Here is a 57,671-nt window from a genome sequence, read left to right as displayed (position 1 = left end):
TGCAACATGTACGACGAAGCGCAAATGGGACATAACCAGACCTTTCGCCGAATTAATGTCACCATCATAGTGCAGACGCTCAGCTAACTCGCGTTCCTGCTCGGCCGACAGCATTGGATAGCCGTTAACGCTCTGGATATAACTGTCCAGACTATCTGCAGAAACTAAAGCCATTGAAGTCATCTCTTGTGCCATTCAGCAAACCTCGTGTGTTTTTTAAACCAATGGGAAATTACTTGAACCTGTAATGATGCCCAGAAAACAGCCACCTTTGCAAGCGGGCCGCATAATTTACATCATTTATAGATTCAAAAACGTCAGATAGGTTCAATTTCTTTCAAATGGCGACCGGCAGACAAACGTGCTGCAAGCAGGCCCAAAAACGATGCAATCATCAGCAAAATCAGTGTTTCATCCCAGCGAAGTCCGACCATGCGAAAACTGCTGTCATACAAAGACGCCAACTTAGCGACCGCTCCATCAAGCAGTATAGTGACAATGGCCGTCAATAACCAAGCGACTATCCCGCCAATCAAGCCATACCATGCTCCGGTATAAAGGTAAGGCCGGAGAATGAAACTGTCAGTCGCACCAACCAACTTCATCACCTGAATTTCATCTTTCTGATTCTGTACCTGAAGCCGTAAGGTATTGCCGACTATTAGAAAAACAGCAAACAACATCAGACCAGACATTAGCAATGCCAGGGTAACAGCCAGATCTTTGATTGCCGCCAAACGCTGTAGCCAATCACTATCAAGCCGGACCTCATCCACACTCGGCTCGGTACGCATCTTGGCAGCGAGCTGCACCGCCTGATCGTTGCTTTGCCAGGCGGAAACCGGGCGAACCACAATGACTGCCGGCAGCGGGTTCTCATCCAGCAACGTGAGCGCCTGATCAAACCCGGCATGCTCGCGAAAATCCGCCAGCCCCTGTTGGGGAGAAATATAGTCAACCGACTCTATCTCAGACCAAGATTGCAGCTGCTCACTAAACTGACTCGCAGCCGAAGTCGGTGTACCTTGCTCCAGATACAGTGTCAGCTGAGTCGGGTTTTGCCAAGCCAGGGCCACCAAGGTGACATTTTTTGCCAACAGGTAAAAACTGGCTGGCAGTGTCAGAGCAAAAGCCAGTACCGCCAGGGTTAGAAAGTTGCCAAGCGGACGTCGCATCAGCTCGACCAATGCCCCCTTGCATTGTTGCTTATGCACCGCAAAGAAGCCTGTTTGCTTACGCGCCACGTCGTGCTACCTCCCTTAAATGCCCCTGCTGGAGATCGAAACGCCGATAGTTATGAGTGGTTAACAAGGACGTATCATGGGTTGCCATCAGAACACTTACCCCCACCCGGTTAAACTCTTCAAACAGCTGCATCACCTGGTGTGACAAAGCGGCATCTAGGTTACCCGTTGGCTCATCAGCCAGCAGCAACCGAGGCTTGTTAACCACCGCACGGGCAATTCCTACCCGCTGCTGCTCACCGCCGGAGAGCTGCATCGGCAAACAGCGGGCCTTATCAAGCAGGCCGACTTTGTCCAATGCGGCGGACACACGCCGTTTGACCTCGTTTTCCGAAGCCAGCTCGACCCGCAATGGCATCGCAACATTGTCATAGACACTGCGATCCATCAGCAGCTTATGATCCTGAAAAATAATCCCGATATTGCGGCGCAGAAAGGGGATCTGCTTATTATCAATTCGGGTAATCTCATGATCGTTAAAGAAAATATGGCCGTCACTCGGCCGCTCAATCGCACAGATCAGTTTCAGCAGGGTACTCTTACCCGCACCGGAATGGCCGGTCAAAAAAGCCATATCTGCCTGTTGCAGATGAAAATCTACTTTTTGCAGGGCTTGACGCCCGCCGCGGTAAGCCTTGCTTACCTGCTGAAACCGAATCACGACTTATTCCTCGTCACTAAACAGCGCTTCAATAAACTCACTGGCCGCAAACGGACGTAAATCATCAATTCCTTCGCCAATACCAATATATCGGATTGGAATATTGAACTGATCGGCCACGGCGAAGATCACCCCACCTTTAGCCGTACCGTCCAGCTTGGTAATTGTTATACCCGAAACCGGTGCTACTTCACTGAACAATTTAGCCTGGCTGATCGCGTTCTGTCCCGTACCGGCATCGACTGTAAGCATAATTTCATGGGGTGCCTGCGGGTCAACCTTCTTCATCACACGCACAATCTTGCGCAGCTCTTCCATCAGGTTGCCTTTGTTCTGCAGACGACCCGCCGTATCGGCAATCACTACGTCAACATTGCGAGCCTTAGCCGATTCAATCGCATCAAAAATAACCGATGCGCTATCGGCGCCAGTATGCTGGGCAACAACAGGAACATTATTTCGCTCGCCCCATACCTGCAGCTGTTCTACGGCTGCTGCACGGAAAGTATCACCGGCCGCCAGCATCACAGACTTGCCTTCTTGCTGGAACTGCTTGGCCAGCTTGCCAATCGTGGTGGTTTTGCCCACACCGTTGACGCCGACCATCAGAATGACGAACGGCTTCTTGTTGGTATCCACCACCAGAGGTTGTTCAACCTTCTCCAGCATTTCGCCCAGCTCATCTTTGAGCAGCCCGTAGAGGGCCTCGCCATCTTTAAGATCCTTGCGATCGGCCTTTTCTGTCAGGCTTTCAATGATCTTCAGCGTGGTATCCATACCTACATCAGCTATCAGTAGCTGTTCTTCCAGCTCCTCGAATAGATCTTCATCGATTTTTTTACCAGAAAACAGCCCAAAGAAGCCGGTACCGAAGTTAGTTTTCGTTTTCTTAAGACCACGCATCAAGCGGGCAAAGAAGCCTTCACTCTTCGGTTTCTCCTGCTCATGAACAGTGGTTTCTGCTTGGGCAGCCGCTAAGGCATCGGCCTCTTCTGCCGCTGTGGCAGCCGCCAAGGCTTCGGCCTCTTCTGCTGCTTTGGCAGCCGCCAAGGCTTCGGCCTCTTCTGCTGCTTTGGCAGCCGCCAAGGCTTCGGCCTCTTCTGCCGCTTTGGCAGCCGCCAAGGCTTCGACCTCTTCTGCTGCTTTGGCAGCCGCCAAGGCATCGGCTTCTTCTGTCGCTTTTGTGTCCGCAACGTCATCGTAAGTGGACTCAGTTTGGGACGCATCAGCCTGTGCTTCCACCTCTTGGTGGTCTTTATTTAGTTCAGCTTGCTCGGTCTGTTCTTCAGAACCAAAACCCAGCCACGAAAATAATCCGCGTTTCTTTTTTTCTGCCATTGGCAAATCCTAGAGCTTGATTGGTACAATTTGCAGCCTAAAAACAGGTGTATACTATCATTTTCTAAACGGTCGAAGAAATCTATGACGAGACGCAGGCAACAATCAGGGCGAAATATGCCAAATAACCGCCGGGAAGGGTTCGTAAGAATCATCAGTGGGCGCTGGCGCGGACGTAAACTTCCGGTCCATGATGTTGAAGGCCTCAGACCCACAACTGACCGAGTAAAAGAGACAGTTTTCAACTGGTTAGCTCAAGATATCCATGAGGCTAACTGCCTGGATCTGTTTACCGGCAGTGGCAGCCTGAGCTTCGAAGCATTATCGCGCGGGGCGCAAAATGTGACCATGCTCGAACTGGACAAAAAAGCTGCCGAACAGTTGGAAAAAAATCGACTAACTGTCGGTGCCGACAATGCGCATATACATAATACGGACAGTCTAACATTCCTCAACAAGCAAGGAACGCCATACGATATCGTCTTTATCGACCCACCATTTCGTAAGAATTTGCTACAGGATGTTATCAACCTGCTGGAAACCAACGGCTGGTTAGCTCCCCATGCCATCATCTATATTGAAGCTGAAAAAGAACTGGGTGATCCCGAAACACCCATTCATTGGCATTTGCACAAAGAAAAAACAGCCGGACAGGTTTGTTACCGGTTATTTGAAAGAGAGGAAGCATGAAAGCGTTAATTTTATTGGCAAAAGCCGCCATCGGATTCGTCTGGCTGGTACTGCTGGTTAATATTTTCCATCCCTTCCCGGGCGTTGCAGCTATGGCGCTTTATATTATGACGGGCTTCCTGCTGATGATGCACGGCCTGCAGATGTTGATTTTCATCGGGGCTTTCGGTGACAAGATCAAGATGAGCCGTTGGGAAAAATGGTCAATACTGATTTTCGGTATCTTTTCCCTACTCGACATCCGCCGCAAACACATGATGTAAGGCGGGACAGGGCTTAAAAGTAAAAAGCGAGAGTGAAAACTCTCGCTTTTTGTTATGCCCAAACTGTTAAGCGCCTATCTGGAAGAACTTACGCACCCCGTCCAGCAGCATCTGGGTCGACATCATAATCAGCAACAAACCCATCAGACGTTCAACGGCCTTCAGACCTTTCTCACCTAACAGGCGATTAAATACTTCATAGAACATCAGAATCACAAACGACGCGCCCCATGCCAACAAAACAGCCAGAACCCAGTCCCAGGTCCGGCCCGGCTCCTGATTCGACAGCAGCAGCAAAGAAGCCAGCACCGACGGTCCTGCAATCATCGGAATTGCCATCGGCACAATAAAAGGCTCCTCGCCAGCCGCCAGTCCAGTGACGCCTCCCGGCTGAGGGAAAATCATTCTGATCGCGATCAAAAACAGAATAATACCGCCAGAGATACTGACCGTTTCCGCCGAAACATGCAGGAAATTAAGCAGGTTCTGGCCACCTAACAGGAACGCCAGCAAAATAACCAAGGCGATCAAGAGTTCACGAACCATAATAATTCGTCGCCTTTTCGGCTCAATATGCCGCAAGATCGATATCATTACCGGCAGATTGCCGAGCGGATCCATGATCAAAAATAACATGACCGCCGCAGAGATTATTTCCACAGAGCAGACCTCAGAAAGAGATTAATCGTAAGAAGATTAAGAAAAACAACAGTGTCAGCCAGAAAGCTGACTAGAAGCGGGAAAGTATAACAAACGAACAAAAAGGTGGCGATAATTTTGCCACCATTAAAGCTATCTTTTTACCGGTTACAGCTTAGTGACTACACATACGTTCACGATTAACCGTAATGGTATCACCATCTTGAATAACCTTCCGGCGATCTAGCAAGAAAGTTAATAGCGCATCAAAGGTTAAATCTTGCAGACTACAGGTATGAAAACGCGCCTCTTCACCATATTCAGCAATAACTGCTTGTTTTAGTGATTCAACAGAATAAGGCGTCTCGGCAGCAAGCAGCATGTTTAGAACATTGTGAGCATGGATCTGATTCATAGTATTACTCGCAGTCAATAGAACATCTGTCCGTATTAAACCACAAGCCCCTCACCCAGGGTTGACCCAGAACAATTAAGAGCATTTAAGATGCACCTTTAAGGCTTGTCGTGGCCGCACTGCCAGCAAATTTCAAACTGGCCCTCATTGTACTCGGCACAATGGTGGCACTTCCAACCGTTGTATGTCGTGTTTTCATAGCGCTCAAGTTGTTGCCTAGCCGATGAAACCTGCTCTTCCTGAACCCAGAGCCCCACTTGCAGCACATCCGTAGGCAACTCACCTGTTGCCGCTGACAGATTTTCGCCACTGAGCTGCACCTCAATACGCTCGCTCTCCAGCATCCCCTTGATACTATGCGCCTCCAAGTTATTGGCTGCGTCGTATACCTTGATCCACGGCCCGCTCATCATATGCTCCTTCTAATTTGGTTACCCACTCCCGGCAACTTAGCTACAAAGACCATATCATCAACGTTTTATTTCAAACCGCTATGAGCAATCCGGCCAACTTAGACCAATAGCGTAGCAACAAACAATGATTGCGCCAGGTAGTAACTAGACATAATAACCGTAGTAGAGGGTTTAAATGGCCCCCGGAAGCGATCGACCGCCAGTACCGTGTCAGAAACAATAAATACCAAGGCACCAACGAAAGCCAGCAGTCCGGCTGTTGAACCCACGGTCAGCCAGAACTCACCCGCCGCCCAAGTCATCTGCACAATAATCGCAATATAGATGGCAACCGGGGTAATCAACGCGCCAAGCGAAGGCAACAACAACAAAAATACAATGATCCCGCCACCGACAAGCATCGCAGGCAGCCACCACACCATGTTGCCGTCCAGTTGACTCCAGAATGCCAGCGAATAGGCAATATGGGCGAGAAGAAAGCTGCCCAGGCCAACGATAAACCTGTCTTTAGGCAGCATCAGGAAAATATCGCCAATGACAGACAACACCAAGCCGATAAAAATGGCTTGGTGATAAATACTCTCGAGTCCCGACTGCCAGGCCAGTAGCAGCAGTAGCACCATGGTAAACGGCTTAAAAAAATAGTACTGCCATCTAGGGCCGTGGTACGCAGCTGTAATATGTAATAAAGCAGATAAAGATATGGCTAACCAAACCCACATAGCATCACCAGTATAATTATAGTTATAAGCAGGGACAGTTTAGAAACCCAACCAGGATTGTCTAGCAGGGATCCACCAGAACTAGACCCCGCTTGTAAAAACGCTAAGACATCATCACCCAGAACGGCAAGCTTTGTAACTCGGTAAAAACTTGCAGCTCCGTTCCTTAAGCCTTATGAGACAGGCCACAGGATAACAAAACCACCCTGGCAAACGATTGCCTTATATCAAGGTAGTGAATAATAAGCTTTGATAAAGATATCGGGTAAAATGCCCCCCTAACCACCCACACTTCAAGTAACAAACAACGAACATATGGATATTATTATCAATGACTTAAAAGCAAAAAGACAAGCAAAATAGAGAATACCCCGCATTGAAAGAAGCGACAGTTTATTTGACCCAAAACCAAACACAAACACTTTAACCAACCAAAAAAATAGCATAATTATCTAACACAGATCTCAACCCTCTTCTCACCGCTCCCCCCTCAAAAGAGCCAACCAAACAAAAACAGCCACACGAACCACACAGCAAGATATGATCAGTAAAACCCACAAAAATATAAGCAAAGATAAAAAAAGAGCCAGATCACACAATTTAAACCATAAAAAACAACGAGTTACACAACACAATAACTAGAAGTAATAATAAGAACACTATTTAACCTGACCAAAAAACACAATTTCTTTAGCGTAAAACACCCATATAAAGCCAACATAACCTAACCTTTACTGACTTTTCAGCATTCAGACTTGCCTAAAGACCAAAAACAGTGCTATTCTAATTACCAAGACATAATCAGCAGCAACACAAGGATCTTACCTATGTTCACAACATCTCAAAAACAAGGGCTTATGATGATCGCAGTGGTTGTCGGTTTAATGACGCTGCCTGTTATCTACTAAGCAATATAAAAAATTCAAAAAAAAGGTGCCTTTCGGCACCTTTTTTCGTCTTAACAGATTATAGCTTGAAGGTTAAGTCCCTATATCCGGACAAACAATAGAGAAGGTTGAAAGTAGTGTTATAAATTTGGAACTCACTGATCTCTAAGGCGTTAAATTAATACGGTGCCAATGCTCAGAATAAAACCAGATGGCCAAAGCGGTAAAACCCAATACGACAAATGCGGCGACAGTCCAGACAAAGCGCCCACTACGAGGTGTCAGCTCATCTTCGCAATCTCGACAGGCGGCCAGAAAGCCCGGCTTGTCATCCAGCTTGTAACCCTCTTCATGAACAGTTTTATTCCGTACCGACGCAACGAAACGAAGCTTGGGAATGATCTCGTGGGGTAGCCGCTCTTCACAGCTAGTAATAAGCTGATGTAAGCCTTTTCCTTCGGCATGATAGTGTTGGCGAAGTAAGTGCTCAATCCGCCTTGAACGCGTCACGACTAACTCAATATTGGCCATACGCCGATCTCCTTTCTGCTCTCTACCTACTTACCTTATCGTGACTTGATGTACATGCAAAGCCTGCTGACAATGATTTACAACCCTTTTCACCTAACAGGGGCTTCTGCAGTAATATTGCCTCTGGGTATATTCGGTTATTGCCCGATCGGCAAAACCCTGTAGCGGTCACGGTTTACTATTTTGGATGTACAGCTCGGCACGACAATCAATAATAATAATGCCCACTGTGTTGCCCGACTGATCAAGGAGTACATTGATGCCACTATGGATTGTGCTGGCCGTTGCCATCTTGTTTGTTATCTCCATTTTTTATTTTATCCGCTTTTATCGACGCCATGTGCAGGGAGAAAATGCCCCCGAGCAAAAAATTGATGTCGAAGTTCTGGATAAACAAAGCGTGGCTATCATTGGTGCTCAGCCAGGTGAAGATAACGAAGAATACTGGATTTATGTTCAACCCGCCAAGGGTGGTCCCAAACGCGAATTCATGGCCGGCATACATTATTACCATGCACTCAATCCAGGCGATCGCGGCACCATGACCTATAAAGGGTTATCATTTATTCACTTCGCCCTAGAGCGAGACTAGCCATCCGACCAACAAAATGGCTGGTCACCTAAGGAACCAGCCATGCTGTTTTCGTCCCCTTCGCCAATAGCCAGCTGGCAGTCAGCGCCAACCCGGTACAAATCAGGGTCCAAAACGGGATCATAATAAGCGGATGGGCAAAATACAGATCATACTCTCGTACCGGCCATAGAAATATTGGGTGCAGCAGATAAATACCGAGGCTGTAGCGGCTCATAAAAGCAATCCGCACCAGCCAGATCTGACTCAGACGTCCACTATACTGCTGGCACAGAGCAAAAATCATGGCAGCGATCAACGCCGTATTGACAGTTTTGTAGGACATCCAGCGCCCAACGGTATATTCCCCGGCAGAAAAGCTGTTACTGACAACCATATAATCAGTCAGCAGCAATCCAGCCCCTCCCAGCACAACAAGCCATTTCAGTGCCGGCCATCGATACTGAAATAAGCAATAGCCTAGAAGTAAGTACCCGCTATATAAAATCAGCTTATGACTCCATAATCCATCGATTCTAAACAGGAACATCGTTGTCAGTACCAGCCAGGCAATAGTGAGCGCTATCGCCCCTGTGCGGTCGGTATGCTGAACATAATAGCGAAGGAAAGGCACCACAAAATACAGCGGAATGAAATAGTAAAAGAAACCGAGGTGATAATAGGTTTCATGCTCGGGCAGCGCTACCAGCGTCTCAAGCACAGTCGTACTATTGAATCCAGATGCCGTCAGGCCTGATAGTACGGCATAAAAAACAGACCAAACCAGAAAGGGAACTAACACCTTGCCAAGGCGCCGCCTTACATAATAGTTTAAATCAAAATCACGGTTATCGGTCAGCATCAGTGCGCCGGTGATCATAATAAAGACCGGCACGGCCCACCGGCTAAAGCTATTAAAACTAGTGGCTGTGAGCCAGGCACTATCAGAAATCACTCCAAGCTGCTCGCGATAAGGGCCAAGAACATGGATCACAACAACGGCAATAGCCGCCATACAGCGAAGTAAATCAAAAAAGACAACCTTTTGCCTCACCCGTTTGTCTCCCATTAGCAACAGCTCAGCAATCCAGTTTTTAATATAGCAGCAAGCTAGAGTAAGTACCTGAGCTTACTCTGGCTTTAGTCTATTACTAACAGAATGTTGACATTATGGCTGCTGGCGGGTTGCAGCCAGGACAATCTCGCGAATACACAGGTTCTGCGGCTGCTGATAAGCAAAACGGATGGCATTGGCAATATCGTCCGGGACAATCGCCCCGCCCATGCCATCTTTCCACTCTTCGTAGCCAGCTTTGATATCGTCACTGGTCGTATGGCTCAGCAGCTCTGTTTCTACCGCACCCGGGGCAATCGTAATAAAGCGAACATTATCATCGGCGACCTCTTCGCGGATGTTTTCGGTAATCGCATGTACCGCAAACTTGGTACCGCAGTAGGCTGCATGGCTCGGGAAGGTCTTGCGACCGGCTACCGAGCTGATGTTAATCACAGTGCCGTGCTGGCGAGCTTTCATATCCGCCAGTACCACATGGATACCGTTAAGCAGCCCCATCACGTTGACGTCAAACATGGTTTTCCACTCAGTCGGATCTTGCTCATGAGCCAGACCAAGCAACATCACGCCGGCATTGTTGATCAGGCAATCTACCGGACCGAATTGCGCTTCAGCGTCCTTGATAGCTGCGGAAAATGCATCGGCATCTGTCACGTCCACCTGGCGGCACAGTGTATTCGGCAACTGCAATGCTTCCAGGCGATCGACACGACGGGCCAACAATAATAGCGGATGTCCTTCTGCGGACAGTTTGCGCGCTGTTGCTTCGCCGATGCCTGAACTTGCACCAGTGATCACGATAAGAGACTTAGACATAATGAAACCCTTTGCTAGTAGATATAAGAGAGATCATCAACGGCCGGCACTAAGTTGATGGCGCTACTATATCGGGCTGGCAGAACGAGGAAAAATATCCTTTTTTTCTGCTTATCATAAGAATTAGCTATGGATAGGCTATTATGATGGCCTGATCCCAAACGAGTTTCCCCTTATGGATTTACGTCTGCTGCGCTTTTTTGTTGCGGTCTACGAAGAGAGAAACATTACTCTTGCGGCCGAACGCTGTTTTGTCTCGCAGCCTTCCATCTCCAATGCCGTCAAGCAACTGGAGGCCGAGCTCAGCACTCCGCTGTTTGTTCGTCATAAGAAGGGGGTTGATCTGACCGATGAGGCCCATTACCTCTACCCGCATGCCATCCGGCTGCTGGGCGAGATCAATCGCCTGCCTCAGCTGTTTCAGCAGCGAACCGAGTGCCTGCCGCTAAAACTGGCCAACTTCCCGGATTTGAGCCAGTCACAGCTTGCCAAGGTATTCGCCCAGCTCAAGCAGCAGATCCCGAACCTGTTATTAGAGCTGGTCGATCATGATGCACCTGCCGATGCTCGTCTGACGCTGGATATGTTCAAGGCCGAGGATGAAATTTTCCTGCCGCTGTGGGATGAGGATTATGTCTTGTGCATGCAGCCTGACCACCCGCTGGCGGCACTGGAAAAAGTGCCTCCGGAGCAACTCCACCAGCATGACTTCATCGAATGCCCGCCCTGCGAAGCCCACCAGCAGACTATCGGTCTGCTGGCCTGCGACGGCCTTGCCGTTAACCTGGTTGCCAAGGCCGAGCACAAAACCCAGGTGATGCATCTGGTACAGGCGGGGTTGGGAATATCTTTTCTACCGACTGGGGTACTGGAAACTGCAAATCAGCTGGTCACCGTTCCCTTGGACGGGCCACGGATGTTCCGTCGGCTGGGGCTATGTTACCCATCGAACAAAAGCCTGAATCCGGCATTGACCGCCGCCGTGAAGGTGCTCAGCCAATACACCCCACCCCCGAGACTGGCGAGGCCAAAAAACGCAGGCGGTGACAAATAAGCTATGCCACCGCCTTTTCAAAAAAGATTCATCTTTAGGCAATAATCAGGCCGGTGCGGGGCCGGGACTCGATGAGGAATCAAGATACAGGGAAGACCATTTCAGCGCATGATGGTAGCTTTTCGCTACCATTTCTTCCTTGATCCCCAACGTTTGGCAATAGATGGCGATCTTCTCCCAGTCAGCCTGATCGTAGGCATCAAGCAGGGCAAGTATCTGGCCCAGTTCACCGTGATGGTTAAGCAAGGCATCGCGTACATCAGACTCGAGCGGCAGCAAGGTTAGCAACTGTTCCAACGAATTATCCAGCAGTGCATCAAGCAGGGAAAACATCCCGGTTAGAAATGCCTTCTCCTTCCCGATAGACAAGCGACTGCTGGCAGCCAGCATCTCACACATGCAGGCCCGTTGCAGCGACAGGGAATAGAGTTCTCTGGGCTTGTCGATAGCCGCATGTGCCGTTGCTACAGCACTGACGAATATCTTTATTTTATCTTCGCCAAGATAGACCAACGCCTGCTTAAATGAACTGATCGGTTCAATCGTGCGATGGGTGGCAGCATTGACATACCGCAACAACAGATAGGATAGCGACACATCGCTGACAATGATCTTCTCAACCCGGTCGAAGTCCACCTGATCACGACAGACTTCCTGCAACAAGCGAATTGTTGTCAGTTTTTCTGGTTCAACCTGGCGATTTTTAAGCATCTCCGGTTTACTAAAGTAGTAACCTTGGAAAAATTGGAAACCGGCCTCATAGGCTGCGATAAAATCTTGATGGGTTTCCACTTTTTCAGCCAGAAACTTTAGCTTTAGTGAACGGTTCTGGTTCACATATTCACATGCCTGCTCGATTCCGACTTTCATCAAGTCCAGCTTGATGATGTGCACATAAGGCAAAAAACGCTTCCACTGCGGCTCCATCTCGAAATCATCCAGCGCAATCACGTAACCTTGGCGATAGAGATATTTTATGGCGACAAACAGCTCTTCATCCGGAGCACAGGTTTCGAGTACTTCAATGATCACCTTTCTTTTCGGCAACAACATCGGAAGTAAGCGAATCAAGCTTTCATAGGGAAAATTGATAAAGGTGCGCTGACCGGCAGTTGCCAGATTATCGCCAACCGCCATGTAATTTTCTACCAATAACCTGCAAGTCGCTTTATTCGCCTCAATCACGGGAAAGGCATTGCTTTCCCCGTCACGAAACAACAGCTCGTACCCGACGGTCCGTTGCTGACGGTTAAAAATAGGCTGGCGAGCGACATAAGAATACATGATGCCTGCGTGGTTCCTTAATGGTTTGAAATATAATAAAAATATCTAACCTAAATATAACAGCCCAAGATCAGTAGGCTGACTAGTCAAGTCCTGGCAGTCACGAGCAACGCACCGCAGCCAATAAACATTGAACCAAACATACGGTTTAACCCGCCCATCACCTTGGCAGAACGAATATACATGGTTAGCTTTGATGCCAAGGTGACATAAAACAACATCACAATTGTATCAATAGCCAAAGTCGTGATCCCCAGCACCATCAGTTGCAGTAACTGCGGCTCTGCCGGATTTAGGAATTGAGGAAACAAGGCCAACTCCCACCAACAACAGATGGAATGCCAGGCCAGCCATACTTCGACACTCGCTCCAACTCTTCCTATCCAGTAAAACCACTATCGAGCTCAAATTAATCGCCTGTTCAACAGGTACATTAATCTGCTTGTACGTATAAGGCGGATACAAGTTAACAGTAGTTCAATCCCTAAAGCAACTCACGCCCGCTTATAGAAAGCGACCACTTTACGTTATACTGAACATAGTTTTTGCCATCAGCCTTTGCGACTGACCGCACACAAGCGCCTTAAATCACTTTCATAACGCTGAGAAATACCATGACAGCCCAACCACCGCACTACTTTCACTTTTCCCAGGAATCTCAGTTCTGCGATACCATGGCAGGCCCTGTCGCCGAATTATGGCAGCACCGTTTGGAGGGTATGTTTCAGGGGGTCGATCAGCTCAATGTCGGCTGGGTCAGCCTAACCGGATTTAACCATGACAAAGCAATCATCGTGGTTAACGGCCGGATCGAAAGTTACTGGAAGTACCAGGAACTGTTTTATGATTTAGTTCAGCAGGGCTACGATATTTTTGCCCTGGATCACCGTGGCCAGGGAGTATCGGACCGAATAGCCGAAGACAGCGAGCTGGGCCACATCGAAAAGTTCGACGACTATGTCAGTGATCTCAAAACCTTCTTTGATACGGTGATTGCGCCCAAAGGATATCAGCAACATTTTATGCTGGCCCACTCGATGGGAGGTACCATCGGCAGCCTGTTCATGGCCAAATACCCTTCGTTGATAGACAGCGCGGTGCTCAGTGCCCCGATGCACGGGATCAATATCAACAACTGGATGAAGCCGATTGCCTCTCCGCTGGCCCGTGTCGTCGAGCAGCTGCAACGCCAGCCCGACTATGCTCCCGGACAGATTCCCTACTATCCCAAACCGTTCATTGACAACCCCCTGAGCCAAAGCCAGATCCGCTATCAATGGTTTCGCGACCTGTACGAGCACAAGCCAGAGCTAAAAATCGGCGGCCCTAGTGCGCGCTGGGTATGGCAAGGGATCGCGGCAGCCAAACAATGCATCGAGCTGGCTCCTAATATCACAACACCTATCCTCCTGCTACAGGGAAGTGATGATATTATTGTCGATAACCGGGCACAGAACCTATTTTGCCAGGCGATGCAGCAAGCAAGCCGTTCCTGCCAGCTAACAGTGATTGAAGGTGCGCGCCATGAACTCTTGTTCGAGGTCGACAAATACCGCCATCCCGTACTTGCTGCAACAATCAATCATTTTTGGAAGGCGGAAAAGGTTGAAAGGTAAATTAACCTCTTTTCTCAGTGGCGATCTGGTTTAAAATCAATCTTATCACCCCCCTATCCTTTAGGGTTAGTGGGGCCATTGTTCCTACTGCCGAGAATTTCCATGTATAAGATAGTTGCTTCAGATTTAGACGGAACCCTGCTCACCCCCGACCACAAAATCGCGCCTTACACCAAAGAAGTCCTCAACCAGCTTCACCAGCAGGACAAAGATTTCATTTTTGCAACGGGCCGTCACCATATCGATGTCGCAGGCATGCGCGAACAACTAGGGATCCCGGCTTACATGATCACCTCCAATGGTGCCCGAGTTCATAACTGCAAGGGCGACGTCGTTTTCCAGCAAGATGTACAGCCAGAGGTCGTCGGTGGCCTTATTGCGATGGCAAAGCAGGATCCCGAACTGAAAATTCATATCTACCGCAACGATGACTGGCTATTGAGTGCCGAAGACGAATCTCTAAAGGATTTTCATGAAACGTTTAACTATCAACTATTTGATGTCGACAATCCGCCACTAAAAGGCATCGCCAAGGTATTTTTCATCCGCGACGACCACGATCACGACAAACTGGTGGAATGGGAAAAGCGCTTCAATGACACCTTCGGCGAACAAGCAAATATTGCCTTTTCGACCCCATGGTGTCTGGAGGTGATGGATGCGAACGTATCGAAAGGGCACGCCCTTGAAGCCGTAGCGAAAGAGAAGGGCTACGAACTGAAAGACTGCCTAGCCTTTGGTGACGGCATGAACGATGTCGAAATGCTGAATATGGCCGGTAAAGGACTAATCATGGACACGGCTCACGATAAAGTCAAAAAAGCATTACCCAACAACGACATAATTGGTTCATGCTGTGATGAGGCTGTCGCCCACTACCTGGCGGATAACCTACTCTAATCCTGTTATTTTACCCAGCACTGCTAAAATTGACCGGTCATCTGCAGGGTTTCCTGCCATTGTAAATCGGTGACCGGCATAATGCTCAGACGGTTGCCGCGCTTCACCAGCGGCATCTCTGACAACGCCGGATTCGCCTTCATCCGCTTGAGCGACACCAGGCGCAGGTGGCGCTGGTACTCAATATCGACCATCACCCAGCGTGGATTGTCAGGGTCGGACTTCGGGTCGAAATACGGCCCTTGCTGATCAAACTGAAAATGATCCGGGTACGCCTCTTTCACCACCGTCGCAATACCGACTACCCCAACATCCTTGCAAGAAGAGTGATAGATAAAGATCTGATCGCCGATTTTTATCTCGTCTCGCATCATATTGCGGGCCTGATAATTACGAACGCCTTCCCAACAGGAAACTTTTTGCTGTTTCAGGGTGTCTATCGAAAATGTATCTGGCTCAGTTTTGAATAACCAATTGGCCATAATCGTTCTCGTTATCGAGCTGCGCTATAACACTGGCACATCATAGCAGGAGCGCCGTTATAATGACTTTACGACTTATCAGCCTAACATACCGAGGGAACCGAATGACACAGTTGAGACGGGCTTTACCTGCAGCAGTACTACTGACACTTCTGGCTGGCTGCTCCACATCGTCGACCTCGCCAGCCTCTACCCCTATCGAGCCCACTCACGACGACGGTGCTTCGGCTGTTAGCACCGATCATGGCAAAGTTCAGGCATTTATGTTGAGAGGTAACGTGGTCCTTGGCCATGAGTCCAACAGTATTCAGCCCTGCGGCAGCACCCAGCAATACTGGCTCAATACCCCAATAGCCGACCGCAAGGCGCTAGCCCAAGTCACCCGTCCGGGCTACGAGCCTATGTATGGTGAGTTCATCGGCTTTCTTGAGCCTGCTCCCGAAGAAGGGTTTGCTGCCGCCTATGACGGCCGCTTTAACGTCAAACAGATTAATTTAATCTCATCCGAAATGCTCAGTGGTTGTCAGCGGCCCCCGCACGCTACAAGGGCATTTGGCAACGAGCCGGGCTGGGTTGTCGAGTTGGATGGCGATAAGGCCAACCTGCTTCGCCCCGGTCAGCAGCGCCAGCAACAAACCATCACCAGTAAAAATATTATTGCTGGCAAGCAGCATTACCAAGGCCAAGACTTCTCACTGACCCTGACCAAAGGCCAGTGCAACGACACCATGAGCGACTCCCTGTTCGGCTGGCAGGCAAAGCTAAACTGGCAAGGCAATAACTACCAAGGCTGCGCAACACTGGGGGCGACCGATATCACCCTTAGCTGGTCAGGCCGCTATCAGGGGACCTCATTGATTAACGACACCCCGGTACTGACAACGACCGTCACCCTTAACCCGGATCACTCGGCCACCACCCGCTACGACTATCCTTCCGGCGAACCCAGCCTGAACGAAACCGGATTCTGGCAGCAAGGCAGCGACAATACCGTGCAGGTGGTCATGACCAAACATCAGGGACGACGCCTGATCAGCGAACGGGTATTTACCCTCGAAGGCAACCAGATCACGGTCAAGGAAGAGACGGTGAACGGTCAGACCTTTAACCTGGGTGGCGACGGCCTGAGCCTAAAAAAACAATAACCACACCGGCAAGCCCTGGATTGCTCTCGTGAGTTGCTCTCGCTGGCTGGGATATGTCACACTCCCAGCCAGCCGAAAACAACCACGAGCCTTCATTATGTCCTGTCCCCGCTGCGGCTTTCTGTACAACTGTATCTGTGATGCCGAACCTCAATTGAGCTGCAAGGTCCGATTTATTCTTCTGACCCACCCGAAAGAGCTCAACAAGGACACCAATACCGGCGATCTTATGCTGCGTACGCTGCCCAACTGCCAGCGTTATACCTGGGACCGGGTCAACCCGCCTTCAGCGCTGCTGGAGGAACTCCGCGCAGCCAATAACCAGCCATGGCTACTTTTTCCCAGTGATGATCAGCACCCTGCAGCGGCATACCAGCCTGCCGAAGGCAAGCTTCCCCTGTTCATCCTGCTTGATGCCACCTGGCAGGAAGCCAGAAAAATGGTGCGGAAAAGCCCATGGCTGTCACAGCTGCCACACCTGAGCCTCACTCCAACCTCGATGTCCGCCTACCAGCTTCGCCGCAACCAGCAGGCAGGTAACCTTTGTACTTGCGAAGCCGGCATAACTCTGCTGAATTTACTGGGCGAGTCAGCGCAAGCCACTCAGCTAAGCCTCTACTTCCAAGCATTTATTGATACTTTTCATGCTGACAAAAGCGGCCATGCCAGACAACTCTAAACCAAGTTCTTGGTCCAAGCCGTACAGTCAAAATGCCCAGTCACTCCCCGTTCAGATTTATCGGCTATACTAAAACCGACTGACTAGTCGGTTTTAATGCGAAAATTTATTATCGTCCGAAAAACTTGAGGGAGAGAGGCAATGACAGCAATCGAAGAGGTAAGCACGCATCACATTGATAGTGTCGTAATGGAAAAAACCTTACAGTCTCAACGAGACAAGTTCACAGCCGAACCAATGCCCTCTCTTCAGCAGCGTCTCGATACGCTAAAGGCACTGAAAAACGCCCTTCTCAACGCTAAAGTCCCGCTTTGCGAAGCCCTCAGCCAGGACTATGGCCAACGCAGCACCCACGACACCCTGATGGCCGATATCCTGCCGTGTGTCATGAACATTAACTACACAATAAAACACCTAAAAAAATGGATGAAGCCATCCCGGCGTCATGCCGGGCTAATGCTGGCACCCGCCAAAGTCGAAGTCATTTACCAACCGCTGGGAGTGGTTGGAATAGTGGTACCCTGGAATTTTCCGGTGATGCTGAGCATTGGCCCGCTGATCACCGCACTGGCAGCCGGAAACCGGGCGATGATCAAGCTGAGCGAGTTCACCCCCGCCACCAACAAGGTATTACGTAGCCTGCTTTCCGAAATTTACAGCCACGATGAAGTCGCCGTCTTCGAAGGTGAGGCTGATACAGCCGCCGCCTTTACTGCCCTGCCGTTTGACCACCTGCTGTTTACCGGGTCGACCACTGTCGGACGCCACGTCATGCGTGCCGCAGCCGACAACCTGACTCCTGTCACCCTGGAGCTGGGCGGCAAGACGCCGGCTCTGATCGCCCCTGATATACCGCTGAATATGGCCGTTGAACGGATGATCTATGGCAAAAGCCTGAATGCCGGGCAGATCTGCGTTGCACCAGACTATGTGCTGGTACCCGAGGAAAAAGTGGATGAGTTTGTCGCCGAATACCAGAAGCAGTTTTGCAAAATGTACCCGCAGGGCATTGCCAGCAATGATTTCAGCTCGGTGGTGAATGCTCGACAATATGATCGTCTGAACCAGTGGCTGAATGAGGCCAAGGAACTGGGAGCCAAGGTGATCCCCTGCCACCCCCAAGCCCGTGATGATCTGCAACACCGGATGATCACCCATTTAATCCTCAACACGACAGATAACATGGCCCTGATGCAGGAAGAAATCTTCGGCCCCTTGCTCCCGGTGATCCCCTACCAGCAAATCGACCAGGCACTGGACTACATCCGCCAGCGCCCGCGCCCGCTGGCACTGTACCTGATGAGCCTAAATCCCGAACTGCAACAGCAGGTAAAAACGACTACCCACGCCGGCGGGATGTGTATCAATGACTCCGTACTGCATGTCGGCGCCGATGATGCGCCATTCGGTGGGATCGGTCCTTCGGGAATGGGGCACTATCATGGCAAGGAAGGATTCCAGACGTTCTCCAAGGCCAAGACAGTACTGAGCCGTGGTAAATTCACCACAACCAAGCTGGCAACCCCACCCTATGGCGGCTGGATACAAAAGCTAATGCTGGCCTTCTTCTTGCGCTAATGCCACCTTCCCGGCAACCCACACAGGAGCGCCGGGACTATCCTTGATATAATTGCAAACAGCAAGCGCGTAAGCACCGAGTCTAGAAACCAATATGCCAAAGACCAAAAAACAGAACATTCTCGACGCCGCCCTGAGCTTATTTGTCCGGCACGGCATTCAGGCTACCTCGACGGCCAGTATTGCCCAGCTGGCGAATGTCGCAACCGGCACCCTGTTTCACCATTTTGCCAGCAAACAGATCTTAATCATTACCCTGTATAGCGAAGTCAAAACCGAGCTAGGTCTGGCCATGCAGCTTCAGCAAGAGCACGAGGATATTCAGCATCAAATACGCCATTTCTGGCAGCAAGCCCTGCAGTGGGCGCAGCAAAACCCCGATAAACTGCAGTTCATGCAGCAAGTCGCCCACGATCCGACATTTGGGTTCAGCCAGCATCAGGAGTTAATGGCAGCATCAATGGCCTTCTTGATTGAGCAGTTCAAACAGGCACAGCAACAGCACCGGCTTGCACCGCTGCCACTCGAGCTGGTGCTCAATTTCTGCCACAGCCATTTTCTGGCAACTGCCAATCTGTTTGCCGAGCGCCCGGACTTAGCTGGCCAGCCCGAATATCAGGAGGGGGCATTTCAGATTTTATGGCAGGCCCTATCGCCCATTGGCGACAGTAAATCATTGCCGTAGCAGAGGCGGCGAGCGATACAGAAACAAAAAACGGGAGCTATGCTCCCGTTATTTATTTCCGTGTTTTTTAATCAGGCATGCTGCCCGGCAACAAAACCCGAGCTCCAGGCCCACTGGAAGTTATAACCACCGAGCCAGCCGCTGACATCCATTACCTCGCCGACAAAATACAGCCCTGGAACCTGCTTGGCGGCCATCGTCTTCGATGACAGCTCGTTGGTATCGACCCCGCCCAGCGTCACTTCGGCAGTACGGTAGCCTTCAGTGCCGTTCGGGCCAATTTGCCACAGGTGGAAGTAGGCGGCTATCGCCGCGATATCTTTCGGGTTGAACTGTTTCAGCGGCTTGTCCTGGATATCACCACGGTCAATCAACACTTCAATTAGACGCTTTGGCAACAAGCGCGACAATGAGTTCTTCAGGCTCTGGTTCGGGTGGTTTTCGCGCATGGCTACAAGCGTTTCGACAAGATCCAAATCCGGCAACAAATCAACCGTCACCTTCTGACCCGGCGTCCAGTATGAAGAAATTTGCAGGATCACCGGACCGGACAAACCACGATGGGTAAACAACAGGTTTTCCTTGAAATTCGTACCGTCTTCAGCCTCGACAGCCGCCGGGATCGCAATCCCCGACAGTTCCGCGTAGGCCTCTTTTTCTTCCTTGTGCAAAGTAAAAGGAACCAATCCAGCAGTCGTCGGTACCACCTTTAGGCCAAACTGCTCGGCAACCTGATAACCAAACGGAGTTGCACCCAGCTTCGGCATCGACAGGCCGCCGGTAGCAATAACCAGTGATTGGCATTCCACTATCGTGGTGTTTAGCTTGAGGGTGAAACCAGTTTCGGTCTTACTGATATCATGAACATCGCAACGGTAACGCTGCTCAATCGTCGGCTGATCACACTCTGCCAACAGCATACTTACGATATCCTTGGCAGAATCTTCACAAAATAGCTGGCCGTGCTCACGCTCTTCATAGGCAATTTCATGCTTGGCGACCATGGCAATAAAATCCCACTGGGTATACTGGGACAGTGCAGACTTAACAAAGTGGGGGTTTCGGCAGACATAATTATTGGCTGCAACATCATAATTGGTAAAGTTACAGCGGCCACCACCGGAGATCAGAATTTTTCGTCCCGGCTTTTTGCCATGATCAACCACCAGCACCGAACGACCGCGCTTGCCGGCCTCTGCCGCGCACATCAACCCTGCAGCGCCTGCACCTATCACCACCACATCAAACTTGTCTGCCATTTCAGTACCGTTTTCGCTAACCTGTTATTCCACTTTGCTATTTATGCAGAGCAATGAAAAAGGGATGCCAGAGCCAAGCGGCCTGCATCCCTCAAAACCGAGGCTATTCTACCTACCCCGGAGCTGAATACCAAATTCAATCCCTATTCGTCATGTCACCACAGGCCCCTCCGCGCTACACGCCCAGGTAGGCCACGACAAAGATTGCAATAAAGAAAACCATCAGATAGGTACTTGCCAGAATAAACAGCTTGCGGACTTTGACGCACTTGTCCATGAACACCGGATCATGGTGATTCTGGTATTGCTGGCTGCGAATATAGTGAAACAGGCGAATTTGCTTGGTGACATTGCCTTGGGAAGAGAAAAAGCCCCGTCCGTCAACCTGTTGATAGAGAAGAGGATCGCACTCGCGCATCACCGCCAGCAGAGTACGTAGCGTACTGATATAGCGGGATACATTGACGACTGCAACCAAAAAGAGAGCGAATAAAAGTGCATCACCACTGATGTTCATAATAACCCCCGAACAACTGTACTCAGATGCTGGCCGGGCGATTCAAGGGCGTGCAGGCACGCCCTAGGCCATTGTTAGCCAGCCTGAGTATCCATTACCGATGTAGACTCAGCTTTTGCCATCGCGGCAAGATCTTTGTCGATGAAGAACAATGCTTTGCCATCCTCACCAACCAGCTCAATCTTATCCAAAATACCTTTAAACAACTTTTCTTCTTCGTGTTGCTCAGCAACATACCACTGTAAGAAGTTAAAGGTGGAGTAGTCCTGAGTTGTAAACGCGACATGAGCCAGTTTGTTAATTTTGTCGGTGATTAGCTGCTCGTGCTCATACGTTTCGCGGAAAACATCCCCCAGCGACAAGAACTCGTGCTTAGGCGCTTCAATCACACCCAGGATTGGCATCGCCCCCGTTTCACTCACGTAAGTGAATAGACGCTGCATGTGTTCCATTTCTTCTACAGCATGGGCACGCAGAAACTCAGCCGCTCCTTCAAATCCCTTGTCCTCACACCAAGCACTCATCTGTAGGTAAAGGTTAGAGGAAAAGAACTCCAAGTTGATTTGCTCGTTAAGTTTTTCAACCATTGCATGAGCTAACATCGCACTACTCCTATCTATTCTAGTGTATACCAATCTCACCGATCGGTATGAAATCGCCAATAACCCATTGTCACAATGCATAATTGAGAATGCAACTCAAAGAAATTCATTTATCACTATCACCGCACTCCCAAGCCTATCAGGATGGGATCTGGCCGATATTTTTCCGTTATACTCAGTGCTAGCATGGCTAAAAACATATGATAAGGAGTGCAATGTATGGCTTATAAACACATTCTGGTCGCAATAGATCTCTCTGATGATAGCTACACGCTGATAACTAAGGCAGCCCAGTTAGCCAAATCACTCGATGCAAAATTATCCCTTATCCATATTGATGTGAACTATGCCGAGCTCTATACCGGGCTAATCGACATCAATCTTTCCGAGGCGCAGCACCGCATGGCCGATGATGCACAAAAACAGCTGCAGTCACTGGCAGCCAAGGCCAATTATCCGGTGTCGCACACCTTGGTAGGCAGTGGCGATCTCAGCGACGAAATCTGCCATGCCATCAATGATATCGATGTTGAGCTGGTGGTATGCGGCCATCACCAGGACTTCTGGAGCAAGATCCTCTCTTCAGCCAAGCAGCTTATCAACCACACCCCGGTCGACCTTCTTATGGTCCCGTTGAAATAAGTCTTTTTTGATGCACTGCCGATCCGATCAAGGGAGCGCTCACCTGCCGTGAGCACTCCGGTGCTATACCCACACAAATTGACGATATTTCATCCCGCCGCTATCAGTTACACTATCCCTATTATTCAATGGAACTTAATTATTTATTCATATGGGATATTTGTCTGCTATTACCCTGCTATGGGCCTTCTCCTTCAGCCTGATCGGTGTTTATCTGGCAGGTCAGGTAGATGCCTGGTTTTCAGTCCTGACCCGAGTGGCGCTCGCAGCGTTGGTTTTCCTGCCGTTTTTGCGTAAACAGCACCTCCATCCAAAACTTGCCGTCAAATTAATGGTAGTCGGCGCTTTCCAGCTCGGGCTGATGTACTGCTTTTACTATCAGTCATTCCTCTACCTTAGTGTGCCGGAAGTTCTGCTATTTACGATTTTCACGCCGATTTATGTCACGCTGATCTACGATCTTCTGCACAAACAATTTTCTGCCTGGTATCTGATAACGGCCGCCATTGCCGTATTGGGTGCGGCCGTTATCAAGTTTGAGGGGATCAACGAGAATTTCATCATTGGCTTTTTCATCGTCCAGGGTGCCAATCTGTGTTTTGCCATCGGCCAGGTCGGCTACAAGCGGATCATGGAGCAGGAAAACGCCGAATTACCGCAACACACGGTGTTTGGTCTGTTCTACCTCGGAGCCATTTGCGTTGCCCTGCCAATGTTCCTGCTGTTTGGTAACCTAGACAAATTACCAAGCACCAACAGCCAGTGGGGCATCCTGATCTACCTTGGTACGATTGCTTCCGGCCTGGGTTATTTCATCTGGAACAAGGGGGCGACGATGGTTAACACCGGGGCTTTGGCGATCATGAATAATGCACTGGTTCCGGCTGGGCTGATAGTCAATATTGTCATTTGGAACCGCGACGTCGACTACCCGCGCCTGATCATTGGCGGAGCGATCATCATGGCCTCGCTGTGGTTCAATGAGACATGGGTGAAGCGGAAAGTTGAGCTGGCGAGAGCATAACGCCAGAATTGAGAATCTAGATTCGAGTAACAAGAAATAAAAAAAGGCGAGACTGATGTCTCGCCTTTCGTCTTTTTCGTCTAGCCGCTAGATAAACGCAAAGGCATCAGCGAACATGCGATCGCGTTCGGCACCTTTCTCTGCAGTAAACTGCTCGCGTGCCGCGCCGGCCATTTCAAAACGACCGCACAGGTAGATATCATAGGACGACAGGCTGATGAAATCGTTGTTTACCGCTTCCAGTACATTGCCGACCTTGCCCTGCCAGTCTGCCGGTGCGGTTTCCACTACCGGTACATAGGTCAGGTTGCTGTACTGCTCTGCCAGTGCCTGCAGCTCATCATGGGCGTACAGCTGGCAAGCATCTCGGCCGCCCCAGTAAACGAAAATCGGCTGGCTCACACCACGGCTCAGGCAGTTATCTAGAATACTACGTACGTAAGAGAATCCTGTCCCCCCCGCAATCATCAGTAACGGCTTGTCGCTATCTTCGCGTACCCAGGCATCACCATGAGGCGCTTCAATCTCAAAAGGCTGGCCGCTTTCAAGCGCCGATTTCATCGCATTAACCACTTCAATGGCATACGGGTTATGTTCGGCGGCACCGATATGCAGCTCCAGTTCGCCTTCACGACACGGGCTGCTGGCAATCGAAAACGGACGCTTGTCTTTTTCGCCCATCACTGCCAGCAGGTACTGACCGGCTTTAAATTCTAATTGTTGCTCTGGCTGAAGCAGAATACGGTAGGTATTGCATGCGAGCGATTCAACTGACTTTACTTCACATTTAATAGACATTGTTTTCCTCTAGTCTAACTCTAATACCAAGTCACTTTTGGCTGTGGCCTGACAGGTAAAGATCCAACCTTCGGCTTGCTCTTTCTCAGTAAGCATAGGCTCAAGCTGGTAACTTATCTCGCCAGATAGCTTGCGACACAGACACATGGCGCATGCCCCGACCTGACACCGGTTAGGAAAAGCGACACCTGCGTTGAGCGCGGCCTGCAATACGGTTTCCTGCTCATCGGCAGCAAACGTAATATTATGAGGCAACAGGCGTACTTGGTGCATATGGTTGGTTACTCTCAGGGTGGCTAACATTGGCTGGCCCCCTGCTACATTTAATTAATCAAAAATACCCAGCGCATCCCAGATGGCGTCGACTCTGGCAACAATATCCGGATCTTTGCTAATAGGGGTGCCCCATTCACGCTCTGACTCACCCGGCCATTTGTTTGTCGCATCCAGGCCCATTTTCGAGCCGGAACCAACAACCGGAGAAACAAGGTCCGTCGAGTCAATTGGAGGATTGTCGATCAACAGGGTATCCCGGCTTGGATCCATCCGGGTGGTGATAGCCCAGATCACATCATTCCAGTCACGGACATTGACGTCATCGTCACAGACGATGATGAATTTAGTATTCACATGCTGGTCCAGCACCGACCAGATACCGTTCATGACACGCTGAGCATGGCCTGCAGCCGTTTTGGTGATAGCCACAATTGCCATCCCACAGCCATCCGCTTCCGACGGCAAGTAGCAATCAACCACCTCCGGAAACTGTTGCAAGACGGTACGGGTAAGCGCGTCACTATCAATCGATTCCGTTGACGGACGGGATGATACCGGCGTATTCGCGGTTTCGGCCTCCCATTTAACGGTTGCGTCCAGCCCCATCTTTGAACCAAGGCCCACCACCGGCGAGGCAAAGTCCAGCGAGTCAATCGGGGTATTGTCGATCATCACCGTATCACGCGAAGGCTCCATTCGTGTTGTCATCGCATGTACGACACTGTTCCAGTCTCGCGCGTTGACGTCGTCGTCACAGACAATCACAAACTTGGTATACATAAACTGGCGCAGGAATGACCACACGCCCATCATCACCCGCTTGGCATGGCCCGGATACTGCTTCTTCATGGTGACGACCGCCATCCGGTACGAACACCCTTCCGGTGGCAGATAGAAATCAACAATTTCTGGGAACTGCTTCTGCAAAATAGGCACAAACACTTCGTTCAGTGCAACACCCAGTACCGCAGGCTCATCGGGCGGACGGCCAGTGTAGGTACTGTGGTAGATAGGATCTTTACGCATCGTAATATGCGTAATAGTGAATACATGGTGGCGCTCGACCTCATTGTAGTAACCGGTGTGGTCGCCATAAGGACCTTCGTCGGCAAACTCTTCGGGATCGATATATCCTTCGAGAACAATTTCGGCACTGGCCGGAACTTCCAGCTCATTACTGATGCTTTTCACGACTTCCGTTTTGCTGCCACGCAGCAAACCGGCAAAAGCATATTCAGACAAAGTATCAGGAACCGGCGTCACCGCTCCCAGAATCGTGGCAGGATCGGCACCGAACGCCACGGAAACCGGAAACGGTTTGCCCGGATGGGCTTCCATCCAGTCCCGCAAATCCAATGCCCCGCCACGATGGGCAAGCCAGCGCATGATGATCTTGTTCTTGCCCAGCTTTTGCTGGCGATAAATCCCCAGGTTCTGGCGTTTTTTATTCGGCCCCTTGGTGACGGTCAGCCCCCAGGTAAGCAGCGGCGCGACATCGCCCGGCCAGCAGCTCATTACCGGAATTTTATCCAGATCGACCTCGTCACCTTCCCACACAACGTGCTGGCAAGGCGCTTTGCGCAGCCGCTTGGCCGGCATATTCAAAACCTGCTTGAACACGGGTAATTTATCGATAGCATCACGAAATCCGCGCGGCGGCTCGGGCTCTTTCAGGTAGGCCAATAACTCGCCGACTTCACGCAGCTCTTTGACATCCTGGCGGCCCATGCCCATCGCCACCCGTTCAGGGGTACCGTACAGGTTTGCCAGTATCGGCATATCGTAACCAACCGGGTTTTCAAACAGCAAAGCCGGTCCGCCGGCACGTAGCGTACGGTCACAAATTTCTGTGATTTCCTGATCAGGATCAACCGGCTGCTTAATTCGCTTTAGCTGGCCTTTTTGTTCCAGATACTCAATAAAGTCTCGCAGATCCTTGAATTTCATAGGCTCGCTGTTATCCACTATCCTAAACGCGCCAAATCCCGACGAGGTAATGTTACTTGTCGGGATCTGCAATTAAAGTGGCAACATTATAACGAGTTGTTAACTTGAACACACTGGAAAATCAGCCAAGCCGGAATATCAGGGTAATTTAGCCATCGCTGCTTTAAAGTTGTTCCGGACCACCTGGTTGCGGCTATCGGAGGCCAGCTGCTCCAGCCATTGGACATAGCCGTGCTGTGCCAGCTCATAGGCCACCATCTGGCCATCATCCACTTCATCAAGCTTTTCTCTCAAAAACTCTCTTGCAGTCAGCGGTAAAGGCTTGAGGGTAATTAAAGCTTTGTAAGCCAAGGGTTTCAAAGACGGGTTAACTGTGGCTGCTATTAACTGCTCAACAACATTAGGTACCGGAGCCTGGGCTGCCAAGCGATTCAATTCAGCCAAGCTGTATTGATCAGTACGACGCCGCCACAACAGGTGATACATCTGCTCGTCACCGGATGTTGCCGCCAAGCGAGCGATAACACCATTATCCGGCAACCACATCAATTTGGTGTCAGAGGTAAACTGCAGTATCAGTTTCGCGACAGCCTGCTCTGAGAGCTGCGGTAGGTGTTTAAGGAAAATATCTCGACGGGTCTTTTGAGTGCGCAGATCGCCTGTCAGCCAGGTAGACAACACTAAGTCACCGGCCTCGGCCTGACGCACCATATCCTGTGCCAGCAACATCTGCTGCCACTGCATCACCAGCCCACGGGCCTGGGCACCGTAATGAAATGCAGACTGGGTAACGAGATAGCCATCACCCTGCTCAACCACGGTAAAAGCAGGCTTTCTCTCGGCCTGCGCCTGGAGCCAGGTGGCCTTGGCCTGATCCAGCTCGCCGCTATCGACTGCATGCTGAACCAACTGGGCGCGTACGGCCTCCTGGTGCAATAGAGCCAACTGGGAAAGGTTAAACTCCAGCGCTCGAAAATCACTTCGATCATACAGTGTTGTCAGTGCCGCCACCCGGTTTTGCACCTGGGGAGAACTTGCAGCCAGCTTCACTTCTTGCACGGATACTTCAGCGGCCATAGCAGACTCTAAGCTGCCAGCCAGAAGTAACAACATCATGCACCATCCTTGTCGCATGTCACCTCCTTACGGTGAAGAACGCTTTCAATTGAGCGCTACAGCTTGCTCACCCTCCTGGTGCACAATCAGCTGCTAATCCTGCGCCTACAGTACCTCAATACAGTGATCAGCATCTACAATGAAATGTAATCGAATACTGTTTGATAGGATTATGCAGGATCTCTGCCCAATAAAAAACGCCACACAAGGTGGCGTTTCAGAAAACTGTGAGTTAGGCAGCTAAATTATTACTTCTGACGGCGCATCGCGTCAAAGAACTCATCATTGGTCTTGGTCATCGACAGTTTGTCGATCAAGAATTCCATACTGTCCGTTTCACTCATTGGGTGAACAATCTTACGCAGGATCCACATCTTCTGCAGCTCGTCAGCTTTCGCCAGCAGCTCTTCACGACGGGTACCCGAACGGTTGAAGTCAATTGCAGGGAATACACGCTTCTCGGCAATCTTACGCGACAGGTGCAGTTCCATGTTACCTGTACCCTTGAACTCTTCGTAGATAACTTCGTCCATCTTCGAACCAGTATCAACCAGTGCCGTTGCAATGATTGTCAGGCTACCGCCCTCTTCAACGTTACGTGCTGCACCGAAGAAACGCTTCGGACGGTGCAGGGCATTGGCGTCCACACCACCAGTCAGTACCTTGCCAGATGAAGGAACCACGGTGTTGTAGGCACGCGCCAGACGGGTGATAGAGTCAAGCAGGATAACCACATCTTTCTTGTGCTCAACAAGACGCTTCGCTTTCTCGATAACCATCTCTGCAACTTGTACGTGACGAGAAGCTGGCTCATCGAACGTTGATGCAATCACTTCGCCTTTGACCAAACGCTGCATCTCGGTTACTTCTTCCGGACGTTCGTCGATCAGCAATACCATCAGCTCACATTCAGGGTGATTGTAGGCAATGCTCTGGGCAATATTCTGCAGCAACATCGTTTTACCGGCTTTCGGCGGAGCCACGATAAGACCACGCTGGCCTTTACCGATTGGCGATGCCAAATCAAGTACACGTGCCGTAATATCTTCGGTTGAACCGTTACCACGTTCCATACGCATGCGATCGTTCGCGTGCAGTGGCGTCAGGTTTTCAAACAGAATCTTGTTACGCGCATTGTCCGGCTTGTCATAGTTGACTTCGTTAACTTTCAGCAGGGCAAAATAACGTTCGCCATCTTTGGGAGGACGGATCTTCCCGGCGATAGTATCACCAGTGCGAAGATTGAAACGGCGGATTTGGCTAGGAGAAACGTAGATGTCGTCGGGGCCGGCAAGGTAAGAGCTGTCTGCAGAGCGGAGGAAGCCGAAGCCATCTTGAAGTATCTCTAGAACACCATCGCCAAAAATGTCCTCACCACTTTTTGCGTGCTGTTTGAGAATCGAGAAGATGATGTCTTGTTTTCTCAAACGCGCTAGGTTTTCTAACCCTAAGCTTTCGCTCAGCGCAACCAACTTTGGAATAGGTTGGCTTTTCAGTTCAGTAAGATTCATAGTGGTGGGTTTCTTGTCAGTCAAAATCGGGGTTCTACGTTAGTTGAGATAGAGTTGACCAAAGGGGCAGGTCAAGGAATGAACAAATGTATATTTAACGTGCAATAAGTTAGCACTAAACACGCCATCCGTCTAGCATAGTCGGAAGTCAAACCATACACAACTGAGAAATTGCGTATGGTTTGGATAAGAGGTGGCTTATAGGTTCGCGTCCAGGAACTCTTTAAGCTGGCTCTTAGACAGTGCGCCTACTTTAGTAGCTGCCACACCGCCGTCTTTAAACAGCAGCAGTGTTGGAATACCACGGATGCCGAACTTAGGCGGCGTTGCTGAATTCTGATCGATATTTAGTTTGCCGATCGTCAGCTTACCTTCGTATTCATCCGCGATTTCGTCAAGAATTGGGGCAATCATTTTACATGGGCCACACCATTCAGCCCAAAAATCGACTAATACAGGGCCCGCTGCGCTAATCACGTCGTCATCAAAACTTGCGTCTGTCAGCTGCACAATCTTGTCGCTCATCTTCCACTCCAATGGTTGATTTTCTTGGCTGATTTTATTTTAACCAGCAAATCGTTGCCCTATTTGAATGGAATCCGTTTCGTATTGCAACCCTAAGCTGATATTCTATACGAATGAAGACGACTCACATCACAGAGCAGAAATTTGCCGACCTGGGTTTAGACCCTAGGGTTTTACAAGGATTGGAAACAAAAGGTTTCCATAATTGTACACCTATCCAGGCGCAGGCATTGCCGGTAGTGCTCACCGGCCGAGACATTGCAGGTCAGGCTCAAACAGGTACGGGAAAAACCCTGGCCTTCCTGACAGCGACTTTTAACTATTTGTTACTCAATCCGGCTTCGGAGGAACGCAAAACCAACCATCCTCGTGCCATTATTATGGCACCTACACGCGAATTGGCGATCCAGATTTACAACGATGCCAAACCGCTGCTCGAAAGCACTGGGCTTAAAGCTGGCCTGGCATACGGCGGTGAAGCGTATGAGAAACAACAAAAAACACTGGAAGCTGGTGTTGATATCCTGATCGGCACCTGCGGCCGTATTATCGATTTCTATAAGCAACGTGTTATCGATCTGGCTTCTATTCAGGTTGTTGTACTCGACGAAGCCGATCGAATGTTCGATCTGGGTTTTATTAAAGATATCCGCTTTTTGTTCCGTCGCATGCCGATGCCTAAAGCTCGACTGAACATGCTGTTCTCGGCGACATTGTCATACCGGGTAAAAGAGCTGGCTTTCGAGCATATGAATAACCCTGAAAGTGTCGTTGTCGAACCGGAGCAGAAAACTGGCCACCGTATTCAGGAAGAACTGTTCTACCCGTCAAATCAGGACAAGATGCGTCTGCTGCAGACCCTGATTGAAGAAGAATGGCCAGATCGCGCCATTATTTTTGCCAATACCAAGCACCGCTGTGAAAGTATCTGGGCCCATTTGGCGGCCGACAAGCACCGCGTAGGCCTGCTAACCGGTGATGTACCGCAGAAGAAGCGTGTTCGTATTCTGGAACAGTTTACCCAGGGCGAAATTGATGTTCTGGTTGCAACGGATGTTGCCGCCCGAGGCCTTCATATTCCTCAGGTGACGCACGTATTCAACTACGATCTCCCTGACGATGCAGAAGACTATGTCCACCGTATTGGCCGTACTGGCCGTGCCGGTGAGAGTGGTCACTCTATCAGCTTTGCCTGTGAACAATATGCAATCAATCTTCCGGCCATCGAGACCTATATTGAGCATCCTATTCCACTATCCAAGTACGATGGTGAAGCTCTGCTAGACGATCTACCCGCTCCGGTAAGCGTTCCTCGCTCACCACGCCAGGGCGGAAACCGTCGCAATAGTTCATCACGCCAGGGTCAGGGCCAGTCGCGTCAGCGCAATAACCGCCGCCGCCCGCAGCACCAAAAACAACAGTAAGATATGCCGATGGAAAGAACAGTATCACCTCTGTACGCCGCGATTGATTTGGGTTCGAACAGCTTTCATATGTGGATTGTGCGGGAAGTCGCCGGCAGTGTGCAGACACTGGCCAAAATTAAGCGCAAAGTCCGCCTTGCCGCAGGCCTCAACAGCCAGAACGAGCTGAGTGAAGAAGCCATGCAGCGTGGGTGGGACTGCCTAAGCCTGTTTGCAGAAAGGCTGCAGGATATCCCCACCGACAAAATCCGTATTGTCGGAACCGCAGCGCTGCGTACAGCCGTGAATGCAGATACTTTTCTTTCTAAGGCCAAGGATATTCTTGGCCATCGCGTCGAGATCATCCCCGGTGAAGAAGAAGCCAGGATCATCTACCAGGGGGTAGCCCACACCTCCGGCGGATGCGGCAAACGCTTGGTCGTCGATATCGGCGGTGCCAGTACCGAAGTGATTATCGGCGAAGGCTTTGATGCCAGCGCCCTGACAAGCCTGAAGATCGGCTGTGTCACCTGGCTGGAGCGTTATTTCAAAGATCGTTACCTGACGGCAGAAAACTTTGACGCGGCAATCAATGCAGCAAAAAGTGCGATTGAGCCAATTGTCGAGCCCTACCACAAACTTGGCTGGGAAACCTGCGTAGGTGCCAGTGGTACGGTTCAGGCACTACAGGAAATTATGCTGGCCCAGGGGATGGATGAAATCATCACCTTGCAAAAGCTCAAGCGCATGCAGCGACAGGCAATGCAATATGAGCGCCTGGAAGATCTTGATATCGAAGGGCTGACTCTGGAGAGAGCCTTGGTTTTCCCGAGCGGCCTATCGATCCTGATTGCTATTTTCGAATCGCTGAACATCCAATCGATGACTCTGGCCGGCGGTGCCCTCCGCGAGGGTATGGTTTACGAGATGATGAGCCAAATGCGCCATCACGATGTACGTGAACGTACCCTAATAAGCCTGCAGGCCCGCTTCCAGCTGGATACCAAGCATGCCGATGCCGTTACTCAAACTGCAATGTCACTCTTAAATAGCTGTGAGCAAGTGTGGCAATTAGAGCCACAGGCAAAATACCTGCTCAATGCGAGTGCTACCTTGCATGAAATCGGCACCAGTATCGAGTTCAAGAAAAGTGGTGAGCACGCCGCCTACCTAATCAATAACATTGATCTACCAGGCTTTACCCGTGCCCAAAAGCACCTGATTGCCGAGTTGCTTCGTCGCTTCCGCGAACAGCTGACCAGCTTGCCGGAACAGCATGCTCTCTCGGCCCAAAGTGCAGCACGCATTCTACGCCTGCTGCGCCTGGCCGTGATCCTGTGCCACCGTCGTGACCACAACCACCAGCCGCCGTTCACGCTGACAATAGATGACAGCAAGCTGACCCTAGCCCTGCCCGCGCTTTGGCTCAATGCCAATCCGCTCACCAAGGCGGAGTTGCAGCAAGAAGCTGTCCGCCAGACGGATATGGGCTGGCCTTTGGTCATTGACCAAAACGAATAACACTGCTTTTTGCAACACCGCTCGATCAAAAAAGGCTCCCTCGGGAGCCTTTTTATTATCTATGATAATCACGTGACTGATTCAGCAACACAATAACTCTAATTGCCTTCTATGGCGCAGGAATTTCGTTCCAGAGCTAAGAAGGCGCGCGGAGTTGATGCCTATCAATGAGCACGCCCGATAACGCTATGGAACAAAATAACCAGCCAGAGATCGCAATTTACCCTGTGATGCCGGAATGACGGAGTAAAGCATCTATTTTCGGCTCACGGCCACGGAAGCGTTTGAACAATGCCATCGGCTCCTCGCTACCACCACGCTCGAGAATACAGTCGAGGAAGTCGGCACCGGTCCTAGTGTTGAAAATACCCTCTTCCTCAAACCGCGAGTAGGCATCAGACGATAGTACCTCGGCCCATAGATAACTGTAGTAGCCCGCACTGTAGCCACCGGCAAAAATATGACTGAAGCTATTAGGGAAACGGCCCCATTCCGGGCTTGGTACTACCGATACCCGGGACTTGATATCGAATAACGTATCAAGCACCTGAGCGCCGATTTCCGGGTCGTAATTGCTATATAGGGTAAAATCGAACAAGCCGAACTCCAACTGGCGCAGGATACCCATCGCCGAATGAAAGTTCTTTGCATCCAGCATTTTATCCAGCATTTCTTTCGGCAAGGCTTCACCGCTCTCATGGTGGCCGGAGATAAATGCCAGGGCTTCTTCTTCCCAGCACCAGTTTTCCAGAAACTGACTTGGCAGCTCGACCGCATCCCATGGAACACCGTTGATCCCGGAGACGGCTGGAGCATCAACCTGGGTCAGCATATGGTGGATACCGTGACCCGTTTCATGGAATAGGGTCACGACTTCATCATGGGTAAACAGAGCAGGCTTGTCACCGATTGGCTTGTTGAAGTTACAGGTCAGGTAGGCCACAGGCTTTTGCAGGCTACCGTCGGTGCAGGTACGACGCACCATGCACTCATCCATCCAGGATCCGCCACGCTTGTGCTCACGCGCGTAGAGATCAAGATAGAAGCTGCCTCGTAGCTCACCCGATGCATCAAAAATATCGTAGAAGCTCACGCTGCTATCCCAGACATCAACTCCGTCACGCGGCTTCACGTCCATTCCGAAGACTCGCTTGAGAACCTCAAACAGGCCAGCAACGACTTTGTGTTCAGGAAAGTACGGACGCAGTTGTTCGTCAGAAATACTGTAGCGATGCTGCTTGAGCTTCTCGGAATAGAAAGCAAAGTCCCAAGGCTCCAGATCCGCTGCACCGAATTCAGAAGCAGCATAATCACGTAGCTCGGCAACTTCACGCTCTCCCTGTGGCTTGGTACGGGAGGCCAAATCATTCAAAAAGCCCAGTACCTGATCCGGCGTTTCTGCCATCTTGGTCGCCAGGGATTTTTCGCTGTAGGAACCAAAGCCCAACAGGCGAGCCAGTTCATGACTCAGCTTCAGCTTCTCAGAAATGATATCGGTGTTATCCCACTTTCCTGCATTAGGGCCGCGATCAGAAGCTCGGGTGACGAAAGCCTCATACATTTCCTGACGTAGTTCGCGGTTCTCACAGTAGGTCATTACCGGCAGGTAAGATGGAATTTCCAGGGTAAACAAATACCCCTTCTGCGCTTTCGCTTCGGCGGCCGCCTGTGCCGCTTGCAGGGCAGATTCTGGTAAACCTCCGAGATCGGCTTCATCACCTACCAGCTTGCTCCAGCCCATCGTGGCATCAAGCACATTATTGCTGAAAGTCGACGCCAGCTCCGACAGGCGCTTGCTGATCTCGCCATAACGGTGTTGATCAGCTGCCGGCAAGCCAATGCCCGACAGTTCAAACTCTTTCAGTGCATCAGTGATAGATTTTTGCTGTGCCTGCGTCAGCTGGCCAAAGCTATCAGCGGCTTTAATGGCTTTGTACGCCTCGTAAAGCCCTTTGTGCTGACCAACCCAGGTGCCGTAATCAGATAGAATAGGCAGGCAGCTTTCATACGCCTCACGCAGCTCGTTACTGTTCTTTACCGCATTCAAATGACCAACCGGCGACCAGATCCGGCTCAAGCGATCATCGGTCTCGGCCAGCGGAGCACAGATTGTCTCCCAGCTTGGCGCAGCTTCGTTGGCTATTACAGCCTCGACATTGGCACGGCAGTCAGCGATTGCCTGCTCAACAGCAGGTTTTATATGTTCAGGCTTGATCTGGGAGAACGGAGGCAGATCCGTCATGGTTAATAGTGGGTTCGTCATGCGCTAATCCTTAATTCTTCTGTCCCTTATTAGATGTGTCTTCGGGCTTATAAATTCAATCCCTTAGTCGCAGTTTCTGATCACCTTACCCTTTCATTTTAACGTGTAATTAACCACCTGTATGACTAAAGTTCTGACGGCTTTGTGGATATTCGCCGACAATTCGCCATAATATGCCCCCTATCCCAAGACTGACTACCTGTAGAGATCTCATACATGCTGAGTTATCGCCACAGCTTCCATGCCGGCAACCATGCCGATGTGGTCAAACACATCGTACAAAGCCTGATCCTTGATGCCCTGAAGCAAAAGGATAAGCCATTTGTCTATCACGATACCCACTCGGGCGTCGGCCGCTACGATCTGCAGGATGAGCGTAGCGAGAAAACCGGCGAATTCAAGCAGGGCATTGCCCGCCTGTGGTCTCGTGAGGATATCCCCGCAGAAATCAAATCGTATATTGATGCGATTAAGGTACTCAACGACAATGATGACCTGCGCTATTACCCGGGGTCACCGCGTGTTGCCCGCGCCCAGCTCCGCGAACAGGATCGCATGGTACTGACCGAGCTGCATCCGGCTGATTTTCCGTTGCTGCTGCAGGAATTCCGTAGCGACCGCCAGGTGAAAATCTACAAGGAAGATGCCTTTCTGCGACTAAAGGGCAGCCTGCCGCCGAAAGAGCGCCGCGGCGTGGTACTGATCGACCCTCCCTATGAGCTCAAGCATGAGTACATGGATGTCGTCAACGCTATCGCAGAAAGCCACAAGCGCTGGGCAACCGGCACTTATGCTATCTGGTACCCGGTTGTGTATCGCGAGAATATCGACAAGATGCTGAAAGGGCTTGAAAAGCTGGGAATCCGTAAGATCCTGCAAATCGAGCTCGGCGTCGAGCCCGATACGACAGAGCGTGGCATGACTGCCTCCGGGATGATTGTCATCAATCCGCCATGGAAGCTGGAAAGCCAGATGCAAGCGATTCTGCCGTGGCTACAACAGGCGATTGCACCGACCCACGGCCACCATAAAGTGGAATGGGTAGTACCGGAGTAACCCACCCAGACAATACTTGCAAAGGCGGGAGCCCTCCCGCCTTATACTTTCCTGCCATCAGTTATTACTATCGGGCTCGACTTTCTCGATCCTCGCCCCTCGTAACTCCCAGCGTTCTTGATTACACTAGGTTCAGCTAATAAATCTTAGAATTAAGCGGAGAAAGTCATGGCAAAGCATTTTGATTACATTTGTATCGGTGGCGGCAGCGGTGGTATTGCATCAGCAAACCGTGCAGCAATGTATGGTGCCAAGGTCGCCCTGATCGAGGCCAAAGCGTTGGGTGGTACCTGTGTAAACGTCGGCTGTGTACCAAAGAAAGTCATGTGGCATGGCGCGCAAATTGCCGAAGCCATGCACTTGTATGCCAAAGATTACGGCTTCGATGTCGATGTCAAAAAATTCGACTGGAGCAAACTGGTAGAAAACCGCGAAGCGTATATCAGCCGTATTCATGCCGCGTATGACAATGTACTGGGCAACAACAAGATTGAAGTGATCAATGGCTTTGCCCGTTTTGTTGATACACAAGATGGCGCTGACAAAAAAACGGTCGAGGTAAACGGCGAACACTATACGGCCGATCATATTCTGATTGCCGTCGGCGGCGAGCCAACAATTCCCAACGTCCCGGGCGCCGAGCACGGCATCGATTCTAACGGCTTCTTCGAGCTCAACGAGCAGCCAAAGCGCAGTGCGGTAATTGGTGCCGGCTACATAGCTGTCGAGATCGCCGGCGTGCTAAGTGCCCTGGGTACCGATACTCACCTGTTCGTCCGCAAGGAATCCCCGCTGCGCAGTTTTGACCCGGTAATCATCAACACGCTGGTCGAAGTGATGGATGCAGAAGGCCCGACCCTGCATACGCACTCGATCCCGAAACAAGTGGTAAAAGAATCAGACGGCTCGGTCACCCTTCACTTCGAAAACGGGGAATCCCACAATACCGATGTGCTGATCTGGGCTATCGGCCGTAACCCGACCACGGACAAAATCAACCTGGCAGCAACTGGTGTTGAAACCAACAGTCGCGGCTACATCAAGGTTGATGAATATCAGCAAACCAATGTCGAAGGCATCTACTGTGTTGGCGATATCATGGAAGGCGGTATCGAGCTGACGCCAGTGGCCGTTAAAGCGGGTCGCCAATTATCTGAGCGTCTGTTCAACGGCAAGACCGAAGCCAAAATGGACTACAAGCTAGTACCGACCGTGGTCTTCAGCCACCCGCCAATCGGTACTATCGGCCTGACAGAACCAGAAGCCATTGCCGAATACGGCGAAGATAATGTAAAAGTCTATCAATCAGGCTTCACTGCCATGTACACCGCTGTCACCTCACACCGCCAGCCATGCAAAATGAAATTGATTTGCGCGGGCCCTGACGAGAAAGTGATCGGCCTGCATGGCATCGGCTATACCGTCGACGAAATGATCCAGGGCTTTGGTGTTGCGATGAAGATGGGCGCAACCAAGGCAGATTTCGACAGCGTGGTTGCCATCCACCCGACGGGCTCAGAAGAGTTCGTTACTATGCGCTAGCACCGATATGTAACGAATACATTCATTCGACAGAAACACAGTACTAAGCTGGTTGTACGCCCAATGTTCTGGCGCATATAACCAGCTTTTTTGTTAAGCGACTATATAATCGGGTTAGAAGCAATACGAGCCTCACCACTCACTCGCAGCCTCCATTTTCACCCTCTTATCCCTCGGCTTCCCTATTCATTTGTCCTACATACTGTTGTCTGTCTTTCCACTTTTTTTATTTAACTACATGCATACCGGCTTATCACAGCATTACTGCAAGTCACTGCAAACAAGCCAAATGACAGAACAAAAGTGAATAAATACACGTACAACACCGCAAACTATTCCATTACAAAGATAAAAACGGTAATCTTTCACCACCTGATTATGGATGATCAGTGAATATTTATTCCTACAGAATAAGAGCAGTTTGTTACTCACAGTCAAAACAGTTAGTTAAAGGTCGAGTATGCAGGATCAGGCAATAGCAACATCTTCGAGCAGCAAAGCCAACTGGCTTATGTTTCTTCTCCCTTCACTGTTAGGTGTATTTCTGTTCATGGCACCTATCGAGTACCAGGACACAATTACCATTCCTATCGCGGTTCTGGCCAAGTCCGTTCAAGGCCTATTTGAAGGCATGCTGACAGCTATTGTCACATTCGTGATCGCTCTAACCGCCGTAGCTACCATTATTACCAAGCTCCTAAAACCCCGAGCGATCACTGATAACAGCTTTTTGAGTGGCTTGTTAAACCCAACACTACCATGGTTCATTGTGCAGCAGCTGGGTGCCGTCTTTGTCGTTATGACGTTCTTTGGTATCGGCCCTGAAATGATCCATGACGGCGCAACAGGTGGTCTGGTGCTCAATGATTTGCTGCCTGTTCTCTTTTCTGTATTTCTGTTTGCCGGGCTGCTACTGCCACTCCTGTTGAACTTCGGTCTGCTTGAATTTGTTGGCGCTCTGTTTACCCGGATCATGCGTCCGCTGTTCAACCTGCCTGGCCGCTCAGCCGTTAACTGTATTGCCTCATGGCTGGGTGACGGTAGTGTCGGCGTTCTGATGACTAGCAAGCAATACGAAGGCAAGATCTATACCGAGCGTGAAGCTGCAGTGATCGGTACAACATTTACCGCAGTATCAATTACTTTTAGCCTAGTGGTTATCGCTCAGGTAAACCTAGAACATATGTTTGCCCCGTTCTACCTGACAGTGTGCCTGGCTGGTTTGGCTGCCGCGGTAATTGTTCCACGTCTACCACCTCTGTCCTGGAAAAAAGACAACTACATTGATGGCACGACAGTAACCGAAGACTACGAAGCCGTTCCTGCTGGTAAAACAGTGATCAGCTTTGGCCTGGAACAAGCACTAAACAAAGCAAGTGAAGTAAAAAGCCTTCGCCACGTGGTTATAGAAGGCATTAAGAACGCCGTCGATATGATTTTCGGTGTTCTACCTGTTGTGATGGCTATCGGTACTGTGGCGCTGGTTATCGCTGAAAATACACCGGTCTTCAGTATTCTCGGTCTACCATTTATCCCATTCCTTGAACTGTTACAAATTCCAGAAGCGACAGCGGCATCAGAAACCATTGTGGTGGGTTTTGCTGATATGTTCCTGCCATCAATTCTGGCCTCGGGAATTGAAAGTGACCTGACTCGCTTCGTAATTGCAGCCATGTCTGTCACCCAGCTGATTTACATGTCGGAAATCGGTGCCCTGCTGATCGGCAGCAAAATCCCAGTCAAGCCTTGGGAGCTGTTTATGATCTTTATCCTGCGTACCGTCGTTACACTGCCGGTAATTGCGTTGATGGGACACCTGTTCTTTTAACCGATAGCAATTCATCGCACCCAATAAAAAACCAGCTGACTGCCAGCTGGTTTTTTATTGCCTTTGCATCACTCAACGCGACAAACCTTCAATCAGAGATCTGGCTTTAGGAGCCGTTAGTAACTTTGTGGTCATCCTCGCCTTAGGTGATTTATTCCTGGGCAATTATCCGGACGGATAGCGATTGATATAAGGACTGATCTTCTTTGACCAGCAACTCGTAGAAACAAAATAATAACGGTGAAGGCCTATTCACTCAAACACATAAAAAAAGCGGCCAGTTGGCCGCTTTCTCGATAATGCTGTCTTTTATCCTTTATAAATCTTCGGATTGAAGACATCCCGCAGCCAGTCACCCAGCAGGTTAATCACCAGCACTAAAGTAATCAGCACTAAGCCAGGGAAAGCAGTGATCCACCACGAACCCGAGAAGATATAGTTAAAGCCGATACTGATCAGAGAGCCCAGCGAAGGCTGATCTACCGGTAATCCGAGTCCGAGGAAAGAAAGTGCGGCCTCAGACATGATGGCATTCGCGACCTGTACTGTAGAGATAACCAATATCGGTGACAGGCAGTTCGGCAAAATATGGCGAAACATGATTCGGGGTGCCTTGAAGCCCATCACCCGCGCGGCTTCGACATACTCTTTCTTCTTCTCGGCCAGTACCGACGCACGGACGGTACGCGCATACTGCGGCCATTCGGCGACACCGATAATAACCACCAGCATCACCACCGCATACTGGGCAAATAACTCTGCCCCCAATGCAGTACGGAATATCGCCGAGACAATAATAGCAACCATCATCGTCGAGAAAGATAACTGTACATCGGCAAAACGCATCAAGAAACTGTCGATACGGCCGCCGAAGTAACCAGCACTCAAACCGATGGTTACCCCGAGAGCCAGTTGCAGAGCCACAGCTAACAAGCCGATCGTCAGTGACAAGCGCGAGCCATAAAGAATGGTCGAGAATATATCCCGGCCCTGATCATCGGTACCCAATAAGAAACGGCTATCACCATCTTCCATCCATGATGGCGGCAGCTCTGAATCCATAATATCGATCAGAGACAAATCATATGGGTCGGTTGGGGCAATAAACGGTGCCAACACCGAGGCGGTCACAAAAGTAAGGAAAAGAGCAAAACTGAACATCGCTACTTTATCTTTCAGGAAGTAGTACACAATGTCAGAATTTTTAAAACGCGCCCAACGGCTTGGGGTGGCTGCTGTCGTAGTATTCATGACTTACTCTCCCTTGCCAGTCAGATTAACAGTTGGGTTAACCAAACCATACAGTAGGTCAACGATAGTATTTGTTACCACAAAGATTAAGCCAACAAAAATCACGTAAGCAGTAATCAGCGGCGTATCAACACGGTTAATAGCATCAAGAAACAATAATCCGGTTCCTGGCCACTGAAATACAGTTTCAGTCAGGATGGTATAGGCCACCATGGTACCAATTTGCACCCCACCCACAGTCAGTACAGGCAGCATGGTATTTTTAAGGGCGTGTTGATAGTAAATTTTATTCATTGCCAAGCCCTTGGCTTTAGCAAATTTAATGTATTCAGAACTCAGCGCCTCAAGCATTTCAGAACGAACGAGGCGAATGAAAAGCGGCATCATAATAGAGGACAATGCAATACAAGGCAGCACGAGGTGTCTAAGCCCGTCTAGCGAAAAGAAACCCGATTCCCAACCGAGAAGGTTGTAGGTCTCCCCCCGCCCGTAAGAAGGCAGCCAACCGAGTTCAATTGAAAAAACATACATCAACATGATAGCGGTCAGGAATACCGGAATTGAGATCCCAATACTACTTAAGGCCATCACTGTTTTAGTAAACGTACTATTAGGGTGAATCGCGGTATAAACGCCCAAAGGAATGGCAACCGCAATAATAATAAGCGTTGCCCCGAAAACCAACTCAAGGGTCGCAGGTAGCTTATCGAGGATCACTTCTGCTGCCGGACGTTTAAAGGAATATGATGTTCCTAAGTCTCCCTGCACGGCATTGCCGAGGAAACGGCTGTATTTGGTAATAAACGGGTCATTAAGACCTAAATCATCGCGTAATTGTTGACGTTCAGCTTCTGATACCGACTGGCCCACCAGCTCGCGCAATGGGTCGCCAAGATTATCCTGAATGGCAAATGCCACCAAACTGATCACAAACATCACTATCAGTGCCTGAAACAGGCGCTTGACCAGAAACGTAAACATTCCTTGCCCCTTCTCTCATCCTTAATATGAGTGCCGGAAAACCCTTTCCGGCACTCTGCTTACTTTCTATGGCTAGATTTATTGGTGACTTTACGCTTTATCTCAAGCTGTTAGTCGACAACAAGATCACCAAAGTATGGCATAACCATTGGGTTAACAATGTCTGCGGCATGGACATTGGATTTAGCACCCCACGCTTCACTCTGCCAGTGTAGTGGTACAAACGCAGCCTCGTTATATAGCGTCGCTTCTATTTTCTGTAGCATCTGGGCACGCTTTGCCGGATCAGTTTCAACGTTCGATGCACCGACCAGTTTATCAACATCTGCGTTTGAATAATGACCACAGTTGTACTGGCCTTTACCGGTCTCTTCGTTACGTGTCATCGTCAGGAATTCAGAGAAGTTCGCTGAATCTTCGGTATCCGAGTGCCAGCCAATCATCATCATATCGGCAGAACAGAGGTCAAACTCAGGCCAGTACTGCGCTTTTGGCAGGGTTTTCAAATCGACCTTGATACCAATCTTTGACAACATAGCCGCAGCCGCCTGAGCCACTTTTGCATCGTTAACATAACGGTTGTTCGGTGCCATCATGGTGAGCTTGAAACCTTTCTCATAGCCGGCTTCTTTCATCAGCTGCTTGGCTTTTTTCACGTCATAACGTGGAACTAGCTCTGCATCATAACCCGCATAGCCCGAAGGCCCCTGCTGGCCTGCCGCTGTCGCGAAGCCTTTCATGATTTTCTTCACGATGCCTTCGTTATTAATCGCATGCACAATTGCCTGACGAACTCGCACATCTTTCAATGCTTCGTTACTGTTCTGGTTCATCTGGAAAGTGATAATACGAGTACCAGGCAGGGTCACCAAGTCGATACCATCGGCGCTCTTAACACGCTTGTGATCGTTGGGAGCAACAGGGTGAATCATATCAACCCCACCAGACAGCAACGCGGCAACACGGGTTGCATCTTCTTTGATAGGTACCAACGTCAGCTTGTCTACATTACCTTTTGACGCCTTGTCCCAGTAATCCGCAAAACGCTCAAATTCCACCTTCACACCCTGCTCGCGCGCAGTGACGATAAACGGACCGGTACCCGAAAGATGGGTCGAAGCATAAGAGTTACCGTGTTTGACCAGCTCTCCTTTGTCTTTACCATCTTTTGTTTTGCCGCTATAGAATTTGCTATCCATCGGGAAAATGTACGTTGCAGTCTGAAGTACCAGCGGATAAGGCCCCGAAGAGATCAAATCAACGGTGTAATCGTCAACTTTTTTCAGCTCGGTATACGGTTCAAAGATCGCTTTAAAATCAGGAGAACTCTTCAGACGATTAAACGTCCATACCACATCATCAGCGGTCATGAGGTTGCCGGAATGGAATTTCACACCTTCACGAAGTTTAAAGCGAAAAGTCGTATCATCGATACGTTCCCAGCTTTCGGCCAAACGAGGCTCAAAATCCATATCCTGGGTAAAGCGCACCAGTGGATCAAATACCATATGGGACAATTGCAGCGTGCCACCAGAAAGTTGCTCATGTGGGTCCAGTGAAACAGGGTCAGCACTGTAGCCAACTTTGATGTCTGCTGCTGCTGCACTCAAACTCAGGCCTGCGGCCATTAAAGCGACTGCCAGCTTGGTCTTGATGGTTTTCATTGCATAGCTCCTTTATGCGGGGGAGATAACTCCCTTGCCGTTGTGTTTGCTTGTTATAGGTTGTTCTCATACCTGCCCTGACCCGGCCTGTCTGCCGATAGTGTCAGAGGTTAAGCTAACTTCAATCCTTCCAGACTCATGCCCTTAAATTCTGGCATCAGCGAAATAAGTTGTTTGCTGTACTCGTGCTGTGGCGAAGTAAACAGCTGTTCGGTGGGCGAGACTTCCAGCAATGTCCCCATTTGCATTACGCCAATACGGTCACACATCTGGCGGATCACAGGCAAATCGTGACTGATAAACAGCATCGTGAGATTCAGCTCATCCTGCAGATCTTTCAGCAGATTGAGGATTTGAGCCTGTACAGATACATCCAGGGCCGAGGTCGGTTCATCACAAATCAACAAGCGCGGACGGGTTGCAAGAGCACGAGCGATAGAAATACGCTGGCGCTGCCCCCCGGAGAATTCATGCGGGTACTTCACACCGGCAGCTCGGCCCAGGCCGACATGGTCCAGCAAATCATTTACGATCTGGCGGGTCTGGGCTTCATTTTCAGTAAGTTTGTGGAAGCGGATAGGCTCGGCAATAATGTCCGAGATTTTCATTCGCGGGTTCATGGATGAATATGGGTTCTGGAATACCATCTGCATTTGGCGGCGCAGCGGACGACGTTCTTTTTCACTTTTTAATGCCGTTAAATCAATACCTTCAAACACCACCTTGCCAGAATTCGGCGGATAGAGGCCGGCAATTACCCGAGCAATAGTTGATTTACCGGAACCGGACTCACCAACCAGGCCAAATGTCTCGCCTTCAAAGATCTCAAAACTGACATTATTCGATGCCTGGACGTATTCTCGGCGACTTTCAAAGAAAGAGTTTTTAGTGATAAAGCGCAAATTGACATTCTCAACCTGCAACAAGGCACCATTATAACTACGCTGATCTTCACTCTGGCCCAGCCAGTGATTCTTGACATCTAGCTGCGTCATTTCCTGCGCTTCTTCAATGTAGCTCACCAGCGGGAATCGCTTCAGCTTCACATCAGAACGCGGAACAGCAGAAATCAGGCTCTGGGTATACGGGTGGGTCGGGCGGCCCAGCACCTGCTCTGTGGTGCCAATTTCGACCAAATCACCGCGATACATCACCGCAACACGATCCGTGACGTTGGAAACGACTCCCATGTCATGGGTAACCAACATACAACCCACGTTCTTCTTAACACAGAGCTCACGGATAAGATTGAGAATTTGATCCTGAATAGAGACATCCAGTGCCGTCGTCGGCTCATCGGCAATAATCAGATCAGGCTCACCCGCCAACGCGATTGCTATAACCACACGCTGGCGCATACCACCAGAAAACTGATGAGGATACTGCTTGATCCGTAATTCAGGCTGAGGTATTCCCACCTGCTCCATTAAACCCAAAGCACGGGAGTACGCTTCTGCCTGACTCACCTTCAGGTTCGTCACAATAGTTTCTGTCAGCTGCTGCTCAACAGTAAACAGAGGGTTCAGCGAAGTCATCGGATCCTGAAAAATAAAACCGATTTTTGACCCGCGGACCCTTCGCATCTGATCAGGGGAGAGCCCTGAAATTTTCTCACCGTCGAGATACACATCACCACTGGCGATTTGTCCCGGCGGGCTCAGCAGATCAATAACAGCGTTACCCACTGTCGATTTACCTGCTCCTGATTCTCCGACCACACCGACAATTTCACCGCGTTCAATCGAGAACGACAGAGATTTCACCGCGGCATGAACTCCATGGCGAGATGGATATTCAATTCGGAGATTTTTAACTTCTAATAATGCCATTACCAGACCCCAACTGCTCGGCAGCGTTCTGCCCTGTCTGAAAAATTGAATCCCTTCACTTTCAGCACAAATTGCTGAATAGATGCTCAGCAGTCAATTTGGCAAAAATTTCACAGAAAATCAACAAAACAAGCTGAAAAACTACAGAAATGAATAATTATCGAATAAATAATCATTAAAGCGGATTCAGAGAGCAAACTCAACAAGATTTGATTGAGAGGATAGCGGCTAAAACGTGCTTTGTTTATCAGCATATCACGCTGAAGTTATGGTTATAAGCTATTACATCGCCAAAAAGCACACTGAATAAAATATCACCTCCCAAAAGCCTTAAATTAACAATAAATAAACAACACTCTGTAAAGCGCCACTTTTTTAGTGGTATTTGCGGCTTGTGAGACAAAGACCAAAACAGATAGCTGCTTTCTTACCAAGTAAGCAGTAGATCACACTATTACTACCACGTGAAATATCAGCCAAAGCAATATCTCTTTTTGTACAAACGTTACGCTGGCTTTACCAAGAAACTGAAACGAAAAAACCTGCTCATTGAGCAGGCTTTATAAAGATAGTCGCTAAAGAGCCAATTTGAGGTCTCACGGTATCAACTTTCTACAGACGAAAAAAAGCCTGCTCATTGAGCAGGCTTTCTTAAAGTGGTCGGTGAAGAGGGATTCGAACCCCCGACCCTCTGGTCCCAAACCAGATGCGCTACCAAGCTGCGCTATTCACCGACGAGCATTTTATTTTGAATAATCAAAATGGGAAACCTTGTCTACGAAGTAAACTGGGTTACCGAGTTAATGGGGTGGCTAACGAGATTCGAACTCGCGACCACCGGAATCACAATCCAGGGCTCTACCAACTGAGCTATAGCCACCACTAACTTTTTATATAATCGCCAAGGCAATTATTGAAATAGTGGTCGGTGAAGAGGGATTCGAACCCCCGACCCTCTGGTCCCAAACCAGATGCGCTACCAAGCTGCGCTATTCACCGACAATGTTCTATAAGCAAGAACGTTTCGTTTCGAAATAAATCAAAACTGGAAACCGAAGTTACCAAATAATGGGGTGGCTAACGAGATTCGAACTCGCGACCACCGGAATCACAATCCAGGGCTCTACCAACTGAGCTATAGCCACCACTATTTTTGCCAATATTTCAATCCGGAATGGCGCGCCCGAAAGGATTCGAACCTTCGACCTTTGGCTCCGGAGGCCAACGCTCTATCCAGCTGAGCTACGGGCGCCTTGCCCTATCGGCGGAGGTGAATATTACGGATCACGCCGTCCCTCGTCTAGTCTTTTTTGAGATTTTTTTTCCGTTCGCTTTAAATATAAACAAATAACTGTTGATTCGTATCATACAAACACTGCCACCTAGTTTATCACTGTAAATTTAGGAGATATAATCACTTGGTTGTTACAATTTAAACAATTTTTAAATAATCACAGCCTTGTCTCAACAGTACGACTAACAACAACTCATTCATACGACTGTGGCAATCGCACATAAAAATCTGGAAGTGTAAGGTGAGCTCAATGGAATTATCTCTTCGACAACTAATGGTAGCCGCTGTAGCAGCAATAACGTTTGCCGGCACTGCCGTAGCTGCTGATATGTCAGACGAAGCTATTGCAGAACGAATTCAGCCGGTTGGCTCAGTATATCTTGAAGGTGATGCCCCCGCAGGACCTGCGGTTGCTGCCGGTCCACGCAGCGGTGATAGCGTATATGGCACTTTCTGTGTTGCCTGTCACGGTGCTGGGATCATGGGCGCACCAAAAAAAGGAGATGCTGGCGACTGGGGACCGCGTCTTGCCAAAGGTAACGATGTATTAACCGATCACGCAATCAACGGCTTCAATGCGATGCCTGCGAAAGGGTCATGTATGGATTGTAGCGATGACGAAATCATTGCTGCTATTAACCATATGATTGAAGGCCTATAAGCTAGAAGCTAAAGAGCAAAAAGGGTTGGTGCTATTGCTGCATCAACCCTTTTTTAGGCATCTATTAATTAACTATTTCTTGAACATTGACCGGATATTGGCAATATGCGCCTGTCCTTTCTGCATCCGCTCTTGCTGAGTCACCGGTTTCTTATCGGCCTCCCACTCCAAGTCATCCTGGGGCAGTTCATATAAGAAACGGCTCGGTTCCGGTTTTAGCAACTCACCATACTGACGGCGTTCTTTACATAAGGTAAAGGTCAGCTCTTTCTGGGCTCGGGTGATACCGACATACGCCAAACGACGCTCTTCCTCGACATTGTCTTCATCGATACTGACCTGATGAGGCAAAATACCCTCCTCGGTACCAATCAGATAAACATAAGGGAACTCGAGACCTTTTGATGCATGCAGCGTCATTAACTGAACCTGATCGGCATCCTCGTCATCTTCACCGCGCTCCATCATGTCGCGCAGTGTCAGCCGTTGGACCACTTCTTTTAGTGTTTTTTCTTCCTGATCATAGTTGTCTCCTTCCAGGTCCGCCGTTATCCAACTATATAGATCGGAGACATTCTTCATTCGCATCTCTGCCGCTTTCGGGCTCGGCGAACTTTCGTACAGCCAATCTTCATAGTTAATATCGCGCACCAACTGGCGGACTGCCGCTACCGTATCACCACGTTCAGCATTGTCGGATAATTCTACAATCCAGCGGGTAAAACGCTGTAACGATTCCAGCCCACGACCGCTCAGATGCTGTTCCAACCCGAGTTCAAAACTGGCTGAAAACAGGCTTTTCCCTCGCATGTTGGCATAGGTACCCAGCTTTTCCAGCGTTACCGGACCAATTTCACGACGCGGGGTGTTCACAATCCTCAGGAAGGCATTGTCATCATCCAGATTGGTCAATAGCCGCAGGTACGCCATGATGTCTTTGATTTCCGCCCGCGAGAAGAAAGACGTTCCACCTGAAATTTTATAGGGGATCCTGTTTTGCATCAGGGCCTTCTCAAACAACCGCGACTGATGGTTGCCGCGGTACAAGATCGCATAGTCTTTATAGCCGGTATTATTCAAAAAGCGATGGGCAATCAGCTCACCCACCACCTTCTCAGCCTCATGATCTTCGTTCTTGGCCGTGATCACCTTGAGCATTTCCCCATCGGGGATCTCTGAAAACAGCGCCTTCTCAAATAAGTGGGGATTATTGGCAATCAAAATATTGGCCGTGCGCAAGATACGGCTGGTCGAGCGGTAGTTCTGCTCCAGCTTGATCACCCGAAGTGACGGAAAATCTTTATTCAATAAACCGAGGTTTTCCGGCTGGGCTCCGCGCCAGGAATATATCGACTGATCATCATCACCAACGACAGTAAAGCGTGAGCGCTCACCCACCAGCAGTTTCACAAACAGGTATTGGCTGGTATTGGTATCTTGGTACTCATCCACCAGCAGGTAGCGAATGCGGTTCTGCCAACGCTGACGAACGTCCTGGTCATCCCTCAGCAATAGTACCGGCATCAGGATCAGATCATCGAAATCGAGGGCGTTGTAGGCCTTCATCTGCTTCTGATACATGTCATAACAATGAGCAAATAGCTGATCTTTTTCTGATTTCGCATATGCCATGGCTTCACCCGGCGACAGCATGTCATTCTTCCAGTTAGAAATCGTCGACATCAACTGTTTGAGCAAGTCTTTGTCACCGTCAATTTCGGCCTCGGTCAGTTCTTTGAGCAACGCCATCTGGTCCTGATCGTCAAACAAAGAAAAACTGGCTTTCAGACCCAGTACTTTGTATTCCCGACGGATAATATTCAGACCCAAGGTGTGGAAAGTCGATACCATCAACCCTTTGGACTCCTGACGCCCCAATGTCTGTCCTACCCGCTCTTTCATCTCGCGAGCGGCCTTGTTAGTAAACGTCAGGGCTGCAATATTACGGGCCTTATAATCACAATGCTGGACTAGATACGCTATTTTGTTGGTAATCACCCGGGTTTTGCCAGAACCGGCTCCAGCCAGCACTAAACACGGACCAGCCACGTAATTTACCGCTTCGGTTTGCCTTGGGTTCAGTTTCATCAGCGTATCCTATGTCGTTTTTGATCATCTAAAGGTCAGCAGGCGCATTGTAGCGAGTTCCTGTCACATGTCTATTCGACCTCGAATATTCATGGTGGCTACCGTCTTCTGTTAAGAAAACACTTGCACAATAAACTTTGCTCCCTAAAATAATGAATGAACATTCATTCATTACCTTTTTTTACATTTGTGACTTTTATGAGTGATAAGAAAACACGCATATTGCAGGCAACAGAAAAATTGCTGGCAATGTATGGCTTTCACGGTATATCCATGCAGATGGTCGCCAAGGAAGCAGGCGTCGCGGCGGGAACAATTTATCGCTATTTTGAGGATAAGGATGACTTACTTCATCAGCTTCATGATCATATTTTAAGCCATGTGGCGAACAAAATTACTCAGGACGTGTCTGATGAGATGCCTCTGAAAAAACGCTTCCGTACCATGTGGTTGAATATCTGGAAGATGGCAAATCAAGAAGACGCTCCATTGATTAACCGTGGTCAGTTTGAAAACCTACCAAGGCGTCAGGGGCAAGAACAGTACCAGCTTGAACAGAAGCTATTTGCCAAGGTCAACCAGCTGTTTGATGAAGGAAAAGCCAGCGGCCAGTTCAAACAACTCGACAATGAAATTTTAAGTGTTTTAAGCCTTGAGCCGAGCGCTTGCTTGGCTCGAAAACATGTCAACGGAGTCTTCAACGTCAGCGACGATGCACGAGATGCAGCAATCGAAGCGTGTTGGGACGCCATAACACAGCATTAACATTAGTAATTCCGGAGCATTATATAATGAAAAGATGGGTAGCATGGCTAGGCATGCTAATAATCGTAGGGCTATTATTTGGCACTTTATTTGTGGACAAATACTTCGATATTCAGGACAAAATGGAAAAATTTGCCAACATGCCTGAACCTGAGTTCCCTGTTACCGTCTTGGAAACCCAGTCAACCAACTGGGTACCGGCCATTGAGGCAATCGGCTTCATCGAGCCTAACCAAGGGGTCACCATAACGACTGAAGTATCAGGCGTGATCAATAAGATTGATTTTGAATCAGGCTCTACCATCAAAAAAGATCAGCCATTGGTGAATCTTGACTCAGATGTTGAAATTGCCAATCTGAAAAGTGCTGAGGCCCGTCTGCCGGCAGCCAAAGCCAAGTATGCCCGCTATCAGGGACTATACAAAAAAGGCTCAATCTCCAAAGAAGCTTATGATGATGCAGAGGCTTCTTACTTTTCGCTTTCTGCAGACATTGAAAGCCTGAAGGCAACCATTGACCGCCGTACTATCAAAGCACCTTTTGATGGGGTGGTCGGCCTGCGTAACGTATTCCTGGGCCAGTACATCCAACCAAGTGATGACATTGTTCGCCTTGAAGATACAACCCTGATGAAGTTGCGCTTTACCGTACCGCAGACTGATATCTCGGATATCCATCTTGGCCAGGATGTCGAAATATTTGTTGATGCTTACCCTGAAACGCCATTCAGCGGTAAGATCAGTGCGATTGAACCAGCCGTTAACTTTCAAAGTGGCTTAGTTCAGGTTCAGGCTGATATCCCAAATAACGAAGGTCAGCTTCGTAGCGGTATGTTTGCCCGAGCACACATTATCCTGCCGACACTGGAAAACCAAATCACTCTGCCGCAGACAGCCATCACCTTCACCTTATACGGTGACAACGTCTACCTGATCAACAAAGATGACAAGGGTGATCTGCGAGTTCGCCAATCTGTCGTTAAAACTGGCGAACGTAAAGGCGATATTGTCCACGTCCTTGACGGCGTAAAAGCCGGTGACACAGTTGTCACATCTGGTCAGGTTCGCCTGAGTAATGACGCAAAAGTGCATATTGTTGAAAGCGATGCACTCGAAGCGCCAGCAGAAACACCAATGCTGTAATCCGGAGGATTAATGCGTTTTACTGATGTTTTTATTAAACGTCCTGTCCTGGCGGTATCAATCAGTTTCCTGATTGCCCTGCTCGGCCTGCAAGCTATCTTCAAGATGCAGGTGCGGGAATACCCCGACATGACCAACACCGTAGTAACGGTATCAACCAGCTACTACGGGGCAAGTGCCGACCTGATCCAGGGCTTTATAACTCAGCCACTGGAACAGGCCATTGCCCAGGCTGATAATATCGACTTCATGACCTCGTCTTCCGTACTGGGTAAGTCCACCATTACGGTAACAATGAAGCTCAATACTGATCCGAATGCTGCACTGGCCGATATTCTGGCGAAGACCAACTCGGTTCGCTCCCAGTTGCCTAAAGAATCTGAAGATCCGACCGTAACCATGTCGACAGGTTCGACAACGGCTGTGATGTACATTGGCTTTACCAGTGACGAGCTGGCATCCAGCCAGATCACTGACTACCTTGAGCGAGTGATCAACCCGCAGTTCTTCACGGTTAACGGTGTATCCAAGGTCGATCTCTATGGCGGTATGAAATACGCACTTCGCGTATGGCTTGATCCTGCCAAAATGGCAGCCTACAACCTGACGGCAACCGACGTTATGGGCGTTCTGAACGCCAACAACTATCAGTCAGCAACAGGTCAGGCTGTCGGTGAGTTTGTCCTGTATAACGGAACTGCCGACACCCAGGTATCCAATACTGATGAGCTGGAAAAACTGGTTGTTTCAACCAAGGAAGGCCAGGTGATCCGCCTGGGTGACATAGCCAGAGTCACCTTGGAAAAAAGTCATGATATCTACCGCGCTTCGGCAAACGGCGAAGAAGCCGTTGTTGCAGCCATCAACGCAGCCCCAAGTGCCAACCCCATTAACATCGCTGCAGATATACTTGAACTGTTGCCTGAGCTAGAACGCAACATGCCAGACAACATCAAGATGAACGTGATGTATGACTCAACCATTGCAATCAATGAATCGATCAACGAAGTTATCAAGACTATCGCTGAAGCGGCACTGATCGTATTGGTGGTGATCACCTTGTTCTTGGGCTCATTCCGTGCTGTTATCATTCCAATCATCACTATCCCGCTGTCATTGATTGGTGTAGCGATGGTGATGCAGGCCTTTGGCTTTTCATGGAATCTGATGACTCTGCTGGCAATGGTACTGGCCATCGGTTTGGTGGTTGATGATGCCATCGTGGTACTGGAAAACGTCGATCGTCACCTCAAACTTGGCGAGTCGCCCTTCCGTGCTGCCATTATCGGTACGCGCGAAATTGCGGTACCGGTAATTGCGATGACCCTGACGCTGGGTGCGGTATATGCGCCAATCGCGATGATGGGCGGGATCACCGGTTCACTGTTTAAAGAATTTGCCCTGACACTGGCTGGTGCGGTTTTTGTCTCTGGTATCGTAGCATTGACCCTGTCGCCGATGATGTGTTCAAAGATGCTCAAGGCTAATGAAAAGCCAAGCCGATTTGAAACATCAGTCCATAACTTTCTGGATCGCATGACTAACCGCTACGAGAAGATGCTTGGCGGTATCATGAAGATGCGTCCGGTCGTTATTGTGTTTGCAATCATCGTATTTACCAGTCTTCCGATGCTGTTCAAGTTCATCCCAAGTGAACTGGCACCCGCAGAGGATAAGGGCGTATTGATGATGATGGGTACAGCACCATCAAATGCCAACCTGGATTACATTGAAAACACCATGACCAAGGTGAACCAAATGCTGACTGATCAGCCTGAGGTTGCTTTCGCCCAGGTATTCTCTGGGGTTCCTAACTCCAACCAGGCATTTGGTATCGCCTCTATGGTGCCATGGAGTGAGCGTGAAGCGAGCCAGGCTGAAGTGGTTAAGCGTGTAACAGAACAAGTGAAAGAAGTGCCTGAAATGGCGGTAACGGCATTCCAGATGCCGGAGCTTCCAGGTGCGGGATCTGGTTTGCCAATTCAGTTTGTTATCACAACACCAAACCAGTTCGAAAGCCTGTTCCAGGTCGCGACAGATATTCTGACCGATGTGAAAACAAACCCGATGTTCGTCTATTCCGATCTTGATCTGAACTATGACTCGGCAACCATGAAAATCCGCATAGACAAAGATAAGGCTGGTGCCTACGGCGTGACCATGCAGGATATCGGTATCACCTTGAGCACCATGATGGCCGACGGCTATGTCAACCGTATCGACCTCAACGGTCGCTCTTACGAGGTGATCCCGCAGGTAGAACGTAAGTACCGCCTGAATCCAGAATCGATTAAAGGTTACTACGTGCGAGCTGCCGATGGTAAAGCGATTCCTTTGGGTAGCTTGATCACCATTGATGTTGTTGCTGAGCCACGTGCCCTGCCTCACTTCAATCAGCTAAACTCTGCAACCATTGGTGCGGTTCCTGCGCCGGGTACTGCAATGGGAGATGCTATCAACTGGTTCCAGAACGATGCGGCTGGAAAGCTACCTTCCGGTTACCAGTACGATTTCATGGGTGAAGCGCGTCAGTTCGTTACCGAAGGTAATGCTCTATATACGACCTTTGCCTTGGCACTGGCCATTATCTTCCTGGTTCTGGCAATCCAGTTCGAATCATTGCGTGATCCGCTGGTTATCTTGGTATCAGTACCGTTGGCTATCTGTGGTGCTCTTGTTGCTCTGGCCTGGGGCGCAGCTTCGATGAACATATATTCGCAAGTCGGTCTGATCACCCTGATTGGTTTGATCACCAAGCACGGTATTTTGATTTGTGAGGTTGCCAAAGAAGAACAGCTTCATAATCAGAAAGATCGTATGGCTGCGGTTATGGAAGCGGCGAAGGTTCGTCTACGTCCTATCCTAATGACAACGGCTGCAATGATTGCCGGTCTGATCCCATTGCTCTATGCAACAGGAGCAGGTGCAGCCCAGCGCTTTAGTATCGGTATTGTTATCGTATCGGGCCTGGCCATCGGTACGCTCTTTACCCTGTTCGTACTACCTGTGATCTACACTTATCTGGCAAGCATTCACAAACCACTGCCAATCTTTGTCGAGGACAAAGATCTGGAAAAGCTGAAGCGGGCTGACGAAGCGCGCAACGCTTTGAAGGCTCGTGACTGCTAAGCAAATCAGATAAATATCAAGGCCGCCTCGCGCGGCCTTTTTTTATTTTCCGATTCACCGACGACAACTCGTTCATATTTGAATAAGATAACGGCAACAGATTAAAAGCCGTTACGGAGTTAACTCAGCTATGTTTGATCCAAAAAAGCTTGAGCAGGTCGCCAAGCAGATCCACGAGTCAATGCCTCAGCCAGTAAAAGAGCTAGGTAACGATGTAGAACAGAAAGTTCGTCAGGTCATTCAGGCGCAGCTTGGTAAACTAGATGTCGTTAGCCGTGAAGAATTTGACGTCCAAACTCAGGTGCTGCTGCGTACACGGCAAAAGCTAACTGAGCTGGAACAGAAAATGAGCGAGCTGGAAACCAAGCTAACTGACAACAAGCAAGATAACGAAGCTTAATCAATTATTAGTATTGAACAAGCAATAAAAAAGCCCGGCAAATTTTTACCGGGCTTTTTGTTTGTTGTGGTGGGATTAACCGCCTACAGCGATGCGCTTCATGTCTGTCATGTAGCCGCGTAGCTCCTGACCAACCCACTCTACCGGATGGTTGCGAACAGCTTCGTTAACATCAATCAACTGCTGGTTATCAACCTGATTGCTTGTTTCATTCAGGCCTTTACCAATCACGTCTGTACTCACGGATGGCATGAACTTCTCACGCAGTAAAGGCGTCGCTATATTGGCAAAGAGGTAGTTACCATATTCAGCCGTATCGGAGATAACAACGTTCATTTCATACAGGCGCTTACGTGCGATAGTATTCGCAATAAGCGGTAGCTCATGCAGAGATTCGTAATAAGCTGACTCTTCAATAATGCCTGAGGCAGTCATCGCCTCAAAGGCAAGCTCAACACCAGCGCGTACCATCGCCACCATCAGAATACCGTTATCAAAATACTCCTGCTCTTCAATCTGAAGTTCCGAGTCGGGGTAATTTTCAAAGGCTGTTTCAGCGGTTTCGGCACGCCAACCCAATAGGTTTACATCGTCATTAGCCCAGTCAGCCATCATCGTGCTAGAGAAGTGGCCAGTGATGATGTCATCCATATGTTTGTTGTACAGCGGGCGCATCAGCTCTTTAAGCTCTTCAGACAATTCAAACGCTTTCACTTTCGCTGGATTAGATAGGCGATCCATCATGTGGGAGATGCCACCAAACTTCAGCGCTTCGGTGATTGTTTCCCAACCAAATTGAAGTAGCTTGCCGGCATAGGCAGGTTCGATACCTTCTGCGATCATCTTTTCATAACAAACAATTGAACCGGCCTGTAGCATGCCACAGAGGATGGTTTGCTCACCCATAAGATCCGATTTAACTTCAGCCACAAACGAAGACTCAAGTACACCAGCACGATGCCCACCAGTGGCAGCAGCCCAAGCTTTAGCAATATCCAGACCGTCACCTTTCGGGTCATTTTCTGGATGAACGGCAATAAGTGTAGGAACACCAAAGCCACGCTTGTACTCTTCACGGACTTCAGTACCTGGACACTTAGGAGCAACCATTACAACGGTCAAATCATCACGAACCTGCATACCTTCTTCAACGATATTAAAACCATGCGAATAGCCCAGAGCTGCACCTTGCTTCATTAGCGGCATAACAGTTTCAACTACATTGGAATGCTGCTTGTCTGGTGTTAGGTTAACCACAAGATCGGCTTGTGGGATCAGTTTTTCGTAGCTATCGACTTCAAAACCATTCTCTTTGGCATTTTTATAGGACTGACGCTGTTCGTCAATCGCCGCCTGACGAAGTGCATAGGCAACATCCAGACCTGAATCACGCATATTCAGGCCTTGGTTCAGGCCCTGTGCACCACAACCAACGATAACCACTTTTTTGCCTTTCAGGTAATCAGCTTCAGTTGCGAACTCAGCACGATCCATAAAACGACAACGACCTAGCTGATCTAACTGCTGGCGTAGATTTAGGGTATTGAAATAATTAGCCATAACTACAAACTCCGTGAATTCTGTTCCTTGGGTCGACATCTTCCTGTCGAATAACCTGATAGTAGAACAGGTACTTTGTTGCGCAAAGTGATATATTCACAACAACTCATTGCAAAAAGTGCAACATGAACGATGAACATCAAGAACCTGCAACTATTTCTGCATCTGTGTGATTCCAAAAGCTTTAGTCAAACGGCACAAGCGATGCATATTAGCCCATCCGCTCTCAGCCGTATCATTCAGCGTCTCGAAGACGATACTGGGCAAATATTATTTATTCGTGACAATCGTAGTGTTGAGCTGACCTCTGCGGGGAAAAAACTTCTGCCTGTCGCAGCACAAATCGTTTCCAGTTGGCTTGAGCTCAAGAACCAGCTCAATGATCAAAAACAGCTACTGCAAGGTAAGCTCAAGCTTTTCTGCTCTGTAACAGCAAGCTATAGCCACCTTCCTGCCATTCTTAGTGAATTCCGCCAACTCTATCCACAAGTTGAAATCCAGCTCATTACCGGTGATCCTGCTCAGGCAGTTGATAAAGTATTACAGGGTGAGGCAGATATCGCCATTGCAGCAAAACCGGAGGCTCTCTCGGCGAAACTGACCTACCTTGAGCTTGATAAGGTATCAATGTCAGTCATAACCCCGTTAATCCCGCCTCCGGGGCTACAGAGGCACCTCACGGATACACCTGACTGGAGCCAACTCCCTTTTATTCTTCCTGAGTCAGGAACAGCGAGGGAGCTTGCCGATAAGTGGCTAAAATCAAAAAAAGTGAAACCAAGCATTTATGCGCAGGTTGGTGGGCATGAAGCGATTGTCAGTATGGTGGCATTAGGCTGTGGGGTCGGTATTGCACCTGATGTAGTTATTAACAATAGCCCGGTAGGAGATAAAGTCTGTCGGCATCACCAAGAAAACATCGCTCCGATGCAATTAGGTCTCTGCTGTAAGCGCAGCCGAGAACAAGAACCTTTGCTTGCTGCTTTACTTGAGCTTTTTCCACACCATCTAAATAAAAGCCTGGAAACAGATAGGTAAGCTTCTCAGAAGCTTAAAAAATATCGACTTCAAAGCACTCGCAAGCCAACAAAAATCCATTCAAATGAAAATGCGATTACTGGCACTATCGCACTTTCAAGATGGTTATTCGCGTACTGAAATTGCTAAATTTCTTAAAGTCAGTCGAACCAGTGTTAATAAATGGGTACGAATTTTTCTCGAAGAAGGCCTAAGAGGATTACAAGAGAAGCCACAAACAGGAAGACCGGCTTTCTTAAGCCCTGCACAGCAAAAACAACTGACTGACTTCATTGAATTACGCGCTAAAAGCAATGAGGGAGGCCGACTCACAGGCGCCGATATTCATACCTATATTATGAAAGAATTTGG

At 49.3% G+C, this 57,671-nt stretch carries 53 protein-coding genes, 5 tRNA genes and 1 pseudogene (1 of these 59 running past the window's edge); 24 read left to right on the top strand and 35 right to left on the bottom strand.

What is annotated here, in order from left to right; genetic code table 11:
• The 4 genes from rpoH to ftsY form a co-directional block, all read right to left on the bottom strand.
• Positions 1–195, bottom strand: partial view of an RNA polymerase sigma factor RpoH gene (rpoH, locus tag EDI28_RS16710; protein ID WP_128785032.1) — the beginning only. 666 nt of this gene lie to the left of the window's left edge; the window shows 195 of its 861 coding nt (coding positions 1–195); its start codon is at positions 193–195; its stop codon lies off the left edge, out of view.
• 122 nt (positions 196–317) lie between these two features.
• Complete coding sequence (ftsX, locus tag EDI28_RS16705; protein WP_128785031.1) at positions 318–1,244, bottom strand: permease-like cell division protein FtsX; 927 nt, start codon at positions 1,242–1,244, stop codon at positions 318–320.
• The gene (ftsE, locus tag EDI28_RS16700) at positions 1,234–1,905 is read right to left on the bottom strand and encodes a cell division ATP-binding protein FtsE (protein WP_128785030.1); all 672 of its coding nucleotides are present in this window, start codon (positions 1,903–1,905) and stop codon (positions 1,234–1,236) included. The genes ftsX and ftsE overlap by 11 nt, the downstream gene beginning before the upstream one ends.
• Positions 1,906–1,908: 3 nt before the next feature.
• On the bottom strand, positions 1,909–3,243 hold the full coding sequence (gene ftsY, locus EDI28_RS16695; protein ID WP_128785029.1) for a signal recognition particle-docking protein FtsY: 1,335 nt from the start codon (positions 3,241–3,243) through the stop codon (positions 1,909–1,911).
• Between the two features lie 84 nt (positions 3,244–3,327).
• Here ftsY and rsmD point away from each other — a divergent pair, with 84 nt between their 5' ends.
• Together rsmD and EDI28_RS16685 are read left to right on the top strand one after the other, a co-directional pair.
• Positions 3,328–3,933 carry a 16S rRNA (guanine(966)-N(2))-methyltransferase RsmD gene (gene rsmD, locus EDI28_RS16690; RefSeq protein WP_128785028.1) on the top strand — a complete coding sequence of 202 codons (606 nt, stop codon included), beginning with the start codon at positions 3,328–3,330 and terminating at the stop codon, positions 3,931–3,933.
• The gene (locus EDI28_RS16685) at positions 3,930–4,196 is read left to right on the top strand and encodes a DUF1145 domain-containing protein (RefSeq protein ID WP_128785027.1); all 267 of its coding nucleotides are present in this window, start codon (positions 3,930–3,932) and stop codon (positions 4,194–4,196) included. The genes rsmD and EDI28_RS16685 overlap by 4 nt, the downstream gene beginning before the upstream one ends.
• A 66-nt stretch (positions 4,197–4,262) precedes the next feature.
• Here EDI28_RS16685 and EDI28_RS16680 read toward each other — a convergent pair whose 3' ends face one another.
• The 5 genes from EDI28_RS16680 to EDI28_RS16655 all read right to left on the bottom strand — a co-directional run bounded on the left by EDI28_RS16680 (position 4,263) and on the right by EDI28_RS16655 (position 7,803).
• Entirely contained in the window at positions 4,263–4,856 is a 594-nt protein-coding gene (locus EDI28_RS16680; RefSeq protein WP_128785026.1) for a YhgN family NAAT transporter, read from the bottom strand.
• A gap of 154 nt (positions 4,857–5,010) precedes the next feature.
• Positions 5,011–5,250 (bottom strand): YecH family metal-binding protein, encoded by a 240-nt coding sequence (locus EDI28_RS16675; RefSeq protein ID WP_128785025.1) that lies wholly within the window; start codon positions 5,248–5,250, stop codon positions 5,011–5,013.
• A gap of 98 nt (positions 5,251–5,348) precedes the next feature.
• On the bottom strand, positions 5,349–5,663 hold the full coding sequence (locus tag EDI28_RS16670; RefSeq protein ID WP_325062645.1) for a putative signal transducing protein: 315 nt from the start codon (positions 5,661–5,663) through the stop codon (positions 5,349–5,351).
• Between the two features lie 98 nt (positions 5,664–5,761).
• A complete protein-coding gene (locus EDI28_RS16665) occupies positions 5,762–6,385 on the bottom strand; it encodes a lysoplasmalogenase (RefSeq protein WP_128785023.1) in 624 nt (207 codons plus the stop codon).
• Between the two features lie 1,052 nt (positions 6,386–7,437).
• Positions 7,438–7,803 carry a DUF4145 domain-containing protein gene (locus EDI28_RS16655; RefSeq protein ID WP_128785022.1) on the bottom strand — a complete coding sequence of 122 codons (366 nt, stop codon included), beginning with the start codon at positions 7,801–7,803 and terminating at the stop codon, positions 7,438–7,440.
• Positions 7,804–8,062: 259 nt separating this feature from the next.
• Here EDI28_RS16655 and EDI28_RS16650 point away from each other — a divergent pair, with 259 nt between their 5' ends.
• A complete protein-coding gene (locus tag EDI28_RS16650) occupies positions 8,063–8,395 on the top strand; it encodes a DUF2500 domain-containing protein (RefSeq protein WP_128785021.1) in 333 nt (110 codons plus the stop codon).
• A 28-nt stretch (positions 8,396–8,423) separates the two neighbouring features.
• Here EDI28_RS16650 and EDI28_RS16645 read toward each other — a convergent pair whose 3' ends face one another.
• Both EDI28_RS16645 and EDI28_RS16640 read right to left on the bottom strand, forming a co-directional pair.
• Entirely contained in the window at positions 8,424–9,428 is a 1,005-nt protein-coding gene (locus EDI28_RS16645; protein WP_128785020.1) for an acyltransferase, read from the bottom strand.
• Positions 9,429–9,542: 114 nt separating this feature from the next.
• Positions 9,543–10,265 (bottom strand): SDR family oxidoreductase, encoded by a 723-nt coding sequence (locus EDI28_RS16640; protein ID WP_128785019.1) that lies wholly within the window; start codon positions 10,263–10,265, stop codon positions 9,543–9,545.
• Positions 10,266–10,440: 175 nt separating this feature from the next.
• Here EDI28_RS16640 and EDI28_RS16635 point away from each other — a divergent pair, with 175 nt between their 5' ends.
• Positions 10,441–11,319 carry a LysR family transcriptional regulator gene (locus tag EDI28_RS16635; protein ID WP_128785018.1) on the top strand — a complete coding sequence of 293 codons (879 nt, stop codon included), beginning with the start codon at positions 10,441–10,443 and terminating at the stop codon, positions 11,317–11,319.
• Positions 11,320–11,364: 45 nt separating this feature from the next.
• Here EDI28_RS16635 and EDI28_RS16630 read toward each other — a convergent pair whose 3' ends face one another.
• On the bottom strand, positions 11,365–12,603 hold the full coding sequence (locus tag EDI28_RS16630; protein ID WP_128785017.1) for an EAL and HDOD domain-containing protein: 1,239 nt from the start codon (positions 12,601–12,603) through the stop codon (positions 11,365–11,367).
• 86 nt (positions 12,604–12,689) lie between these two features.
• Positions 12,690–12,920: pseudogene (locus EDI28_RS16625) on the bottom strand (LysE family transporter); the annotation flags it as partial.
• 297 nt (positions 12,921–13,217) lie between these two features.
• Here EDI28_RS16625 and EDI28_RS16620 point away from each other — a divergent pair.
• On the top strand, positions 13,218–14,219 hold the full coding sequence (locus tag EDI28_RS16620) for an alpha/beta fold hydrolase (protein ID WP_128785015.1): 1,002 nt from the start codon (positions 13,218–13,220) through the stop codon (positions 14,217–14,219).
• A 102-nt stretch (positions 14,220–14,321) separates the two neighbouring features.
• Positions 14,322–15,119 carry a Cof-type HAD-IIB family hydrolase gene (locus tag EDI28_RS16615; protein WP_128785014.1) on the top strand — a complete coding sequence of 266 codons (798 nt, stop codon included), beginning with the start codon at positions 14,322–14,324 and terminating at the stop codon, positions 15,117–15,119.
• A 23-nt stretch (positions 15,120–15,142) separates the two neighbouring features.
• On the opposite strand, the gene EDI28_RS16610 is transcribed toward EDI28_RS16615, so the two are convergent.
• A complete protein-coding gene (locus EDI28_RS16610) occupies positions 15,143–15,601 on the bottom strand; it encodes an EVE domain-containing protein (RefSeq protein WP_128785013.1) in 459 nt (152 codons plus the stop codon).
• A 104-nt stretch (positions 15,602–15,705) separates the two neighbouring features.
• Between EDI28_RS16610 and EDI28_RS16605 the strand changes: the two genes are divergently transcribed.
• From EDI28_RS16605 to EDI28_RS16590, 4 genes are all read left to right on the top strand, one after another.
• Entirely contained in the window at positions 15,706–16,746 is a 1,041-nt protein-coding gene (locus tag EDI28_RS16605) for a COG3650 family protein (RefSeq protein ID WP_128785012.1), read from the top strand.
• A gap of 97 nt (positions 16,747–16,843) precedes the next feature.
• Positions 16,844–17,425, top strand: coding sequence for a tRNA-uridine aminocarboxypropyltransferase (locus EDI28_RS16600; RefSeq protein ID WP_128785011.1), 582 nt, complete (start codon positions 16,844–16,846; stop codon positions 17,423–17,425).
• Between the two features lie 141 nt (positions 17,426–17,566).
• Positions 17,567–19,003 carry a coniferyl aldehyde dehydrogenase gene (locus EDI28_RS16595; RefSeq protein WP_128785010.1) on the top strand — a complete coding sequence of 479 codons (1,437 nt, stop codon included), beginning with the start codon at positions 17,567–17,569 and terminating at the stop codon, positions 19,001–19,003.
• A 94-nt stretch (positions 19,004–19,097) separates the two neighbouring features.
• Positions 19,098–19,688, top strand: a complete 591-nt coding sequence (locus EDI28_RS16590) for a TetR/AcrR family transcriptional regulator (RefSeq protein WP_128785009.1) — start codon at positions 19,098–19,100, stop codon at positions 19,686–19,688.
• A 71-nt stretch (positions 19,689–19,759) separates the two neighbouring features.
• Here the strand turns inward: EDI28_RS16590 and EDI28_RS16585 are convergent, their stop codons facing one another.
• The 3 genes from EDI28_RS16585 to ftnA form a co-directional block, all read right to left on the bottom strand.
• Entirely contained in the window at positions 19,760–20,947 is a 1,188-nt protein-coding gene (locus EDI28_RS16585; protein WP_128785008.1) for a BaiN/RdsA family NAD(P)/FAD-dependent oxidoreductase, read from the bottom strand.
• A gap of 175 nt (positions 20,948–21,122) precedes the next feature.
• On the bottom strand, positions 21,123–21,464 hold the full coding sequence (uspB, locus tag EDI28_RS16580; RefSeq protein ID WP_164918581.1) for a universal stress protein UspB: 342 nt from the start codon (positions 21,462–21,464) through the stop codon (positions 21,123–21,125).
• 74 nt (positions 21,465–21,538) lie between these two features.
• Positions 21,539–22,066 carry a non-heme ferritin gene (gene ftnA / locus EDI28_RS16575; RefSeq protein ID WP_128785007.1) on the bottom strand — a complete coding sequence of 176 codons (528 nt, stop codon included), beginning with the start codon at positions 22,064–22,066 and terminating at the stop codon, positions 21,539–21,541.
• A 219-nt stretch (positions 22,067–22,285) separates the two neighbouring features.
• Between ftnA and EDI28_RS16570 the strand changes: the two genes are divergently transcribed.
• Positions 22,286–22,708 carry a universal stress protein gene (locus tag EDI28_RS16570; RefSeq protein WP_128785006.1) on the top strand — a complete coding sequence of 141 codons (423 nt, stop codon included), beginning with the start codon at positions 22,286–22,288 and terminating at the stop codon, positions 22,706–22,708.
• Positions 22,709–22,859: 151 nt separating this feature from the next.
• Positions 22,860–23,732, top strand: a complete 873-nt coding sequence (locus EDI28_RS16565; protein ID WP_128785005.1) for a carboxylate/amino acid/amine transporter — start codon at positions 22,860–22,862, stop codon at positions 23,730–23,732.
• Positions 23,733–23,819: 87 nt separating this feature from the next.
• Here the strand turns inward: EDI28_RS16565 and fre are convergent, their stop codons facing one another.
• The 6 genes from fre to trxA all read right to left on the bottom strand — a co-directional run bounded on the left by fre (position 23,820) and on the right by trxA (position 29,905).
• A complete protein-coding gene (gene fre / locus EDI28_RS16560; protein ID WP_128785004.1) occupies positions 23,820–24,530 on the bottom strand; it encodes an NAD(P)H-flavin reductase in 711 nt (236 codons plus the stop codon).
• Between the two features lie 9 nt (positions 24,531–24,539).
• Positions 24,540–24,803, bottom strand: coding sequence for a 2Fe-2S iron-sulfur cluster-binding protein (locus EDI28_RS16555; protein WP_128785187.1), 264 nt, complete (start codon positions 24,801–24,803; stop codon positions 24,540–24,542).
• A 54-nt stretch (positions 24,804–24,857) separates the two neighbouring features.
• Positions 24,858–26,753 (bottom strand): 4-hydroxy-3-polyprenylbenzoate decarboxylase, encoded by a 1,896-nt coding sequence (ubiD, locus tag EDI28_RS16550; protein WP_128785003.1) that lies wholly within the window; start codon positions 26,751–26,753, stop codon positions 24,858–24,860.
• Between the two features lie 138 nt (positions 26,754–26,891).
• Positions 26,892–27,887, bottom strand: coding sequence for a hypothetical protein (locus tag EDI28_RS16545; RefSeq protein ID WP_233353434.1), 996 nt, complete (start codon positions 27,885–27,887; stop codon positions 26,892–26,894).
• 230 nt (positions 27,888–28,117) lie between these two features.
• Entirely contained in the window at positions 28,118–29,380 is a 1,263-nt protein-coding gene (gene rho, locus EDI28_RS16540) for a transcription termination factor Rho (protein ID WP_128785001.1), read from the bottom strand.
• A gap of 198 nt (positions 29,381–29,578) precedes the next feature.
• Positions 29,579–29,905 carry a thioredoxin TrxA gene (gene trxA, locus EDI28_RS16535; RefSeq protein WP_128785000.1) on the bottom strand — a complete coding sequence of 109 codons (327 nt, stop codon included), beginning with the start codon at positions 29,903–29,905 and terminating at the stop codon, positions 29,579–29,581.
• Between the two features lie 113 nt (positions 29,906–30,018).
• On the opposite strand from trxA, the gene rhlB reads away from it, so the two are divergent.
• Together rhlB and gppA are read left to right on the top strand one after the other, a co-directional pair.
• Positions 30,019–31,329: an ATP-dependent RNA helicase RhlB gene (gene rhlB / locus EDI28_RS16530; RefSeq protein ID WP_128784999.1), complete on the top strand. Its 1,311-nt coding sequence runs from the start codon at positions 30,019–30,021 to the stop codon at positions 31,327–31,329.
• A gap of 9 nt (positions 31,330–31,338) precedes the next feature.
• On the top strand, positions 31,339–32,829 hold the full coding sequence (gene gppA, locus EDI28_RS16525) for a guanosine-5'-triphosphate,3'-diphosphate diphosphatase (protein WP_128784998.1): 1,491 nt from the start codon (positions 31,339–31,341) through the stop codon (positions 32,827–32,829).
• Positions 32,830–33,049: 220 nt separating this feature from the next.
• On the opposite strand, the gene prlC is transcribed toward gppA, so the two are convergent.
• On the bottom strand, positions 33,050–35,092 hold the full coding sequence (gene prlC / locus EDI28_RS16520; protein ID WP_128784997.1) for an oligopeptidase A: 2,043 nt from the start codon (positions 35,090–35,092) through the stop codon (positions 33,050–33,052).
• A gap of 216 nt (positions 35,093–35,308) precedes the next feature.
• Between prlC and EDI28_RS16515 the strand changes: the two genes are divergently transcribed.
• The 3 genes from EDI28_RS16515 to EDI28_RS16505 all read left to right on the top strand — a co-directional run bounded on the left by EDI28_RS16515 (position 35,309) and on the right by EDI28_RS16505 (position 39,518).
• Complete coding sequence (locus EDI28_RS16515) at positions 35,309–36,148, top strand: 23S rRNA (adenine(2030)-N(6))-methyltransferase RlmJ (RefSeq protein ID WP_128784996.1); 840 nt, start codon at positions 35,309–35,311, stop codon at positions 36,146–36,148.
• A 168-nt stretch (positions 36,149–36,316) separates the two neighbouring features.
• Entirely contained in the window at positions 36,317–37,690 is a 1,374-nt protein-coding gene (gorA, locus tag EDI28_RS16510; protein WP_128784995.1) for a glutathione-disulfide reductase, read from the top strand.
• 460 nt (positions 37,691–38,150) lie between these two features.
• A complete protein-coding gene (locus tag EDI28_RS16505) occupies positions 38,151–39,518 on the top strand; it encodes a YjiH family protein (RefSeq protein WP_128784994.1) in 1,368 nt (455 codons plus the stop codon).
• Between the two features lie 309 nt (positions 39,519–39,827).
• Here the strand turns inward: EDI28_RS16505 and EDI28_RS16500 are convergent, their stop codons facing one another.
• From EDI28_RS16500 to EDI28_RS16460, 9 genes are all read right to left on the bottom strand, one after another.
• Complete coding sequence (locus EDI28_RS16500; protein WP_128784993.1) at positions 39,828–40,769, bottom strand: ABC transporter permease; 942 nt, start codon at positions 40,767–40,769, stop codon at positions 39,828–39,830.
• Positions 40,770–40,772: 3 nt separating this feature from the next.
• Positions 40,773–41,750, bottom strand: coding sequence for an ABC transporter permease (locus EDI28_RS16495; protein ID WP_128784992.1), 978 nt, complete (start codon positions 41,748–41,750; stop codon positions 40,773–40,775).
• Between the two features lie 110 nt (positions 41,751–41,860).
• Entirely contained in the window at positions 41,861–43,414 is a 1,554-nt protein-coding gene (locus EDI28_RS16490) for an ABC transporter substrate-binding protein (RefSeq protein WP_128784991.1), read from the bottom strand.
• Between the two features lie 110 nt (positions 43,415–43,524).
• The gene (locus EDI28_RS16485) at positions 43,525–45,243 is read right to left on the bottom strand and encodes a dipeptide ABC transporter ATP-binding protein (protein ID WP_128784990.1); all 1,719 of its coding nucleotides are present in this window, start codon (positions 45,241–45,243) and stop codon (positions 43,525–43,527) included.
• Between the two features lie 657 nt (positions 45,244–45,900).
• Positions 45,901–45,977: transfer RNA gene (locus EDI28_RS16480), tRNA-Pro, on the bottom strand.
• Positions 45,978–46,047: 70 nt separating this feature from the next.
• Positions 46,048–46,123: transfer RNA gene (locus EDI28_RS16475), tRNA-His, on the bottom strand.
• A gap of 42 nt (positions 46,124–46,165) precedes the next feature.
• Positions 46,166–46,242: transfer RNA gene (locus EDI28_RS16470), tRNA-Pro, on the bottom strand.
• 70 nt (positions 46,243–46,312) lie between these two features.
• Positions 46,313–46,388, bottom strand: a tRNA-His gene (locus EDI28_RS16465).
• 30 nt (positions 46,389–46,418) lie between these two features.
• Positions 46,419–46,495 (bottom strand) — tRNA-Arg (locus tag EDI28_RS16460).
• Positions 46,496–46,787: 292 nt separating this feature from the next.
• On the opposite strand from EDI28_RS16460, the gene EDI28_RS16455 reads away from it, so the two are divergent.
• Positions 46,788–47,198 (top strand): c-type cytochrome, encoded by a 411-nt coding sequence (locus tag EDI28_RS16455; protein ID WP_128784989.1) that lies wholly within the window; start codon positions 46,788–46,790, stop codon positions 47,196–47,198.
• 72 nt (positions 47,199–47,270) lie between these two features.
• Here EDI28_RS16455 and rep read toward each other — a convergent pair whose 3' ends face one another.
• Complete coding sequence (gene rep, locus EDI28_RS16450) at positions 47,271–49,286, bottom strand: DNA helicase Rep (protein WP_128784988.1); 2,016 nt, start codon at positions 49,284–49,286, stop codon at positions 47,271–47,273.
• 198 nt (positions 49,287–49,484) lie between these two features.
• On the opposite strand from rep, the gene EDI28_RS16445 reads away from it, so the two are divergent.
• From EDI28_RS16445 to ubiK, 4 genes are all read left to right on the top strand, one after another.
• Positions 49,485–50,051: a TetR/AcrR family transcriptional regulator gene (locus EDI28_RS16445; RefSeq protein ID WP_128784987.1), complete on the top strand. Its 567-nt coding sequence runs from the start codon at positions 49,485–49,487 to the stop codon at positions 50,049–50,051.
• A gap of 26 nt (positions 50,052–50,077) precedes the next feature.
• Entirely contained in the window at positions 50,078–51,193 is a 1,116-nt protein-coding gene (locus tag EDI28_RS16440; protein WP_128784986.1) for an efflux RND transporter periplasmic adaptor subunit, read from the top strand.
• 12 nt (positions 51,194–51,205) lie between these two features.
• Positions 51,206–54,322 carry a multidrug efflux RND transporter permease subunit gene (locus EDI28_RS16435; protein WP_128784985.1) on the top strand — a complete coding sequence of 1,039 codons (3,117 nt, stop codon included), beginning with the start codon at positions 51,206–51,208 and terminating at the stop codon, positions 54,320–54,322.
• A gap of 130 nt (positions 54,323–54,452) precedes the next feature.
• Positions 54,453–54,722 carry a ubiquinone biosynthesis accessory factor UbiK gene (ubiK, locus tag EDI28_RS16430; protein WP_128784984.1) on the top strand — a complete coding sequence of 90 codons (270 nt, stop codon included), beginning with the start codon at positions 54,453–54,455 and terminating at the stop codon, positions 54,720–54,722.
• A gap of 75 nt (positions 54,723–54,797) precedes the next feature.
• On the opposite strand, the gene ilvC is transcribed toward ubiK, so the two are convergent.
• A complete protein-coding gene (gene ilvC / locus EDI28_RS16425) occupies positions 54,798–56,282 on the bottom strand; it encodes a ketol-acid reductoisomerase (protein ID WP_128784983.1) in 1,485 nt (494 codons plus the stop codon).
• Positions 56,283–56,414: 132 nt separating this feature from the next.
• Between ilvC and ilvY the strand changes: the two genes are divergently transcribed.
• Both ilvY and EDI28_RS16415 read left to right on the top strand, forming a co-directional pair.
• Positions 56,415–57,320, top strand: coding sequence for an HTH-type transcriptional activator IlvY (ilvY, locus tag EDI28_RS16420; RefSeq protein WP_128784982.1), 906 nt, complete (start codon positions 56,415–56,417; stop codon positions 57,318–57,320).
• Between the two features lie 64 nt (positions 57,321–57,384).
• On the top strand, positions 57,385–57,671 hold a 287-nt coding region (locus tag EDI28_RS16415; RefSeq protein WP_233353432.1), incomplete at its 3' end, for a helix-turn-helix domain-containing protein.

The sequence above is a fragment of the Photobacterium chitinilyticum genome, from assembly GCF_004104355.1.
Lineage (GTDB): Bacteria > Pseudomonadota > Gammaproteobacteria > Enterobacterales > Vibrionaceae > Photobacterium > Photobacterium chitinilyticum.
Note: the sequence above shows the minus strand (reverse complement) of the source record. Positions and strands in the feature narration are given on the sequence as shown.

What these genes read in the sequence shown, in the direction of transcription:
- EDI28_RS16515 (WP_128784996.1), top strand. Translation starts at nt 35,309, where the DNA reads ATGCTGAGTTATCGCCACAGCTTCCATGCCGGCAACCATGCCGATGTG.
- EDI28_RS16490 (WP_128784991.1), bottom strand. Translation starts at nt 43,414, where the DNA reads ATGAAAACCATCAAGACCAAGCTGGCAGTCGCTTTAATGGCCGCAGGC.
- EDI28_RS16665 (WP_128785023.1), bottom strand. Translation starts at nt 6,385, where the DNA reads ATGTGGGTTTGGTTAGCCATATCTTTATCTGCTTTATTACATATTACA.
- EDI28_RS16485 (WP_128784990.1), bottom strand. Translation starts at nt 45,243, where the DNA reads ATGGCATTATTAGAAGTTAAAAATCTCCGAATTGAATATCCATCTCGC.
- rsmD (WP_128785028.1), top strand. Translation starts at nt 3,328, where the DNA reads ATGACGAGACGCAGGCAACAATCAGGGCGAAATATGCCAAATAACCGC.
- EDI28_RS16445 (WP_128784987.1), top strand. Translation starts at nt 49,485, where the DNA reads ATGAGTGATAAGAAAACACGCATATTGCAGGCAACAGAAAAATTGCTG.
- EDI28_RS16635 (WP_128785018.1), top strand. Translation starts at nt 10,441, where the DNA reads ATGGATTTACGTCTGCTGCGCTTTTTTGTTGCGGTCTACGAAGAGAGA.
- EDI28_RS16630 (WP_128785017.1), bottom strand. Translation starts at nt 12,603, where the DNA reads ATGTATTCTTATGTCGCTCGCCAGCCTATTTTTAACCGTCAGCAACGG.
- EDI28_RS16605 (WP_128785012.1), top strand. Translation starts at nt 15,706, where the DNA reads ATGACACAGTTGAGACGGGCTTTACCTGCAGCAGTACTACTGACACTT.
- EDI28_RS16435 (WP_128784985.1), top strand. Translation starts at nt 51,206, where the DNA reads ATGCGTTTTACTGATGTTTTTATTAAACGTCCTGTCCTGGCGGTATCA.
- EDI28_RS16565 (WP_128785005.1), top strand. Translation starts at nt 22,860, where the DNA reads ATGGGATATTTGTCTGCTATTACCCTGCTATGGGCCTTCTCCTTCAGC.
- ftsY (WP_128785029.1), bottom strand. Translation starts at nt 3,243, where the DNA reads ATGGCAGAAAAAAAGAAACGCGGATTATTTTCGTGGCTGGGTTTTGGT.
- prlC (WP_128784997.1), bottom strand. Translation starts at nt 35,092, where the DNA reads ATGACGAACCCACTATTAACCATGACGGATCTGCCTCCGTTCTCCCAG.
- ubiD (WP_128785003.1), bottom strand. Translation starts at nt 26,753, where the DNA reads ATGAAATTCAAGGATCTGCGAGACTTTATTGAGTATCTGGAACAAAAA.
- EDI28_RS16685 (WP_128785027.1), top strand. Translation starts at nt 3,930, where the DNA reads ATGAAAGCGTTAATTTTATTGGCAAAAGCCGCCATCGGATTCGTCTGG.
- EDI28_RS16620 (WP_128785015.1), top strand. Translation starts at nt 13,218, where the DNA reads ATGACAGCCCAACCACCGCACTACTTTCACTTTTCCCAGGAATCTCAG.
- EDI28_RS16650 (WP_128785021.1), top strand. Translation starts at nt 8,063, where the DNA reads ATGCCACTATGGATTGTGCTGGCCGTTGCCATCTTGTTTGTTATCTCC.
- EDI28_RS16640 (WP_128785019.1), bottom strand. Translation starts at nt 10,265, where the DNA reads ATGTCTAAGTCTCTTATCGTGATCACTGGTGCAAGTTCAGGCATCGGC.
- EDI28_RS16590 (WP_128785009.1), top strand. Translation starts at nt 19,098, where the DNA reads ATGCCAAAGACCAAAAAACAGAACATTCTCGACGCCGCCCTGAGCTTA.
- rhlB (WP_128784999.1), top strand. Translation starts at nt 30,019, where the DNA reads ATGAAGACGACTCACATCACAGAGCAGAAATTTGCCGACCTGGGTTTA.
- rep (WP_128784988.1), bottom strand. Translation starts at nt 49,286, where the DNA reads ATGAAACTGAACCCAAGGCAAACCGAAGCGGTAAATTACGTGGCTGGT.
- rho (WP_128785001.1), bottom strand. Translation starts at nt 29,380, where the DNA reads ATGAATCTTACTGAACTGAAAAGCCAACCTATTCCAAAGTTGGTTGCG.
- EDI28_RS16500 (WP_128784993.1), bottom strand. Translation starts at nt 40,769, where the DNA reads ATGAATACTACGACAGCAGCCACCCCAAGCCGTTGGGCGCGTTTTAAA.
- EDI28_RS16670 (WP_325062645.1), bottom strand. Translation starts at nt 5,663, where the DNA reads ATGATGAGCGGGCCGTGGATCAAGGTATACGACGCAGCCAATAACTTG.
- EDI28_RS16675 (WP_128785025.1), bottom strand. Translation starts at nt 5,250, where the DNA reads ATGAATCAGATCCATGCTCACAATGTTCTAAACATGCTGCTTGCTGCC.
- ilvC (WP_128784983.1), bottom strand. Translation starts at nt 56,282, where the DNA reads ATGGCTAATTATTTCAATACCCTAAATCTACGCCAGCAGTTAGATCAG.
- EDI28_RS16555 (WP_128785187.1), bottom strand. Translation starts at nt 24,803, where the DNA reads ATGCACCAAGTACGCCTGTTGCCTCATAATATTACGTTTGCTGCCGAT.
- ubiK (WP_128784984.1), top strand. Translation starts at nt 54,453, where the DNA reads ATGTTTGATCCAAAAAAGCTTGAGCAGGTCGCCAAGCAGATCCACGAG.
- trxA (WP_128785000.1), bottom strand. Translation starts at nt 29,905, where the DNA reads ATGAGCGACAAGATTGTGCAGCTGACAGACGCAAGTTTTGATGACGAC.
- EDI28_RS16455 (WP_128784989.1), top strand. Translation starts at nt 46,788, where the DNA reads ATGGAATTATCTCTTCGACAACTAATGGTAGCCGCTGTAGCAGCAATA.
- EDI28_RS16585 (WP_128785008.1), bottom strand. Translation starts at nt 20,947, where the DNA reads ATGGCAGACAAGTTTGATGTGGTGGTGATAGGTGCAGGCGCTGCAGGG.
- EDI28_RS16615 (WP_128785014.1), top strand. Translation starts at nt 14,322, where the DNA reads ATGTATAAGATAGTTGCTTCAGATTTAGACGGAACCCTGCTCACCCCC.
- gorA (WP_128784995.1), top strand. Translation starts at nt 36,317, where the DNA reads ATGGCAAAGCATTTTGATTACATTTGTATCGGTGGCGGCAGCGGTGGT.
- EDI28_RS16610 (WP_128785013.1), bottom strand. Translation starts at nt 15,601, where the DNA reads ATGGCCAATTGGTTATTCAAAACTGAGCCAGATACATTTTCGATAGAC.
- EDI28_RS16495 (WP_128784992.1), bottom strand. Translation starts at nt 41,750, where the DNA reads ATGTTTACGTTTCTGGTCAAGCGCCTGTTTCAGGCACTGATAGTGATG.
- ftnA (WP_128785007.1), bottom strand. Translation starts at nt 22,066, where the DNA reads ATGTTAGCTCATGCAATGGTTGAAAAACTTAACGAGCAAATCAACTTG.
- EDI28_RS16655 (WP_128785022.1), bottom strand. Translation starts at nt 7,803, where the DNA reads ATGGCCAATATTGAGTTAGTCGTGACGCGTTCAAGGCGGATTGAGCAC.
- gppA (WP_128784998.1), top strand. Translation starts at nt 31,339, where the DNA reads ATGGAAAGAACAGTATCACCTCTGTACGCCGCGATTGATTTGGGTTCG.
- EDI28_RS16440 (WP_128784986.1), top strand. Translation starts at nt 50,078, where the DNA reads ATGAAAAGATGGGTAGCATGGCTAGGCATGCTAATAATCGTAGGGCTA.
- EDI28_RS16595 (WP_128785010.1), top strand. Translation starts at nt 17,567, where the DNA reads ATGACAGCAATCGAAGAGGTAAGCACGCATCACATTGATAGTGTCGTA.
- EDI28_RS16600 (WP_128785011.1), top strand. Translation starts at nt 16,844, where the DNA reads ATGTCCTGTCCCCGCTGCGGCTTTCTGTACAACTGTATCTGTGATGCC.
- uspB (WP_164918581.1), bottom strand. Translation starts at nt 21,464, where the DNA reads ATGAACATCAGTGGTGATGCACTTTTATTCGCTCTCTTTTTGGTTGCA.
- fre (WP_128785004.1), bottom strand. Translation starts at nt 24,530, where the DNA reads ATGTCTATTAAATGTGAAGTAAAGTCAGTTGAATCGCTCGCATGCAAT.
- ilvY (WP_128784982.1), top strand. Translation starts at nt 56,415, where the DNA reads ATGAACATCAAGAACCTGCAACTATTTCTGCATCTGTGTGATTCCAAA.
- EDI28_RS16505 (WP_128784994.1), top strand. Translation starts at nt 38,151, where the DNA reads ATGCAGGATCAGGCAATAGCAACATCTTCGAGCAGCAAAGCCAACTGG.
- EDI28_RS16570 (WP_128785006.1), top strand. Translation starts at nt 22,286, where the DNA reads ATGGCTTATAAACACATTCTGGTCGCAATAGATCTCTCTGATGATAGC.
- EDI28_RS16545 (WP_233353434.1), bottom strand. Translation starts at nt 27,887, where the DNA reads ATGCGACAAGGATGGTGCATGATGTTGTTACTTCTGGCTGGCAGCTTA.